General features: G+C 71.5%; 32 protein-coding genes. 18 read left to right on the top strand and 14 right to left on the bottom strand.

Annotation, left to right across the window (positions count from 1 at the left end; all coding sequences use genetic code 11):
• Window positions 1-129 precede the first annotated feature (129 nt).
• Window positions 130-1,146 carry a LacI family DNA-binding transcriptional regulator gene (locus tag BEP24_RS07560; protein WP_065961966.1) on the bottom strand — a complete coding sequence of 339 codons (1,017 nt, stop codon included), beginning with the start codon at window positions 1,144-1,146 and terminating at the stop codon, window positions 130-132.
• A gap of 278 nt (window positions 1,147-1,424) precedes the next feature.
• On the opposite strand from BEP24_RS07560, the gene BEP24_RS07555 reads away from it, so the two are divergent.
• From BEP24_RS07555 to BEP24_RS07535, 5 genes are all read left to right on the top strand, one after another.
• Window positions 1,425-2,657, top strand: coding sequence for a sugar ABC transporter substrate-binding protein (locus BEP24_RS07555; protein WP_065961954.1), 1,233 nt, complete (start codon window positions 1,425-1,427; stop codon window positions 2,655-2,657).
• A 60-nt stretch (window positions 2,658-2,717) separates the two neighbouring features.
• On the top strand, window positions 2,718-3,668 hold the full coding sequence (locus tag BEP24_RS07550) for a sugar ABC transporter permease (RefSeq protein WP_065961951.1): 951 nt from the start codon (window positions 2,718-2,720) through the stop codon (window positions 3,666-3,668).
• Window positions 3,665-4,555 carry a carbohydrate ABC transporter permease gene (locus tag BEP24_RS07545; protein ID WP_083230187.1) on the top strand — a complete coding sequence of 297 codons (891 nt, stop codon included), beginning with the start codon at window positions 3,665-3,667 and terminating at the stop codon, window positions 4,553-4,555. The genes BEP24_RS07550 and BEP24_RS07545 overlap by 4 nt, the downstream gene beginning before the upstream one ends.
• Window positions 4,556-4,757: 202 nt before the next feature.
• Window positions 4,758-5,663, top strand: coding sequence for a ThuA domain-containing protein (locus BEP24_RS07540; RefSeq protein ID WP_253181623.1), 906 nt, complete (start codon window positions 4,758-4,760; stop codon window positions 5,661-5,663).
• Entirely contained in the window at window positions 5,660-6,775 is a 1,116-nt protein-coding gene (locus BEP24_RS07535; RefSeq protein WP_065961949.1) for a Gfo/Idh/MocA family oxidoreductase, read from the top strand. Before BEP24_RS07540 ends, BEP24_RS07535 begins: the two co-directional genes overlap by 4 nt.
• A gap of 202 nt (window positions 6,776-6,977) precedes the next feature.
• Here the strand turns inward: BEP24_RS07535 and opgC are convergent, their stop codons facing one another.
• From opgC to BEP24_RS07515, 4 genes are all read right to left on the bottom strand, one after another.
• Entirely contained in the window at window positions 6,978-9,680 is a 2,703-nt protein-coding gene (opgC, locus tag BEP24_RS07530; protein ID WP_083230186.1) for an OpgC domain-containing protein, read from the bottom strand.
• Complete coding sequence (locus BEP24_RS07525) at window positions 9,677-10,090, bottom strand: ATP-binding protein (RefSeq protein WP_065961947.1); 414 nt, start codon at window positions 10,088-10,090, stop codon at window positions 9,677-9,679. Before BEP24_RS07525 ends, opgC begins: the two co-directional genes overlap by 4 nt.
• Window positions 10,087-12,114, bottom strand: coding sequence for a glycosyltransferase (locus BEP24_RS07520; RefSeq protein WP_083230185.1), 2,028 nt, complete (start codon window positions 12,112-12,114; stop codon window positions 10,087-10,089). The genes BEP24_RS07525 and BEP24_RS07520 overlap by 4 nt, the downstream gene beginning before the upstream one ends.
• A 96-nt stretch (window positions 12,115-12,210) precedes the next feature.
• Window positions 12,211-12,969 carry a TetR/AcrR family transcriptional regulator gene (locus tag BEP24_RS07515; RefSeq protein ID WP_065961946.1) on the bottom strand — a complete coding sequence of 253 codons (759 nt, stop codon included), beginning with the start codon at window positions 12,967-12,969 and terminating at the stop codon, window positions 12,211-12,213.
• A gap of 123 nt (window positions 12,970-13,092) precedes the next feature.
• Between BEP24_RS07515 and BEP24_RS07510 the strand changes: the two genes are divergently transcribed.
• Both BEP24_RS07510 and BEP24_RS07505 read left to right on the top strand, forming a co-directional pair.
• Window positions 13,093-14,022: an NAD-dependent epimerase/dehydratase family protein gene (locus BEP24_RS07510; protein WP_065961943.1), complete on the top strand. Its 930-nt coding sequence runs from the start codon at window positions 13,093-13,095 to the stop codon at window positions 14,020-14,022.
• Between the two features lie 206 nt (window positions 14,023-14,228).
• Window positions 14,229-14,690: a DUF1772 domain-containing protein gene (locus tag BEP24_RS07505; protein WP_065961941.1), complete on the top strand. Its 462-nt coding sequence runs from the start codon at window positions 14,229-14,231 to the stop codon at window positions 14,688-14,690.
• A gap of 31 nt (window positions 14,691-14,721) precedes the next feature.
• On the opposite strand, the gene BEP24_RS07500 is transcribed toward BEP24_RS07505, so the two are convergent.
• From BEP24_RS07500 to BEP24_RS07490, 3 genes are all read right to left on the bottom strand, one after another.
• Window positions 14,722-15,771 carry a BLUF domain-containing protein gene (locus BEP24_RS07500; protein WP_065961938.1) on the bottom strand — a complete coding sequence of 350 codons (1,050 nt, stop codon included), beginning with the start codon at window positions 15,769-15,771 and terminating at the stop codon, window positions 14,722-14,724.
• 173 nt (window positions 15,772-15,944) lie between these two features.
• A complete protein-coding gene (locus BEP24_RS07495) occupies window positions 15,945-17,801 on the bottom strand; it encodes a DEAD/DEAH box helicase (protein ID WP_065961937.1) in 1,857 nt (618 codons plus the stop codon).
• Window positions 17,802-18,003: 202 nt separating this feature from the next.
• Window positions 18,004-18,480, bottom strand: a complete 477-nt coding sequence (locus BEP24_RS07490) for a MarR family winged helix-turn-helix transcriptional regulator (RefSeq protein ID WP_065961935.1) — start codon at window positions 18,478-18,480, stop codon at window positions 18,004-18,006.
• Between the two features lie 98 nt (window positions 18,481-18,578).
• Here BEP24_RS07490 and BEP24_RS07485 point away from each other — a divergent pair, with 98 nt between their 5' ends.
• The 5 genes from BEP24_RS07485 (at window position 18,579) to BEP24_RS16985 (ending at window position 25,368) form a co-directional block, all read left to right on the top strand.
• Entirely contained in the window at window positions 18,579-20,822 is a 2,244-nt protein-coding gene (locus BEP24_RS07485; RefSeq protein WP_065961934.1) for an MDR family MFS transporter, read from the top strand.
• 122 nt (window positions 20,823-20,944) lie between these two features.
• On the top strand, window positions 20,945-21,535 hold the full coding sequence (locus tag BEP24_RS07480) for a TetR/AcrR family transcriptional regulator (RefSeq protein WP_083230190.1): 591 nt from the start codon (window positions 20,945-20,947) through the stop codon (window positions 21,533-21,535).
• Between the two features lie 199 nt (window positions 21,536-21,734).
• Window positions 21,735-22,157 carry a glyoxalase gene (locus BEP24_RS07475; protein ID WP_065961931.1) on the top strand — a complete coding sequence of 141 codons (423 nt, stop codon included), beginning with the start codon at window positions 21,735-21,737 and terminating at the stop codon, window positions 22,155-22,157.
• Window positions 22,158-22,463: 306 nt separating this feature from the next.
• A complete protein-coding gene (locus tag BEP24_RS16535; RefSeq protein ID WP_083230184.1) occupies window positions 22,464-24,548 on the top strand; it encodes a DUF262 domain-containing protein in 2,085 nt (694 codons plus the stop codon).
• Window positions 24,538-25,368 (top strand): hypothetical protein, encoded by an 831-nt coding sequence (locus BEP24_RS16985; protein WP_141693389.1) that lies wholly within the window; start codon window positions 24,538-24,540, stop codon window positions 25,366-25,368. Before BEP24_RS16535 ends, BEP24_RS16985 begins: the two co-directional genes overlap by 11 nt.
• 119 nt (window positions 25,369-25,487) lie before the next feature.
• Here BEP24_RS16985 and BEP24_RS07465 read toward each other — a convergent pair whose 3' ends face one another.
• A complete protein-coding gene (locus BEP24_RS07465; protein WP_065961927.1) occupies window positions 25,488-25,757 on the bottom strand; it encodes a hypothetical protein in 270 nt (89 codons plus the stop codon).
• Between the two features lie 64 nt (window positions 25,758-25,821).
• Between BEP24_RS07465 and BEP24_RS07460 the strand changes: the two genes are divergently transcribed.
• Both BEP24_RS07460 and BEP24_RS07455 read left to right on the top strand, forming a co-directional pair.
• Complete coding sequence (locus BEP24_RS07460; protein ID WP_065961926.1) at window positions 25,822-26,154, top strand: hypothetical protein; 333 nt, start codon at window positions 25,822-25,824, stop codon at window positions 26,152-26,154.
• Window positions 26,155-26,164: 10 nt separating this feature from the next.
• Window positions 26,165-27,049 (top strand): DUF808 domain-containing protein, encoded by an 885-nt coding sequence (locus BEP24_RS07455; protein WP_065961958.1) that lies wholly within the window; start codon window positions 26,165-26,167, stop codon window positions 27,047-27,049.
• An 84-nt stretch (window positions 27,050-27,133) separates the two neighbouring features.
• Here the strand turns inward: BEP24_RS07455 and BEP24_RS07450 are convergent, their stop codons facing one another.
• From BEP24_RS07450 to mtnN, 3 genes are all read right to left on the bottom strand, one after another.
• The gene (locus tag BEP24_RS07450; RefSeq protein WP_065961925.1) at window positions 27,134-27,346 is read right to left on the bottom strand and encodes a hypothetical protein; all 213 of its coding nucleotides are present in this window, start codon (window positions 27,344-27,346) and stop codon (window positions 27,134-27,136) included.
• Between the two features lie 141 nt (window positions 27,347-27,487).
• Window positions 27,488-29,437, bottom strand: coding sequence for a potassium transporter Kup (locus BEP24_RS07445; RefSeq protein WP_065961924.1), 1,950 nt, complete (start codon window positions 29,435-29,437; stop codon window positions 27,488-27,490).
• A 541-nt stretch (window positions 29,438-29,978) separates the two neighbouring features.
• Entirely contained in the window at window positions 29,979-30,689 is a 711-nt protein-coding gene (gene mtnN / locus BEP24_RS07440; RefSeq protein WP_083230182.1) for a 5'-methylthioadenosine/S-adenosylhomocysteine nucleosidase, read from the bottom strand.
• Between the two features lie 128 nt (window positions 30,690-30,817).
• Here mtnN and BEP24_RS07435 point away from each other — a divergent pair, with 128 nt between their 5' ends.
• The 3 genes from BEP24_RS07435 (at window position 30,818) to BEP24_RS07425 (ending at window position 34,816) form a co-directional block, all read left to right on the top strand.
• Window positions 30,818-32,422 carry a HAMP domain-containing sensor histidine kinase gene (locus BEP24_RS07435; protein ID WP_071249449.1) on the top strand — a complete coding sequence of 535 codons (1,605 nt, stop codon included), beginning with the start codon at window positions 30,818-30,820 and terminating at the stop codon, window positions 32,420-32,422.
• Window positions 32,419-33,111, top strand: coding sequence for a hypothetical protein (locus tag BEP24_RS07430; RefSeq protein WP_065961920.1), 693 nt, complete (start codon window positions 32,419-32,421; stop codon window positions 33,109-33,111). Before BEP24_RS07435 ends, BEP24_RS07430 begins: the two co-directional genes overlap by 4 nt.
• Window positions 33,112-33,328: 217 nt before the next feature.
• Window positions 33,329-34,816: a glycosyltransferase family 2 protein gene (locus BEP24_RS07425; protein ID WP_366556882.1), complete on the top strand. Its 1,488-nt coding sequence runs from the start codon at window positions 33,329-33,331 to the stop codon at window positions 34,814-34,816.
• Between the two features lie 18 nt (window positions 34,817-34,834).
• On the opposite strand, the gene BEP24_RS07420 is transcribed toward BEP24_RS07425, so the two are convergent.
• Window positions 34,835-35,830 (bottom strand): response regulator transcription factor, encoded by a 996-nt coding sequence (locus tag BEP24_RS07420; RefSeq protein WP_065961919.1) that lies wholly within the window; start codon window positions 35,828-35,830, stop codon window positions 34,835-34,837.
• Between the two features lie 32 nt (window positions 35,831-35,862).
• Between BEP24_RS07420 and BEP24_RS07415 the strand changes: the two genes are divergently transcribed.
• Complete coding sequence (locus BEP24_RS07415; RefSeq protein WP_065961918.1) at window positions 35,863-36,213, top strand: hypothetical protein; 351 nt, start codon at window positions 35,863-35,865, stop codon at window positions 36,211-36,213.
• Window positions 36,214-36,404: 191 nt separating this feature from the next.
• Here the strand turns inward: BEP24_RS07415 and BEP24_RS07410 are convergent, their stop codons facing one another.
• Window positions 36,405-41,834 carry a discoidin domain-containing protein gene (locus BEP24_RS07410; protein ID WP_065961917.1) on the bottom strand — a complete coding sequence of 1,810 codons (5,430 nt, stop codon included), beginning with the start codon at window positions 41,832-41,834 and terminating at the stop codon, window positions 36,405-36,407.
• Window positions 41,835-42,048: the final 214 nt, after the last annotated feature.

Below are 42,048 nucleotides of genomic sequence, written 5' to 3'. Positions count from 1 at the left end.
ACGTGGTCGTGAAAGCGACAGTTCCCCGCCGACTGTYCGCACCGATCTGTCGCTCTCGCGACAGACCTCACGGGCSCAGCGACACCTCACGCGGACGGCAGGCCGGGCGGTGTCGCTGGGCCCGTGGGGTCAGGCACGCGGGGCCGGAGCGGGTGCGGTCGACTCGGCGGTGCGGAGCACGCACGGCAGCAGGAAGTGCGGGAGCTCGGTCGAGGTGCCGTCGAGCTGGTCGATGAGCGCGTCGGCCGCACGGACGCCGAGCTCGTGACCGGGGGCGATCATCACCGCGAGCCGCGGGTGGTGCTGGTCCCCCGCCGCGGCCGAGGACGCGATGCTCAGCACCGACACGTCGTCCGGGACCCGACGACCGGCGGACCAGAGCCCGACGAGCAGCCCCGCCGACGAGTCGTCCTTCATCACGAGCACCGCGGTGACGTCGGGGTCCGCCGCGAGGAGTTCCCGGGCTGCGGCACGGCCGCCCTCGCTCCCGGACGCCGCGTACACGATCGTCCCGGCGCCACCGCGCTCGGCGACGGACGCGCGGAAGGTGTCCTCGACGCGGAGGTGGGGGGCGTACCCGGCCATCGGCGTGCCCTCGAGGTTCTCGAGCACGAGGCCGAAACGCCGGTGCCCGAGGCCCTGCAGGTGGTCGAGGCTGTCCTCGATCGTGGTCTCGAAGTCGATGTCGACGAACGGCAGCGCGCTGCTGTCCCGGGTGCGACCGATCAGGGTGAACGGGACGCCGAGCTCGGTGAGCTTCGCCACGCGCGGGTCGTCCATCCGCACCTCCATGAGGACGACGCCGTCGACGAGGCCACCGGACACGAGGTCGTCGAGGTCCTCACCGGCGGGGTCCACCGGCCAGAGCACGAGGTGGTGGCCGCGCTCCGACGCCCGCTCGGCAGCGCTCATGAAGAACTCCGACGTCGTCGGGCTGAAGCGGTTGCCCGTGGTCGGGAACAGCAGGGCGATGATCCGGGTGCGCCGGCTCGCGAGGGCGCGCGCGACGACGTTGCCGCGGAACTTCAGCTCGCGCATCGCCGCGGTCACCTTCGCGGTCGTCGCCGGCGTGACGTACTTCGTGCCGTTCACGACGAACGAGACCGTCGCGATGGACACCCCGGCACGGTCGGCGACCTGTTGCATCGTGGCCACGGCACCTCCTGCGGGCGGACGGACACGCCGCCGTGGTCGCGGCGGCTCACACCGCCGTGGTCCCGGCGGCTCGCACCACCGGGTCACCGGTGGCCACCGCCGTGGGTCCGGCGGTCGTCACGAGCATAGTCCTCGGTCGTCACCAGAAAAGCGCTTTACAGGTGAAGCGCTTTTCTGTTAGCTTCTCGCCCCAGGACCACCGCGACGACGACGTCAGTGGAGTCGCCGCACCGCGTCCTTCCCCGCATCCGCGAAGAGAAGAGCAGTCGATGAAGCCTGGTTCCCCCTCCCCGTCCCGCAGGACGCGCGCCCTCGTCGGCGCCGTCGCCGCGATCGCGACGATCCCGCTCGTCCTCACCGGCTGCTCCGGCGCCGGGTCCGCCTCGTCCGGCGGCGGCAAGACCCTCACGATCGAGGACTACTACGCCGCGAACTACGACCCGATCTACCAGCAGTGCGCGAAGGAGGTCGGTGCCGAGCTGAAGATCAACCACGTCGCCGGCGCCGGTCTGATCTCGAAGGTGCTGCAGCAGGCGTCGTCGCGGACCCTGCCGGACGTGCTCATGCTCGACAACCCCGACGTGCAGCAGATCGCCGCCTCCGGTGCGCTGTCGGACCTGGCGGACTACGGGCTCGACGCGGACGACGACGTCCCGGGGGTCAAGGGCGCGAACACGTACAAGGGCAAGCTCTACGGTCTGCAGCCGGTCACGAACTCGATCGCGCTCTACTACAACAAGAAGATGCTCGCCGACGCGGGCATCCAGCCCCCGAAGACGTGGGACGAGCTCAAGGAAGCCGCGAAGAAGCTCACCAGCGGATCGACCTACGGCTTCGCGATGAGCAACATCAACACGTACGAGGGCACCTGGCAGTTCCTGCCCTTCTTCTGGTCGAACGGCGGCGACGAGAAGGACATCGCGACGCCCGAGGCCACCCAGGCGCTCCAGCTCGTCGAGGACCTGCAGAACGACGGCTCGATGTCGAAGAGCTCGATCAACTGGGCCCAGGCCGACGTGAACAACCAGTTCATCGCGGGCAAGGCAGCGATGATGATCAACGGTCCGTGGCAGCTGCCGGCACTCAAGAAGGCGAAGGACCTGGAGTTCGACAGCGTCCCGATCCCGACGCGCACCGGTTCGGAGACCGTCGCCCCGCTCGGTGGCGAGGCCTTCACGGTCCCGCAGACCGGGGACAAGGCCAAGATGCAGCTCGCCGGCAAGTTCGTCGGGTGCCTCAACAGCGACAAGATGCAGAAGGTCTTCGCCGGCACCACCGGCAACGTGCCGACCAACATCGAGGTCGGCACCGCCTGGGCGAAGGACCACCAGGACGTGGCCTCGTTCGTGACGACCGTGCAGACCGCCCGTGCCCGCACCGGTGAGCTCGGTCCCGACTGGCCCAAGGCCGCGACGAAGATCTACACCGCCGTCCAGCTCGCCCTCACCGGCAAGGCCGACCCCGAGCAGGCGCTCGAGCAGGCGCAGTCGCAGAACCAGTAGTGGGAGACGGGGAGCCGACCACGCGGTCGGCTCCCCGCACCCCGGACGGAAGGACCTGACATGAGCGCCTCGACACAGATCCGGCCCCGGACGACGACGTCCCCGGCCCCAGCACGACCCGGACAGCGCCGCGCGCGCATCCGGTCCGCCACCACCCGGTGGTTGTTCGTCATCCCGGCCGCCGTCTTCGTGGCCGTCTTCTTCGGCTACCCGGTCGTCAAGAACATCTTGATGTCGTTCCAGGACTACACGACGAAGACCTTCTTCACCGGCGAGGCACCCTGGGTGGGCCTCGGCAACTACGTCTCGGTCTTCTCGAGCAGCGTCTTCACGACGAGCGTGGTGAACACGGCCCTGTTCACCGCGGGGTCGATCGTCCTGCAGTTCGTCCTGGGCCTCGGCCTCGCGCTGTTCTTCCGGCGGCACTTCCCGCTGTCGGGCTTCCTGCGCGGACTGCTCCTGCTGCCGTGGCTGCTGCCCCTGATCGCGTCGAGCGCGGTCTGGAAGTGGCTGCTCGACCAGGACAGCGGCGCCCTGAACCAGCTGCTCGGCGTCGTCGGCATCGGTCCGGTCCCCTGGCTCGTCAGCCCCAGCCTGGCGCTCATCGCGGTCATCGGGGTGAACGTCTGGCTCGGCATCCCGTTCAACACCACGATCCTCTACAGCGGGCTGCAGTCGGTCCCGCCGGAGCTCTACGAAGCCGGTGCCCTCGACGGTGCCACGGGCTTCAAGGCCTTCTGGTACATCACCTGGCCGAGCATCCGGTCGGTGGTGAGCGTGGTCATCGTGCTCGGGGTCGTCTACACGTTGAAGGTCGTCGACATCATCCTCGGCCTGACCGGCGGCGGACCGGCGAACTCGACGCAGACCCTGGCCACCAACGCGTACCACCAGTCCTTCATCAACTTCCAGTTCGGCATCGGAGCCGCGGTGAGCAACGTCCTCATCGTCGTCTCGTTCGTCTTCGCGATGGTCTACATCGCGATCTCCAGGAAGGCGGTCGACGAATGAGCGTCGGACTCGCGAACCAGACCGTCACCGTCACCCGGGCGATCACGACCGAGCGGACCGCGCGGGACCGGCGTCCCCGCCGCTCGGCCAAGGGGCTCCCCTTCACGATCCTCGGCATCGTGTTCCTGGCGATCATGGTGTTCCCCGTCTACTGGATGGTGAACACGAGCCTGCAGGCCACCTCGGGCGCCGCGACCGCGACCTGGTTCCCGTGGAACCCGACGTTCGCCGGGTACCAGGCGGCGTTCGCCCAGCAGGGCCAGAACTTCGTGTCGAGCATGATCATCGGCCTCGGCACCGTCGTCCTGACGCTCGCGATCGCCACCCCCGCCGCGTACGGCCTGGCCCGGTTCCGGATGCGGGGCACGCGGACGTTCCTGCTCGTGCTGCTCATCACGCAGATGATCCCGGGCATCGTCATCGCGAACGCGCTCTACACGTTGTTCAACAACGTCGGACTGCTCAACAGCTACGTCGGGCTCATCCTCGCCGACAGCGCCGTGCAGGTCCCGTTCGCGATCCTGCTCATGCGCGCGTTCATGGAGTCGATCCCGCCGAGCCTGGTCGAGGCCGCCCTGGTCGACGGCGCGACCGACCTGCGCGCGTTCGTGTCGATCGTGCTGCCGATCAGCCGCAACGCGATCGTCACGGCCGCGCTGTTCACGTTCCTCGGTGCGTGGGGCGACTTCCTCATCGCGCTCACCCTGACCTCGACCGACGCGGTCCGCCCGATCACGCTCGGCATCTACAACTACATCGGCTCGAACGTGACCGACTGGGGACCCGTCATGGCGACGTCCGTCCTCGCGTCGCTCCCGGCAGCCGTGCTCCTCATCGTCGCCCAGCGCTACATCTCCGCCGGCGCGCTCGGCGGTGCGGTCAAGTGACGACCGGCCCCGCCGGCCACCGCCACACCACGACCGGCCCCGCCGGCCACCGCCACACCGCGACCGGCCCGGCCGGCCACCGCCACACCGCGACCGGCCCCGCCCGCCACCGCCAGACSGCGACCGGCCCGCCCGGCACCCGTCGCACCGCGACCGCACACTCCGACGCACCCGCGTCGCCTCAGTCAGGAAGGCCCACACCATGACCACCACCCCGCTGCGCATCACCGTCTGGGGCGAGAACGTCCACGAGCAGGTCGAGCAGCACGTCGCCGAGCGGTACCCGGACGGCATGCACGGCGCGATCGCCGACGGCATCCGCGAGCACCTGCCCGAGGCCGTCGTCCGCACCGCGACCATGCAGGAGCCCGAGCACGGCCTGACCGACGCCGTCCTCGCCGAGACCGACGTCCTGACCTGGTGGGGGCACGCCGCGCACGCCGACGTCGACGACGCCGTGGTCGACCGCGTCCACAAGCACGTCCTGTCCGGCATGGGTCTCGTGGTGCTGCACTCCGGCCACTGGTCGAAGATCTTCGGCAAGCTCATGGGCACGACCTGCACGCTCCGGTGGCGCAGCGAGCACGACCAGGAACTCGTCTGGACCGTGAACCCGCAGCACCCGATCACGCGCGGTGTCCCGAACCCGATCGTCATCCCCGAGCAGGAGATGTACGGCGAGTACTTCGACGTCCCCGCGCCCGACGAGCTCGTGTTCATCTCGGGCTTCACCGGCGGCGAGGTGTTCCGGAGCGGCATGACCTACCGCCGCGGCTTCGGGAAGATCTTCTACTTCTCCCCGGGCGACCAGGACTTCCCTGTGTACCACCACCCGGACGTCCGCCGTGTCATCGCGAACGCCGCCGAGTGGGCCCGGCCCGAGCGCGAGCGGGAGCTGCCGACGCTCCGCCGGTACGACCTCGGCGAGTACTTCGACGGCCAGCACTACCGCGGCCCGTTCGACGACGCCCCCGAGGACGAAGCCCCGGCGGACAGCGCCCCCACAGACTCCCCGGCGGACAGCGCCCCCACAGACTCCCCGGCGGAGATCGCACCCACAGCCGTCCAGGCGGACACCGCCCAGCACGGAGCCGGGGCCCGCGCATGACCGACCACGCCCCGCTGCGGGTCGTCCAGGTCGGCGCCGGCGGCATGGGGCGCGCCTGGCTCGCGACGGTCGCCGCGGACCCCGACGTCGAGCTCGTCGGGGTCGTCGACCTCGACCTCGACGCCGCCCGCGCCGGGGCCGAGCTCGCCGGGGCGCCGGCCATCCCGGTCGGCAGGGACCTGACGGCCCTGCTCGCCGAGACCGGCGCCGAGGCGGTCCTCGACATCACGGTGCCGGTCGCGCACCACCCGGTCACGATGGACGCCCTGCACGCGGGCCTGCCGGTGCTCGGCGAGAAGCCGGCCGCGCAGACCGTCGCCGAGGCGCTCTCCCTGGCGGCCGCCGCCGAGGTCACCGGGCAGCTGTTCATGGTGTCGCAGTCGCGTCGGTACAACGACCAGCTCGTCGCCTTCCGGCAGCACGTCCGCGCGCTCGGCGGCGTCGGGAGCCTGAACACCCGGTTCGCGAAGGCGCCGCACTTCGGCGGCTTCCGCGAGGAGATGGACGACGTCCTGCTCCTCGACATGGCGATCCACGCGTTCGACTCCGCCCGGTACGTGCTCGAGCGGGAGCCGGTGTCGGTGACGTGCGACTCGTGGAACCCGTCGTGGTCCTGGTACCGCGGGCACGCGAACGCCGCGGCCGTCTTCACGTTCGAGGACGACGCCCGCTACGTGTACGACGGCTCGTGGTGCGCGCCGGGCGACGAGACCTCGTGGAACGGCGACTGGCGTGCCACGGGCGCGACCGGCTCGGCGGCCTGGGACGGCGACCACGACCCGTCGAGCGTGGTCGACGGGTCTCCGGGCACGCCCGAGCCCGCACCGGGCGTCGGGACCGAGATCGCCGGCGCGCTCGCGTCCTTCGTCCGCGCGGTGCACACCGGCAGCCGGCCCGACGGCGAGGTGCACGGCAACGTCATGAGCCTGGTCATGGTCGACGCGGCGATCGCGTCGGCGCGCTCCGGGCAGCGGGTCGTGATCGACGAGGTCCTGGAGCGGGCGCACGCAACCGCGATCGCGGACGAGCGGGACGAGGCGGTCCGCGAGCGGCTCGCCGCGTGGGGACCGGTCCGGCAGGCGCTCGCGACCGACAGCGGCGCGCTCGCCTGACGCGGTCCACGCGACCACCCCACGGACGGGAGGCGCGGTGCCAGCCGGCACCGCGCCTCCCGTCCGTCTCCCCGCCCGTCCGGCGACCGCGCCCACCGGACGCACCGCCCACCGGACGCACCGCACACCGCGGCACGGCGCACACCGCGGCACGGCGCACACCGCGGCGCGGCGCTGACCGGGACCCGGCGCCGACCGTCGCTCAGCGCGGGATGATCGAGAACAGGAACTTCTTCCGGATCATGTACCAGACCAGCAGGATCAGCACCGTGTGGGCCGCGAACCCGATCCAGCCGTTGAACCAGTCCACGCCCGGGATCGACGCGATCGCCAGCGCGAAGAACACCTGCCACACGAACACGTAGAGGCTCGCCTGCCCGATCGGGATCCACAGCCAGCCGATCACCGCGGCGATCGGCTTCCAGAACACCGTGAGGATCGCGTACGACACGATCGCGAAGAACGCGATGTCGACGAGTCGGCCCCACTGCAGGTCGACGCGCTGGTAGGCCGTGTTGTAGAGCTGGTCGTACATCGTCGCGGGGAACGGTGCGGGGGTGAAGCCGAACTGGTTCCCGGCCCAGACGTACACCAGGAACAGCGCGTACCCGGTGATCCCGACGCCGATGAGCACCTTGCCGAGCCGGCCGGTCAGCGCGCCGATCACCTGCCGGCGGTAGTAGCCGAGCACCAGGCCGTGCGTGAACACGACCTGCCAGGTGAGGAGCGGGAAGACGGCCTCGAACTGCGAGTTCAGGGGACGGAACTCGGGGTTGAGCGCCTGGAAGACGTAGACACCCCAGCTGACGAGGAGGAGCGCCCACCAGAAGCCGCGCCGGATCACCCACATGAACACCGGGATGAACAGACTCAGCACCACGAACAGACCCATGATGTTGAACGGCCACGGCCCCATCTCGAGCAGCAGGAACTGCTTGATCGCGAACCAGGGCGGCGGGTACGCCAACAGCTGCATGGCGTTCGGGTACAGGTCGTACACGCGCCCCTCGGCCCCGACGCCCCCGGTTCCGGTGCCCCGGTCGGTGAAGGTCGTGATCGCGTCGGTGTTCAGGAACGGCACGAAGCTCATCGCGAAGACGACCAGGATCACACCGAGCGTGACGAGGTACTGCTTGCGGGCACGCTTCCACGCGCCGACCGCTGCGACCCACTCGCCGAACTTCTTGATCGCGAACGGGTAGGTCATGCCGAGGACCATGCCGGACAGGAACACGAACATCTCGGCGCCGGTGATCGCACCCGTGGCGTGCAGCGTGATGTACGAGTACGGTCCGCCGATCTCGATGTGCGTGATCACCACGGCGAGGATGATGAAGCCGCGGAACAGGTCGAGCCGCAGGTCGCGTCCGGGCTTGCCGTCGTCGGGGTAGCGCCAGCTCGGCAGCAGTCGGCCGACGAGCCCGCTGAGCAGGAACACCGCGGCCAGACCGGCCGACAACCAGACGATCCACGCCATCTGGTCGCCGCCGGTCTCGTACTCCTGGCTGATCGCGGCCGCGCCGTCCTGCGGCGTGACCCGGTCGGTGACGGGGCCGCCCTCGAAGCGGTCGGTCGCCTGCAGGTCGGTGCGGAACGACCCCGCGACGCCCGGCACCGCGGTGTCACGCCAGTCGGCGACCCGGTTGCCGGCCTCGGGCTCGCGACGGTTCGTCTCGAGGAACGTGACGCCGCGCACATCCGGGCGGTCCTGCACGGCGGCGAACACCTGCCGCCACCAGGTCTGCTTGACCTCGAGCTGGCTGGCGCCCTTCAGCGAGTGGTCGTACAGCGCCCCGGTGTCGAGCAGCATCGGGCGGTCCTCGCCCGTGGCGAAGCGCTCGGTGAAGGTGCCCTCGGTCTGCGGCTGCTGGTAGCCCCAGGTCTCGTCGAAGCGGGCCTCGACCTCGCCGGCGGTCGGCGCCTCGTTCGTGGTGAGCGGGACGTCGCGTCCGGCGGCCTCGGTGGACTTGCCCTTGCCGAAGAAGAACATCGACAGCCCGACCCAGTCGACGCTCCCCGCGCCGGGCCAGTAGGGGCCGTACGGGTCGTCCGCTGCGTCGAGTTTGCCGTCGCCGTTCGTGTCGGCCTTGGCCACGTCGACGGCCGAGAGGTCCTCGAGCCGACCGGCGGACTCGCCGAACGGGTAGCCCGCCCCGTACGAGGGCGACCACACCATGGCCGCGTCGGAGTCGCCCCGGTGGACGACCCCGGCGAGCGTCCGGAAGGCGCTGACGTACGCGGTCGGCTGCTGGCCCCACCGGACCCACGTGCCGTTCATCTGCGGGGCGAAGCGGACGAGCACCTGGGTGTCGTACTGCTCGTGCGACTGCGCGAACAGCTTCTCGGCCGCACGGGCGTCGTCGCGGGTCAGGGACGCGAGCGACTGCGTCGGCGTCAGGGTCACGACGAGCACGGCGCCCTGCGCCGCGGCGGCACCGCTGGCGCGGTCGTACTGCTCGCGGGCGGTGCGGTCGAACGGGTAGTCGAGCTCGACCCCGTACATCGACGGGGTCGCGCCGAGGCGGCCGGCGTAGCCGTCCGGCGCGTCGGCCCCCCAGTCCAGGTCGGGTCCGTACCAGGCCCGGCCGTCGGCAGGCAGCAGGCCGGCACCCGTCCGGGAGGCGCTGGTCGCCGTCCCGGGTGCGGTCGCGCCCGACGTCGGTGCGGTCGAGGACGTCGGTGCCGGGGACGACGTTGCGTCCGGGGACGAGGTCGCCGCGGTCGCGCCGGCGGCGGTCGTGGTCGGAGGCACGCCGGCGGCGGTCGTGGTCGCGGGCACGCCGGCCGCGGTCGTGGTCGCGGGCACGCCGGCGGCGGTCGCGGCCGTCGCGGGGACGCCGACGCCGAGCAGGAGCGTGCCGCTGACGACGAGGAGCGCGACGGCCTTGGCCAGGACGCCCCTCACCGGTTGCACGCGAGCGTCCAGATGTTGTGCCCACCCGCGTGCTCGTGGTCGAGCCGGTCGAGGGCTGCGATCGCCAGGGCGAGCCCGCGTCCGCTCTCCGCGTCGACCTCGGCCATCGTCACGGCGGACAGGTCGATGTCCACCGGCAGTCCGTTGTCGGACAGTACGGCGATCAGCTCGCGGTCGGTCGCGCGGAGCTCGACGCTGTACCGCCGACCGGCCTCGCGGTCGGCGCGGCGGGTGTGCTCGACGATGTTCGCGGCGACCTCGGCGAGCGCGGTCTCGAGTGAGAAGCGCAGTCGGGCGTCGTCGACGTCGAGCGTCTCCCACCACGCGGCGAATCGGTCCTGCACCTCGTCGAGGGACGCGGCGACGGCCGGCACCTCGAACGCCACGTGCTGCTCGGTCACAGCGGGCCTCCTGCGGTCGAGGACTCGTGTTCGGACTGGGGCGTGCCCGGACCCGGACCGCGGTAGCGCACGGCCCGGATCACGATGCTGAAGATGAACAGGTCGAAGAGGACCCATGCGGTGTTCACGAGCGGGGCGATGCCCTCCGCCTGACCGGTCAGGTACCGGATGCCGATGAGCACGAGCGCGGCGACGAGCGCCCCCATCGCGTACAGCTGCGGCTTGACGAGGTCCCACCGCGGCTTCTGCTCGGACTCGTCGCGGACCTTCGGCGTGACGCGGAACCCGAGCGGGCGACCGCGGAACACGTTGTCGAAGGCGCTCGTGACCGACTCGATCCACACCGGGAACAGCGCGAGCGAGTACTGCTGCCCGCGCCAGGTCGGTCTGCCGGCGGCCACCACCCAGAACAGCAGCTGGTTGAGCACGAGGAAGGGGATGAGCCGGACGAAGAAGTCGACGCTGTACGCCTGGACCGGGACGACCCCGAACGACAGGCAGAGCACCGGCGCCGCGATGTAGACCACAGCGGCGAAGCCGGACAGGTAGCTCCACATCGTCGAGAAGTACATGAGCCGCTGCCCCCACGACAGGCCCTTCTGCACGAGGGGGTTCTCGCGGAAGAACACCTGCATGGTGCCCTGCGCCCAGCGGAGCCGCTGCACGAGCATGGTCGGCAGGTCCTCGGGCGCGAGGCCCTTGGCGAGGATCTCGTCGTGGTACGCGGAGCGCCACCCGAGGCCGTGCAGGCGCATCGCGGTCGCCATGTCCTCGGTCACCGAGATCGTCGCCAGCGGCATGATCGGCTGCGCCTCGTCGTCGCGGTTGACGTCGAGCGCGCGGGCGAGCACGGCGATGGACTCGATCGCGGCGACCGGCGACGCGTCCCGACGGCCGAGCACGTCGAGCGCCGCGTCGTCGAGCCCCGCGAACGTGTCCGCCTCGGTCGACATCGCGGCGAGCTCCTGCAGGTCGCGGCGCACGGACTCGAGGTCGGCGGCCGCGAAGCGGAAGGCGATCGCGTCGATGCCGCGCTGGAAGTCGTACGTGACGTCACCGAGCGGCACGCCCCGGTCGACCTGGTCGCGGGCGCGCTCGACGACCTGCTCGGCACCGTCGAGGGCGTCGAGCACGCGCGGGTCGGTCTCGGTCTCGCGGGCACGGGCCAGGAGCGTCCGCGAGGTGCGGATGGTGCGCTCGACCGACTCCTGGACCTCGCGGACGTACCGCGTCACGCCGAGCTGCATGAGTGCCTCGCGCCGGAGGATCGCGTTCGAGCCGCAGAAGAACGCGGCGTTCCAGCCGTCCTTCGACTGCTGGATCGGACCGTAGAACAGCGGGGCCTGGCTGCCGAGCAGGTCGGCGTCGGGGACGTTCTCGAACCACTGCGGCGTCTGCACGAGCGCCATCCGCTCGTCCTTGAAGTAGCCGAGGGTGCGGTCGAGGATCTCCGGCTCGGGCACCTGGTCGGCGTCGAGGATGAGGAGGAACTCGCCCTGGGTCGCGAGCAGGGCGTTGTTGAGGTTGCCGGCCTTGGCGTGCCGGGGGCGGTCCACCCAGTCCGCACCACGGGTGATCACGCCGATGCCGAGCGACTCCGCCGCCGCGCGCATCTCGGGGCGGTTGCCGTCGTCGAGGATCCACGTCTCGTGCGGGTGCGTGATCGCCTTCGCCGCGCGGGCGGTGCGCACGACGAGCTCGACCGGCTCGTTGTAGGTCGTGATGAAGACGTCGACCGTGACGTCCCCGTCGGGCTTCGTCGGCGGTTGCCCGCGCTCCCGGAGCCGCCAGGCGCCGAAGGCGAACAGGAGCGAGTCGATCACGCTGTACGTCTCGGCGAGGATCAGCGGCACGGCGATCCACCAGGAGTGCCAGTTCACCGACGCCGCCCAGCGCCACACGATGTAGTTCAGCCCGGCGATCGACGCGAGCAGGGCGACCGTGCGGACCGCGGCGAGCCGCCGGGGCGGGGTGCCGGACGTCAGACGTCGACGGTCCTGACGACTGACGTCGATCGCGGTCATCGGCATCCTCCCCTGATGTGCCGGGCGACGCTGGTGAGTGCGTCGGTACAGGCCTGTCTACCGTAGGTGCACCACACCTGTCAGCCGACGCCCCGTTCAGGGGACGGGATGCGGCGAGGCGAGGCCCAGGTCGTGCGCGAGGCGGACGACGACCTCGTCGAAGTACGCGGCGTGCTCGGACACCGACCCGACGGCGTGCCCGAAGAGCTCGAACGACAGCATCCCGTACACGGTGGTCCAGGCCATCAGCGTGCGGAGCACGACCTCGGGTGCGGGGTCGGCGTGGAAGCCGTGGGTCGCGGCGTACCGGACCGCGTCGGCGACGGACGCGGCGGTCCCGGGGCGCGAGTCGACCGACGGGCCCGCACCGAGCCTCCAGTCCGGGGGCAGGGCCGACCCGGGGACCGCGGCCCACGCGTCGGTGACCACCCGCAGGAGCACGTGCGTCGTGCGCGACGCGGGCGCGACGGTGTCCTGCGGCGCGACGTAGCCGGGGACCGGCGAGCCGTAGAGCAGCGCGAAGTCGCCGGGGTGCGCGACCGCCCACCCGCGGATCGCGCGGCACGCGGCGACCCAGCGACCGACGTGGTCCGCGCGGTCGACGGGCGACTCGGCGGCCTCGACGGCGGCACCGAGCTCGTCGTAGTCGAGCACGAGCAGCGCCGTGAGCAGGTCGTCGCGGCTCGGGAAGTACCGGTACACGGCAGACGAGACCATGCCGACGTCGCGGGCGACGGCGCGGAGGCTCAGCTGCGCCGGCCCCTCCTCGGTCAGCCGGGCCCGTGCCGCGTCGAGGATCGCGGTGCGGACGGTCTCGCGGGCGAGCGCACGCGCGGTCGGGGCCTTGTCCACCATGCCGTCCAGCCTGCCACGCGAGAGCAGTGCACGCGAACGAGAGCACTGCTCTTGCAATCTGCGCCGCCGTCCTCCACACTCAGTTCCGAGAGCACTGCTCTCCCAGACCTGCCAGGAGGCACCATGTCCCGTCACCACGTCGTCGTCGGCGCCGGCCCCGTCGGCCGCCACGTCGCCGCCCACCTCGCCGGGCGCGGCGACGAGGTCGTCGTCGTCACCCGCTCCGGACGGGACAGCGGGGTCGCCGGCGCCCGGCACGTCGCCCTCGACGCGTCCGACGCCGCGGCCCTCACCCGGGTCACCGAGGGCGCCGCTGCCCTGTACAACTGCGCGAACCCGGGCGACTACACCCAGTGGGAGCGCGTGTGGCCGCCGCTCGCCACCGCGCTGCTCGAGACCGCCGAGCGGACCGGCGCGGTCTACGGGATCACGGGCAACCTGTACCCGTACGGCCCGGTGACCGGACCGATGCACGCCGACCTGCCCGACGCGGCGACCGACCACAAGGGCATCCTCCGGGCCCGGATGTGGGCGGACGCCCGCGCCGCGCACGAGGCCGGCCGGCTCCGCGCCGTCGAGGTCCGCGGTGCCGACTACGTCGGACCGGGCGTGGGGGCGAACGGGCACGTCACGCGGGTCCTCCCCGGGGCGCTGCGCGGGAGGGCGGCCACGGTGATCGGCCGGACCGACCAGCCGCACTCGTACACCGACGTCGGGGACGTCGCCCGCACGCTCGTCGCCGCGACCGACGACCCGACCGCGCACGGGCGGACGTGGATCGTGCCGACGAACGCGCCGCGCACGCAGGAGCAGGCGCTCACCGACGTGCTGCGGTCGGTCGGCAAGCCCGCCGTGCGGGTCCGGTCGCTGCCGATCGGGGTGTTCCGCGCACTCGGGACCGTCGTGCCGTTCATGCGCGAGGTCGCCCAGCTCGGCTACCAGTGGACCGGGCCGTACGTCGTCGACGACCGCGCGACCCGGGCGCACCTCGGGCTCGAGCCGACGCCGTGGGACGAGGTCTGCCGGCGGACCGCCGAGGGCCTGGTGGCCTGACCGTCCGGCCGGTCACCCCGCCACCCCGCCACCCGGCCGTCGTCGACCCGGCCGCGCCCGGCCGACGGACAGCCACCGCGGCGTCAGGACGACGTCAGCGCCGCGTGAGCGCGTCCGACGAGTGTGGCGACACGTCCCGCGCCACCACCCCGAGGAGGACCCGTGTCCCGAACGCCCGCCCCCGAACCCACCACCGGGAGCACCCGGTGACCGCCCTCCTGGTGGTCCACCTGGTCCTGCTGGGGCTGCTCGCCGGCGAGGAGCTCGTCGTCCGCTGGGGCGTCCACCCCGCGATGGCCGCGCTGCCCGACGAGGCGCACCTCCGCACGCGGATCGCGCTCGTGCGCACGCTGCGGGTCCTCGTCCCCGCGCTGATGGTGCCGTCCGTGCTGTCGACGGTCGCCGTGCTCGTGACCGTCGGCACCGCCGACGGCCTCGGGTGGCGGGTCGCCGCCGCGTCCGCCCTCCTGGTGTTCGTCCTCGCGTCGTTCCTCGGGACCGTCCCGATCAACATCCGGGTGGACGGCTGGGACCCGACGGCTCCCCCGGCGGGCTGGGAGCGGGTGCTGGTGCGCTGGCAGCGGATCGACGTGCTCCGGTCGAGCGCCGCCGTCGTGGCGTTCGTCCTGTCCACCGTCGCGCTCGTGCAGCTGCTGGGCGCACCCTGACGTCCGCGTCGCCGACACCGGCACCCGGTCGTCAGGCGCCGGTGACCGGGACGTCCCAGTAGGACGGCTGCTCGTACTGCTCGGACCAGCCGCGGCGCAGGCGGGTCGCCGCACGGTCGAACGCGTCGACGAGGTCGGTGTCCGCGGTGAGGAGCGCCTGCAGCCGGAGGCCGTCGTGCAGGGCGAGGAGCTGCTGTGCACCGCGGACCGGGTCCATCGTCGCGGGCTCCCGACCCTCGCGGACGTCCGCGGCCAGGCCGTCCCGGATCGTCTGCCGGAAGCGCCGGTACGTCGAGCGGTGGTAGTCGGCACCGTCCACGGTCGGGTCGGCCGCGGACGCCAGGCTCGCAGCCAGGAGCTCGACCAGCGCCGGTTCCTCGGACTGCGCGAGGAGGAGGGCGTGCAGGAACGCGACCGTGCCCTTCTCCGCGATGAGCGGCGTCAGCGGACCCGAGACCGTCCGCGTCCACCGCTCGACCGTGGCCGCGAGCAGCGACCCCTCGGTCGGGAAGACCTGCCGCAGGTCCTCGACGGGCATGCCCGCGTGCGCCGCTGCGACGTCGAGCCCGAACCGCGAGACACCGCCGTCGCGCAGCGCGATGATGGCGCCGATGATCGCCAGGGAGCGGGGCGCCTCGTCCTCCTCCGCGGTGCGGCTCGTCAGCGGCGCGAGCGGGTGCTTCCGGAACCACTCGAGCAGCCCGCGTGCCCGGGCCGACCCGAACGCCGGGTCGGCGGGTTGCCCGGGGGCGAACAGGTCACTGAAGCCCGGGACCTGCTGCATCAGCGGGTCGAGTGGCTGGAACGCCATCGACCAGTCCGGGAACGACCGCTGCTGGATGGGTTCGTCGAGCAGCACCCGCACGTTGGTGTGGCGGGGGTCGAGGCGGACCTGCTCGAAGCGGGCGCCCACGACCTCGTCGTCCCCCTCGAGGATGCCGATGCAGTTGTCCCCCTTGTGCGCGAGGATGCCCGTCACGCCCATGCTCGTGTTCTTCTCACGGCCGACGGCCAGGATCTGGGCGAGCTCCGCGTCCGTGATCGGACGGGTCTGCGTGCTGGTGTAGACGATCGAACGCATGGGTGGATGCCTCCTGACGGCCGGACACGGTGCCCTCGTCCGAGTGAACCGCTCTGTCCACCGTGCCGCAACCCCCCGACCGGCCGGTGGACGACGACGGGCGTGCCCGGACCTCGGGAGGTCCGGGCACGCCCGTCGGGACCGGGGACGCCGCAGCGCGCCCGGTCAGCGCATCAGTACCGCGGTCGGCGCGCACCGCGGTCGTCGCCGCCGCGGTCGTCACGGTCGCCACCACGGGAGTCGCGGTCGTAGCCGCCCCGGCCACCGCCGCGCGAGTCGCGGTCGTACCCGCCGCGCGAGCCGCGGTCGTCGCGACGGGCACCGCCGCCGCGGGAGTCCGGGCGGATCTCGATGAGCTTGCCGCTGATCCGGGTGTCCGACAGGCGGTCGAGCACGCCCGGGTCCATGTCCTGGGGCAGCTCGACGATCGAGAAGTCCGGGCGGATCTGGATCGACCCGAAGTCGTCGCGGCGGAGCCCGCCCTCGTTCGCGAGCGCGCCGACGATCTGGCGCGGCTCGACACGGTGCCGGCGGCCGACCTCGATGCGGTACGCGGCCATCGGCTGCGAGCGACGGGGACCGCGCTCGGCACGGTCACCGCGGTCACCACGGTCGGCGCGGTCGTCGCCACGACGGCCGTCACGGTCGACCTGGTTGCGGAGCGCGTCCGAGTTCGGGTCGAGCAGCAGCGGGTCGTCACCCTGGGCGACGACGGCGAGGGCCGCGGAGACGTCCTCGGCGGGGACGTCGTGGTTGCGGACGTAGTGCGCGATGACCTCGCGGAACTTCTCGATGCGGTCCTGCTGCTCGAGCGCGGCGGTGATCGCGTCGTCGAAGCGGGTCAGGCGCGTCTCGTTGACGTCGTCGATCGTCGGTAGCTGCATCTGCGTGAGCGGCTGCTTGGTGTGGCGCTCGATCGCCGAGAGCAGGCGACGCTCGCGCGGCGTGACGAAGCTGATCGAGTCGCCCTTGCGGCCGGCACGACCGGTGCGGCCGATGCGGTGCACGTAGGACTCGATGTCGACGGGGATGTCGAAGTTCACCACGTGGGTGATGCGGTCGACGTCGAGACCACGGGCCGCGACGTCGGTCGCCACGAGGATGTCGAGCTTGCCCGACTTGAGCTGGTTCACGGTGCGCTCGCGCTGCGCCTGGGCGACGTCACCGCTGATGGCCGCCGCCGCGTAGCCGCGGGCCCGGAGCTTCTCGGCCAGGGTCTCGGTCTCGCTCTTGGTGCGGACGAAGACGATCATGCCCTCGAAGTCCTCGACCTCGAGGATGCGGGTCAGGGCGTCGACCTTCTGCGGGTACGACACGATGAGGTACCGCTGCGTGATGTTCGCGGCCGTCTTCGTCTTGGTCTTGACCGTGATCTCGGACGGGTCGTTGAGGTACTGCTGCGAGATGCGGCGGATCTGCGCGGGCATCGTCGCCGAGAACAGCGCGACCTGCTTGTCGTCCGGGGTCTCGGCGAGGATCGTCTCGACGTCCTCGGCGAAGCCCATCTTGAGCATCTCGTCGGCCTCGTCGAGCACGAGGTACTTCAGCTCGGACAGGTCGAGCGTGCCCTTCGCGATGTGGTCCATGATGCGGCCGGGGGTGCCGACCACGACGTCGACGCCGCGACGCAGGGCCGACAGCTGCACGCCGTACGCCTGGCCGCCGTAGACCGGCAGCACGTGGACGTGCTTCATGTGCGACGCGAACTGCTCGAAGGCCTCGCACACCTGCAGCGCGAGCTCCCGGGTCGGCGACAGCACGAGCGCCTGCGGCACCTTGCTGCCCGACTCCATGCGGGACAGGATCGGCAGCGCGAACGCCGCGGTCTTGCCGGTTCCGGTCTGCGCGAGGCCGACGACGTCGCGGCCCGCGAGCAGCGTCGGGATCGTCGCTTCCTGGATGGCGGAGGGGGTCTCGTAGCCGATGTCCTTGACGGCCTTGAGCACCGGGTCGCTCAGGCCGAGGTCGGCGAAGGTCACCACGGGCCCCTCGTCGGCGGTCTCGGTGGTGGTGGCGGTGTCCGTGCTCATGCGGAAACGGTACCGCGGACGTGGCCCCCACGGCGACCCGGCCCGCCTGCGGGCAGCCCGGACCGGGGCCGGACGGGAGGCTCGTGGCGGCGCCGCACCGCGCCTCCCGTCCGTCAGTGGGTCGCGACCGGAGGGTGCGTGGCGGGCCCGCACCGCGCCTCCCGACCGTCGCCCGACCGCGTCGCGGACGCGGGCCGCACGCTCAGGCCGGGCGGTCGCCGTCCGGCGCGCCGATGCCGAGCACCGTGTCCGCGCGGTCGTTCAGCCGTGCCAGCAGTCCCGCGAGCGTCTGGAGCTCCTCGGTCGCGAACGCCTGCGTGAGCTCGTCGGCGACCTCGGCCCCCGCGCCCGCCAGCGTGTCCAGGAGCTCCCGACCGGCCGGCGCGACCGACACGAGCGCGGCGCGACCGTCGGCGGGGTCGGGGGCGGTGTCGAGGTGCCCGGACTCCACGAGCGAGGCGACCCGGCGGCTGACGACCGGGCGGGACAGCCCCGTGGCGTCGGCGATGGCCATCGAGCGCACCGCGCCGGACCGGTCGACGGCGCGGAGGATCACGCGGGCCGTCGGGTCGAGGCCGCCCTGGGACTCGATCAGCGACGCCCGCAGGGTCTGCCGGACCCAGAGTCGGTCGAGCTGGGCACGGAGCAGTCGTTCGGCGTCGGCTCGGGCGTCGGTCACGGGCTCAGGCTACCGGTGACCCATTTAGTTGCTTCGTGGAAGCAATGGAGGTATCGTTGCGCGGTCTGCAAAGTTACACAGCCCGAAAAAGGAGTTCGATGACCGCCACCGCACCCGTCCCGGTGCAGCACGGCCGCCACGCCGCCGTGCCCGACGCCGCCCCCGGCGCGACCGGCGCACCCGCGTCCGGCGCCCCCGGGCAGCCGCTCATGACGCACCGCCAGATCCTCCTCGTGATCTACGGCCTGATGGCGGGCATGTTCCTGTCGTCCCTCGGCCAGACGGTGTTCGGCACGGCCATCCGCACCATCGGCGACGACCTGCACGGGCTCGACCAGCAGGCCTGGGTCACGACCGCCTACCTGATCACGTCGACGATCGCGACGCCGATCTACGGCAAGCTCTCCGACATCTTCGGCCGCCGGCCCCTCTACATCTTCGGCATCGTCGTGTTCATCCTCGGCGCCGTGCTGTCCTCGATGTCCACCTCGATGCTCATGCTCGCGGCCTTCCGCGCCGTGCAGGGCATCGGCGCCGGCGCGCTCATGTCGCTGCCGCTGGCGATCATGGGCGACATCCTCGCCCCGCGGGAGCGCGCGAAGTACCAGGGCTACTTCCTGGCCGTCTTCGGCATCTCCTCGGTGATCGGCCCGCTCATCGGCGGGCTGCTCGCCGGCTCCTCCGAGATCCTCTGGATCACCGGCTGGCGCTGGGTCCTCCTCATCAACGTGCCGATCGGCATCGCCGCGCTCGTCATGGTGATCGTCTTCCTGCACCTGCCGAAGGTGCACGGCAAGGGCGACAAGCCGAAGGTCGACTGGTGGGGCGCCACCGCGGTCATCGTCACGCTCGTGCCGCTGCTGCTCGTGGCGGAGCAGGGCCGCACCTGGGGCTGGGGCTCCCCCGCCGCGATCGCCAGCTACGTGATCGGTGCCCTCGGCCTCGTCGCGCTCCTGCTCGTCGAGTCGAAGATGGGCGACGCCGCGATCATCCCGCTCAAGCTGTTCCGCTCGGGCACGTTCTCGATGGCGACCGTCATCGGGTTCCTCGTCGGCTTCGCGATGTTCGGCGCGATGCTGACCATCCCGCTGTACCTGCAGATCGTCGTCGGGCTCACCCCGACCGAGTCCGGCTTCGCCACGCTGCCGCTCGTGGGCGGACTGATGATCGCGTCGATCACGAGCGGTCAGATCGTCGCCCGGGTCGGTCGCTACCGGATCTTCCCGGTCATCGGCACGTTCCTGGTCTCCGCCGGCTACGTCGTCCTGACCTTCATGACGATCGACAAGCCGCTCTGGTTCCTCATGATCGGCATGTTCCTCATCGGGCTCGGGCTCGGCTCGGTCATGCAGTCGCTGACCCTCGCCTCGCAGGGGTCGGTCGAGGCCCGGGACATGGGCGTCGCCACGTCGTCGGCCACGTTCTTCCGGCAGATCGGCGGCACGCTCGGCACCGCCGTGCTCCTGTCGATCCTGTTCTCGGTCATGCCGAGCAACATCCTGTCGGCGACCGCGAACCAGGCCGACCTCAAGCCGGCGCTGTCCGCCGCGCTCGACCCGGCCGTCGCGGGCAAGGCCGCGAACCAGGGCGCGATCGACAAGATCTGGGCCCCGATCACCATGCCGCTGCAGCAGACCGTGCAGTCGAAGCTCGACGACGCATCGGTCGAGGCGAAGGCCGCCGCCGACGCCCAGGTCACGGCGAAGGTGACCGCCGCCGTGCAGGCACAGGTGGCCGCGGGCGCCCTGCCCCAGGCCGCCGCGCAGACCGTCACCGACCAGCAGGTCGCCGACGCCACCCCGGCCGCCGAGGCCGCAGCACTGCAGGCCGTCGCGGAGCAGGCCCACGCCAGCGTCCAGGACGGCACCGTCTCGGTCGACTGGTCGGACGCCGCGCAACGCTCCTACTGGGTCGACCAGCTGACGCCGGAGCTCGCGAAGAAGATCGAGGACGGCAGCGGCTCGAGCAGCAACGCCACGAGCACGAACGACACCTCGTTCCTCACCGGCGCCGACAGCCGCCTCACCCGGCCGTTCATGGCGGGCTTCAACGCCTCGTCCGTGACGATCTACTGGGTCGGCCTCGGCGTGATCCTGTTGGCGTTCGTCCTCACCTGGTTCTTCCGCGTGCCGCCGCTCCGGCAGCGCTCGGCGCTCCAGGAGCAGCACGACGACGCGAACGGCGGCTCCGACCAGCTCGACCGGTCCGACCGGTCCGGTCGGTCCGACCGGTCCGGGCGGTCCGCCGAGGACGACCTCGAGGTCCAGGCCGGACTCGCCGCGGCCGAGGCCGGCAGCTTCACCGGCCCGATGACCGGCTCCACGCCGACCCAGCGCCGGTGACCCCCGGGCCGGTCCCGCCACCGCGGCGGGGCCGGCCCGTCGGTCTCGCCACCGCGGCGGGACCGGCCCCGCGGCCGACCGGCCGGACCAGCGACCTCCCCCGAACCAGCCCAGGAGTGCACGTGACCACGACAGCAGCACCGGACCCGGCCACCGCGCCGTGCACGCTGCGCGAACGGAAGAAGCAGCAGACCCGGCAGGCGCTCCACGACGCCGCGCTCACGCTCGTGTCCGAGCACGGTCTCGACGGCGTCACCGTCGAGCAGATCTGCGGTGACGCCGACGTCTCGCCCCGCACGTTCTTCAACTACTTCACGTCGAAGGCGCACGCCGCGCTCGGGCTCGACACCGTCGAGGTCCCGGAGTGGGCGGCGATTCGATTCACCGAGGCGGACGGCCGACTGGTCGACGACCTGTGCACGCTCGTCGCCTCGACGGTGCCGCTGTCGCAGGACCGCCGCCGGATGAAGGAACTGCTCGTGCTCCGGCCCGAGATGGCCCCGATGGTCATGCAGTGGATGGCGGAGTCGCGGCAGTCGCTGCTCGCCACGGTGTCCACCCGCACCGACGAGCAGACGGCCCGCACCGCCGTCGGGCTCGTGCTGTCCGCACTGTCCGAGGTGGCACACCGGGACACCGTCGGGGACAGCGAGGAACTCGCGTCCAGGCTCCGCGCCGTCGTCGCCGAGATGGGCGCGCTGGCCGCGGGCTGACGCCCGCCGGACGGGAGGCGCGGGTCGCCTCGGTCGTGGCGGTCGCGGACGTCGGTGGTCACCATCGTCGCTGGCTGCGGCTGCGGCTGCGGCTGCGGCTGCGGCTGCGGCTGCGGCTGCGGGAGAAAACTGCCACCATCGGTAGTTTTCTCCTTCTCACCACGAAGACTGCCGTCCGCGGTGGGGGTACGGTCCGGGCATGGACACGAGCGGACCGGCGCCGTACTTCCTGCTCCCGGGCACGGCGCGCGCAGCACTGGAACGGTGGCAGCGCGTCTTCGGGGGCGAGCTGCGGATCGCGACCCACGGCGACTTCTCCCGCGAGGACGGCCCTGCGGACGCGGTCGCGCACGGCGAACTCGTCGGCGACGTGCACGTGTTCGCCGCGGACGCCGGCGGCGACGACCGGCCCTTCACCGCGACCGGGCTGCTCTTCTCGCTCCTCGGCGCCGCGGACCCGGAGGTCCTCCGTCGGTGGTTCGCCGCCCTCGCCGACGGCGGCACGGTGGTCGACGACCTGCAGGAGCGGCCGTGGGGCGACTGGGACGGCACCGTCCGCGACGCGTTCGGCGTCACGTGGTTGATCGGGTTCGAGGCGTCCGCGATGGCATGCTCGACATGAAACGCGCATCGATGAGCGATGAATAACGAAGAGCCGATGGAGGGTCAAGGCAACCGCGACCGATGCTAACTACCGTCGCGTGCACGGATCTGATGAATGTAACGATCGCGACGCCGCATTCCTCGAGTGGTCGAACCGACGGAGGGTGACCTCATCGCCTCGCGCCCTGATAACACGAAGGCCGCCAGCGTCAATCGGCAGTTTCGATACCGATTGTGACTCCCGTCCTTCGACGCACGGTGGCTCGCAGCGCCAAGATGAGGTACGGTTCGAGGATTCGTCACCCGTTCGAACTGAGGGCCTGTCTTGAAAGCTGTTGAAACCACGATCCTGCGCCTCCTCCAAGGCTCCAAGGTCTTCCTCGTACCCAACTTCCAGCGGCGCTACTCATGGCGGTCGAAGGAGTGGGAACTACTTTGGGCCGACCTTATTCGTGAACATGGGTTCGCACACGCCGGCACCGACGAGAGCTCAAATGGGCATTTCCTCGGGAGCATCGTGCTTCATCCCGCTACAAGCACCGCGTCGATCCTGGCTCAACACCTGGTCGTTGACGGCCAGCAACGACTGACGACTATTCTCGTGCTACTTGCCGCCATCCGAGACGTGCGCCGCGATGTCGAGGAGAATTGGGATGGATCCGAGTACGACGTCAAGTATCTAACCAACCCCTATGACGACCAGTTCCCTGATCGACTCAAGCCCACTGAACTCGATCGCCGGGCATTCAGCGAGACCGTCCGGAACTCGCAGCCCACCGACGGCGTGGGTCAAGCTTATGTATTTTTCCGACGCCGAATTGAGAATGCTGTTCGAGACGAGGGTATGAACCCGAAGGCGCTGGGAGAGACCCTGCTGCTCCGCATGCTTCTCGTCGAGATAAATACAAGCATCGGCGACTCCGTCAACAACATCTTCAACACGCTCAACTCAAAAGGCTTGCCCCTCTCGGCCTCCGACCTCGTCAGGAACGAGCTCCTGCTGCATATCGGCGAAAATCTTGGCGACGCCGCCTACAAGGAGCACTGGATACCGATCGAGGAAACCTTCTTCAATGCCTCTACCGGCAAAGTTGATGACCGACAGTTCATCACGTTCCTCTGGTCCCGTGAAGTTGTCCACGACCCTGCAACCACTCGACAGGACCTCTTTGCATTCTTCGAACGCCGGCTTCGGAAATCCCTCGCGGGCCTTGCGGAAGCCGAACGTCGACAATTTGCACTTGACGAGTTTGCGCAAATCCACTCCGACTCACAAGTGTTCGAGATTGTCCGCCACCCGGCAGACGCAAATCTCGACATTTTGAGCATGACTTCACCCTTACGGGGGGCCTTAATCAAGTTGGTCGCGTGGGGGTCGGAACCGTCAACCCCTCTCGCTCTCTGGCTCACCAAATCAGCCATAACGGGCAGAATCAGCGAGCAGGAGGCTGGCGAGGCCGTAGAGACGCTCCTTGGTTACCTGATCAGACGAGCCCTTGCAGGCGTACCGACGAACCTCCTTAATAGGCTGCTCACACCATTGCCCGCTCGCCTCGATGCAGATGAGGGAAGATCACCGAGTTCCGCATTGAGGGAAATTCTTAGTCAGAAGGGATATTACTGGCCTCGTAACTCCGAAGTAGAGGCCGCTATACCGAGCCAGCCAATACTGGCATCCGCTCGACGACAAGTGCGATTCCTACTTGAAGAGGCCGAGGAGATCGCACAGGGCTCTTCACCCGAAATGGACGCTGCAGCTCGGGTTACCCGCATCATGCCCGAGGAGCTCTCGAGTTCCTGGCGGGAAGACATCAAGGCCAGCGGGGAAGAAGTAGACGAAGCACTCGCTCTCGTCAACACTCTCGGCAACCTTGCTCTTCGCGTGCCAGCCGCCGTTGACTACTCCTCTTTTGAGGGATCTAGGGGCTCGTTCGAGATCGGGTCCACGCTAGACGAATCCCTGATTGAATCAGGCCGATTCAACCCGAGTCTGATTCGCGAACGCAGCCTCAACCTGGCTCGACTGTTGATGAAACGCTACCCGGGACCCACGGAGGATCGCAACCCCGATAATTCTGCTTCGGCCCGCCAAGACCGAGACAGGGACGCCATAGAATTTGCCCTTCAGTCCTTGCCCTCCGAATCTTGGACGACCGATGCAGTCCTCAGCATGCATTCCGGGTCAGCCCTTCAAGATGTCCGGTCTGTAGTCCTGCGGCTCGACCCGTCAATCGCACGTCTCGTTCGCGATCCTTCCGGTGCTATTCCTTCTTGGTTCGATGCCGCGGCCAGGTCACGTATCGAGACTCAGACTCAGTCAGTCAACCCGGCAGCATTTGTCGACACCCAGCAGCTCGAGGACGTCGTCCGCGATGCTGTCGATTCGGACGAGGGTGCCGATGATGAGTGAAAATCGCGCTTTCTTTCGAGTGAGTGTCATAAACACACAACTCATCGTAGCGACGATGGCGTTCTCGGTCCTCGGCGTCTTCTCGAGCGACGTTCCCACTTGGGCTCGCCTTCTCATCGTGGTCGTCGCGATAGGCCTGACGGCTTCGGGCCACGTCGGCTCCCTCCTGGCTGCTAGCAGGGCGAAGAAGAAAGCAGACGAGGTGACCCCTCTACTACAGGAGCTGAAGACTGCTCGTGATGCCGTGGATCCCTCGTCAATGTTGCGCGCAATTGATTCGCTCGCGATGGTGCTGTTTAGGGGGGATGAAGCGTGGCGGCTGTCCGCTTACGTGATCGAAGCTGACGAGGAACTGGGTCGCCGCCTTCGCCTTGCCTTCCGAAGGTCAGGCTCCGAAGAATACGAATCAAGCGGACGAGAGATCATTCCACTCAAAAGTTCCTTCCTCCGCAGCGTGGATGATTACGACCTGAGGTCAGCTACGCGTGTCCATGTCAATCATTCGAACAGTCTTCCTGATCGAAGGATCGAGCCTGACGCTTGGGCAAAAATGCACGCACAGTTCATGCCACTGAAAGAAGCGCGACTGCTCAGAATGCCGACGCGCGTTTATGCGTGGTGCGCTACCCGCGATCCAGAGTCAGGTCAGACCCTCGCCCTGATGGCCGAGTCACTGAACCCAGACGGCATTGCCTTTGACGTTCTCGAGTCCCCCATCGTCCCTCAGTGGCTCGCTTTAACCATTCGGGCCACAAGCGCGGAAGCTATTGTGAAGGCACCTATAGCGAAGGCTGAGCGCCTCCTCGCGCAAGGGTCGTGAAATCACGCTTGCGATGTTCGGCGCATCTTGAGACACGACGCTCGCCCACGAAGGATTGAGGTCCGTGCGCAAGCGCGCTAGAGATAATGTTAGGAGTGCCGGTAACAAAACAGCGGCCATCAGGCCGCGTCGAGCGGCAGCAGCGGGGCCCAGAACGCGTCCGGGCCGTCGGCGACCACGGCGTCGCGCTCGAACCGGAAGCCGTACTCCCGCACGAAGTCGAGGGCGGCGGCCTGCTCGTCCTCGGCGTCGTCGTGGTCGGCCTGGAACAGGTAGACGCCGTGCCCCATCGCGACGCCGGAGTCGCTGATGACGGACAGGTCCCACCGGCCCTCCTCCGCGCGCTCGATCCGGACGACGGCGGCCTGTGCGGCGGTGAAGTCAGCCATGCCGCGAGCATACGGACCACCCGCTGCGTCCGTTCAGGGCCGGGCCGCCCCGTAGCCTGACCGGATGGACGCTCCGCAGCCGTCCGGCACGACGAAGCGCCGGGTCACGCTCACCATCGCCCGACCCCGCTGGACGTGGGGCGCCCGCCCGACGGTCGTGGTCGACGGCGTCGGGCACCCCGCGCAGTGGGGCACCGGGACGTGGGCGGTCGCCGACGACGGGTCGACCGACCTCGGCGTGTACCTGTACAACCGGGCCTGGCGGTGGGGAGCGGCACACGCGACGGTGTCGTCCGGTGCGCCCGCCACGCTGACGTACCGCGCGCCCGTCCTGCCCCTCGGTGCCGGTTCGGTCACGGTGCCCGCCGCGGGAGGGCCGTCAGCAGCCCACCGGTAGGGTGAGCGGCATGTCTGTCGGGTTGCTCGCCGTCGTGGACGACATCCTGTCCGCCGCCCTCAAGGCCAGCGCGAAGACCGCCGGCGTGGTCATCGACGACGCGGCCGTCACGCCGCAGTACGTCCAGGGGCTGCAGCCGGCGCGCGAACTGCCCGTGGTCGGCCGGATCGCCCTCGGGAGCCTGTTCAACAAGTTCGTCATCATCATCCCGCTGGCGCTGCTGCTCTCGGCGTTCGCGCCGTGGGTGCTGCCGTGGCTGCTCGTGCTCGGCGGCACGTACCTGTGCTTCGAGGGCGCCGAGAAGGTCACCGAGTGGTTCGGCGTGCACCACGACGCCGGGCACGCCGAGGAGCAGCCGACCTCGGAGCCGAAGCTCGTGTTCGGGGCGATCCGCACGGACCTGATCCTCAGCACCGAGATCATGCTCATCGCGCTCGCCAGCCTCGACACCGACATGGCGTTCTGGCCGAAGGTCGGGGCGCTCGCGCTCATCGGCGCCGGCATGACCGCGCTCGTCTACGGTGCGGTGGCGCTGCTCGTGAAGGTCGACGACGTCGGGCTGTCGATGATGAAGCACCCGGTCCGGCGTACCCGTCGAGCCGGCGCCCGCATCGTCCGCGCCATGCCGGGCGTCTTCCGGTTCATCAGCATCGTCGGCACCGTCGCGATGCTCTGGGTCGGTGGGCACCTGGTGATCGCGAACCTCGCCGAGACGCTCTGGTCCGGCCCGTACGACCTGCTCCACGTGGTCGAGCACGCCGTCGAGGCGGCCGGTCCGGTCGTGACGTGGATCGTCGACACCGCGGTGTCCGCCGTGTTCGGGCTCGTGCTCGGCATGGTCGTCGTCGGGATCGTGCTCGGCATCGGCCGTCTCCGCGGACGCGGGCAGCACTGAGCCGAGCGGTCGGGACCGCCCGGATGGTCGGGGCCGGTCCGAGCGGTCAGGACGACGCCGAGGGGTCGGCACCGGCTCGAGCGGTCAGGCGTCGGCCTGGTCCGACCGCCACTGGCACCACGCGCCGAACTGCGCCTGCGCACTGCCGAGCGTCGTGTGGGACCCGCGGACGCCACCGTCGGCGGAGACCAGCTCGTACTGCCGCCCGTAGGTGATCGTGGCGACCACCGTGCCGTCGACGGAGGCGGTCCACCTCGTCGCGGACTCCTGTTGCCAGGCGGTTGGTGCGTACGACATGGGTGGCTTCCGCTCGGTGCCGCAGGCGCCCGGGTGGCGGAACGACCACTCGGACGCTACGCCGTCCGCCTGGACGGTCCGGCAGCCAGGTCGACGCACCGACGGCCGCGGGCACGCGGGCCCCGACCGGTCGTCCGGGCGTCAGAGCTCGACGTCGCTCCCCATCGTCACCGTGCGCTGCGCCGGCAGGCCGAAGCGGGCGGCCGGGTCGGCGGCGTTGTGCGCGAGCCCGACGAACAGCTTCTTCCGCCAGCGCGCCATCCCCCGGTTGCCGGGCTGCGGCCGGAGCGCACCGCGCGAGATGAAGTACGACGCGTGCTGCATCGCGTCCGGCTCGATGTCGAGCACCTCGGCCAGGCACGCGGCGTGCAGGGCGCGGGGCAGGTCCTGGTCGTCCGAGAAGCCGAACTTCACGGTGATGTGGTCGATGCCGTCGTCCTCGTAGCCGAGGTCGTCGCGCGTGAAGGCCTTGGCGTGCGGGACGTGCGGCACGTTGGCGGTCAGCACGGACACGATGAGCACGGTGCGGTGCATGACGTGGTTGTGCTCGACGTTGGCCCGGAGCGCGAGCGGGGTCGTCTCCTTGTTCGGGTGCGGGAAGATCGCGATCCCCTCGACCCGCGGGATGTGCTTCGTGTTCACCCGCTCGATGAACTCGGCGAGGGACCCCTCACGCTCCTTGCGCTCGTCCTGCACGAGCTGCCGACCGCGGCGCCACGTCGTCATCAGCGTGATGACGGCCAGCGCGATGAGGAGCGGCACCCATCCGCCGTGCACGATCTTCGACAGGTTGCCGGCGAGGAAGGTCAGCTCGAGTCCACCGAACACGACGGCGGCCGTCACGAGCTTCCAGGTCTTCCACTGCCAGAGCGGCTTCACCACGAGCAGCAGCAGGAGCGTGTCGACGACGAGCGCGCCGGTGACGGACACCCCGTACGCGGTGGCCAGGCTCGCCGAGGACCGGAACGCGAGCATGATCGCCATGACGCCGATGAACAGCAGCAGGTTGACCGCCGGCAGGTAGATCTGACCGCCCTCCTGCCGCGAGGTCTGCCGGATCGTCAGCGGCGGCAGCAGCCCGAGCTGCACGGCCTGGCGGGTGAGCGAGAACGCCCCGGAGATGACGGCCTGGCTGGCGATCACGGTGGCGGCGGTCGCGAGCACCACGACCGGCAGCCGCAGTCCGTCCGGGAACAGCAGGAAGAACGGGTCCTTCGCGGTGGACGGGTCCTCGAGCACGAGCGACGCCTGGCCGAGGTAGTTCAGCACGAGCGCCGGGAACACGACGAAGAACCAGGCCCGCAGGATCGGGGTGCGGCCGAAGTGCCCCATGTCGGCGTACAGCGCCTCGGCACCCGTGATGACGAGCACCACGGCCCCCATCGCGACGAACGTGATGTACGGGTGCGCGATGAGGAACGCGATCGCCCAGGTCGGCGAGAGCCCCTGCAGGACGCCCGGGTGGGCGATGATGTGCGGCACCCCGGCGATCGCGATCACGGCGAACCACAGGAGCATCACGGGGCCGAACAGGTTGCCGACCTTGCCCGTGCCGAACCGCTGCACCACGAACAACAGGACGAGGATCACCGCGGCGATCGGGACGATGAGGTGCTCCACCGACGGGGCTGCGGTGGACAGGCCCTCGACCGCGGACAGCACCGAGACGGCCGGCGTGATGACGGAGTCGCCGTAGAACAGCGAGACGCCGATGATCCCGATGACCAGGAAGATCGTCGCGCCCCCTCGGCGCTTCGCGTAGAGGCGGCGGGCCAGGGCGGCGAGCGCCATCACGCCACCCTCGCCGTTGTTGTCGGCGCGCATGAGGACGAGCACGTACTTGATCGACACGACGACCGTGACGCTCCAGAACATGATCGAGATGACGCCGTAGACGTCCTCCTGCGTGGCCTTGACGATGCCGCCGTCGATGGTGAACACGGTGCGCAGCGCGTACAGCGGGCTCGTGCCGATGTCGCCGAAGACGACACCGAGGGCGGCGAGCGCGAGCGCCGCGACGCTCTTCGAGGGTCCGTGCGTGCCGTCGTCCACGGTGGCCGTGGCGTGCGACTGTGAGCGTGTCTCGGTCACGCGGATCTCTTCCGTCGGGGTCGTCCGGGCGACGGCCGCGGATCATCATCGCACCGGAGGGGGTGTTCCGCTCGCAGCGTCCACCGAGGTGCGTCCGCCGGTGCGGAGACCGGACCGGCGGTGCCGTACCCCGGTCCCTCGACGCGTACAGGAACCGGGTCCTACCGTCGGCGACGTCGACAGCGCGGGCACCCCGCGCGGAAGGAGCACCTGATGAACCTGGACGGCTTCGAGCCCGTGCAACTGATCGTCTTCGTCGTGGCCGTCGTGCTGGTGTTCGGCGGGCTGATCTCGAGCCGCCGGCGCCGCTGAGCGGCGGCCACGCGGCGGGCGGCGGGACGCACGTGCGGCGTCGCGCCCCGCGCGTCGCGTGACCACGGACCGGACGGGAGGCGCGGTACCGACGGGTGCCGCGCCTCCCGTCCGTCACGTGGCCGGGTCGGGCCGGGGCGGCCCCGCCAGGTGGCGTCCGGCTGACGACCGACCGGCGGACGGCGGAACCCGGTCGCCCGGTCGCCCGGTCGGGTCCGACGAGGTCCGGTCAGGCCGCCAGGCCGGTGAGCACGTCGTGCGCGACGCGCGCCGAGCGCGCCGCCGCGTCGTCCAGGTGCTCCTTGAACTCGTCGCCGTCGGGGGCGCAGAGGTCGCTGATCCCGCGGATCGAGACGAACGGCATGTCGTGCACGTGCGCGAACTGCGCGATCGCGGCGGACTCCATGTCGACGGCGGCGACGTCGGGGAAGGCGTCCCGGAGCAGGCGCGCGCGGCCCTCGGTCACGAAGACCTCGCTCGACCCGATGGTCGCCGGTCGGATCCGGTAGTCGGCGTCCGAGCCGGTCGCGAGCGCGACCATGCGTGCGTCGGGCGCGTACCGCGGCGGCATGCCGGGCACCTGGCCGAGCGCGTAGCCGAACGCCGTGGCGTCCGCGTTCACGTTGACGTAGTGGTCGCCGACCACGACGTCCCCGATCGCGATGCCGCGCATGAGGCCGCCCGCGGTGCCCACGCTGAGCACGGGCACGGCGCCGAAGTCGTGGTAGCAGTGCGCGACGGCGGCGGTCGCGTTCGTGAAGCCGATGCCGCTGCGGCGCAGGGCGACCACGCGGCCGCCCACGTCGAGCAGGTGGTGCCGGTCGTGGCCGCCGACGGGCCCGTCGTCGATCACGACACCGCCGAGCAGGGTGGCGACGGCCGCGAGCTCCTCGCTCATGGCGGCGATCACGACGGCGACGGGTCCCTGCTCCTGGTGCACCGGACGATCCTCGCACGGGCCGCGGACACCGCCGGACCGATCGTCCGTGCTGCCGGACCGGTCGCCGCGGGACGCCGTCCCGGTCCCGCACTGCGGCGCGCGGGGCCGCCGGGTGACAGCATGGCCGCATGCGGAATCGTGTCGGCCGTGACGAGCGTGCAGGACTCCGGGCCTTCCGGAACCAGTTCGCCGTGGTCGCCGGGATCATGCCCGTCATCGCGTTCGTCCTCGTGGTCGACCGCGACGAGGTCGGCGTGCTGGCGACCGTCGGGACCGCGCTCCCCCTCGTCGCCCTCGCCGTGACGGCCGCCGCGCCGCCGAGGGTCGACCCGCGGTGGTTCGCCGCCGTGCTCGCCGCCGACGTCGCCGGGATCGCGCTCATCCGCGGTGACGTCCCGACGATCGGCGTGAGTGCGCTGTTCGTCCTGCCGGCGATCTGGTCGGGCTACGCCTTCGGGTTCCGCGGCGCCTCGCTCACGGCGGTCGTCGCGATCGGCCTGCTCTGGGTCGGTGCCCCCGGCGAGTGGGCCGTCGTCGACGCCGAGGACACCGCCCGGCTGGTCTCCCTGCCGCTCGTGATCGCGGCGGTCAGCGGGACGTCCTCCGTCCTCGCCCGACGGGGCAAGGCGCGGCAGCAGCTCCTGCTCGGGCAGGCCGCGCTGCTGCACACCCGGCTCGCCGAGGTGACCGCCCGCGAGGAGGCCGTCCGTGCCGTGCTCGACTCGGTCGACTTCGACGTGCTCGCGTTCGACCCCGAGGGGCGCACCACCGTCGACAACGCCGGCCGCGGCGGAGCGGCCCTGCTCGACCTGGCCGCGCGCGGCGGGAGCACCGACCTCGACACCCTCGTGCAGCGCACGGTCGACGGCACCGAGCTCGACGGCGAGCTCGTGTCGGTCCGCCGCGAGGACGGCTCCGTACGGACCTACACCGTGAGCACGCGCCTGCTCCCCGACGCGGCCGGGGCCGAGGGCGGCGCGGGCGGGGTGCTCGTCGCGCGGGACGTCACCGCCGAACGTGCGGCGTTGCAGGCGCGCGAGGACCTGGTCGCGTCGGTCTCCCACGAACTCCGGACCCCGACGACCGCGGTCCTCGGCTCGGTCGAGCTCGCCCGCGAGGTCGAGGGCCTGCCACCCGCCGCCGAACGCATGCTCGACGTGGCGTCGCGGAACGCCGAACGCCTGGTCGAGCTCGTCGGGGGCATCCTGCAGGCCGCGCGCGAGGACCGGGTGGACCTGGTGCCCGCGCCGTTCGACCTGCTCGACGTCGTCGGCGCCGCCGTCGAGGCCGCCGAGCCCGCGGCGCGCGTGGCCGGGGTCGAACTCCGGACCACGCCGACCGAGGCGCCCGTCCGGGTCGTCGCCGACGCGTTCCGGATCCGGCAGGTCGTCGACAACCTCGTGAGCAACGCGGTGAAGTACAACCGGGACGGCGGGTGGGTCGAGATCGGCGCGCACGCCGTCGGCGACAAGGTGTGGCTGATCGTGCGGGACGACGGGATCGGCATCGCGGACGGCGACCAGGACCACCTGTTCGAACGGTTCTTCCGCGCCGAGAGCGTCCGCCGCACCGGGGTCCACGGCACCGGGCTCGGGCTCGCGATCAGCCGGCAGATCGCCCGACGGCACGGCGGCGACCTCGTGGTGACGAGCGCACTCGGCGAGGGCACGACCGTGACCATGACGATCCCGGCGGCACCGCCGGCGACCACGACGAGGGGAGCCCGCGCGTGAACCCCCTGCTGCTCTGGGCGACGATCGGGAGCGGGCTGCTGCTGCTCGTGACGGTCCTCGCCGGCCGACGCTGGCGCCGACGCCGGACCGACGTGCCGCGGTCGGCCCTCGACGCCGCGGTCGCCTCGGTCGGTGCGTTCCTCGTGCTCGTCGCCGCGTCGTTGTTCGCGAGCGACCAGACCCGCGTGCTGATCGTCTGGCTCGTCGTGCTGCTCGCGGTCGCCCTGTTCTGCATCGTGTTCCGCAGCCGTCCCGAGGTGCTCGCCGAGGACGACGCGTCGGTACCGCAGCGCGCCGAGGTGCTCCCCGCCGTCGTCCGGACCCTGGAGCGGGCGGACTACCACCAGGTGTCGCTCGTGCGGGTCGCCGTCACCCTCGAGGACGCCGCCCTGCTCACGACCGCGTTCGGCGTGGGCGTGACCGGGGGTGCCCGGGCGATGCTCGCGCGCGCGGTGGTCGCGGTCGTGCCGCCGGACGCGACCGTGTGGACCGAGGACGCCGACCGGGTGGTGGCCCTCGTGCGCCAGGAGGAGTGCGACCTCGGCGCGTGGCGGAGCCAGGTCGAGGCCGCCGTGGCGTCGTCGGCACCCGGGCAGGTGCCGACCGTGCCGTCGTCGTCGTGGCGGACCACCTCGACCGACGACCACGGCTACGCGCTGGCCGACCTCGAGGCCGAGGAGCAGGGCTGAGCGCTGCCGGGCCGCGCGCCGCCCGGCCACGCGTCGCCGGGCCGCGCACCGCCGGGCCGCGGATCGCTGGGCCGCGCACCGGGCCACAGGCCGGGCCGCGCGGGACGGTCCAGAGCGGATCTTGAGCATCCGCTGCGCCGGACCCGCGCCGCACCAGAGGCCGTCGTCGGAGACTCGTTGCAACCGCATCGAGACCCGAACGATCAGGAGCCCCACGTTGTCCACGACGCAGACCGCCGGCACCGCAGCCTCCACCCCCGTCCGCACCTCGCCCTCCGCCGAGGAGCGACTCCGGTACACCCGCCGCCACGACCCCGAGCTGGCCGCGTCGGTCATGGACGACCTCGACGCCCTCCCCGAGTACCGCCCGTCGATCGGCTGCGTCATCCCCGCGTACAACGAGGAGGAGACCATCGGCGCGGTCCTCCGCTCCCTGCTCGAGCAGACCCGCCTGCCCGACGTCGTGCACGTCGTCATCAACAACACGACCGACCGCTCCTTCGACGTCGCCGCCGAGTTCGCCGGCCCGCACCGCGTCGAGCGCGACGGGGTCGAACAGCGCACCGAGGTCTACGTGCACGACATCGGCGAGAACGCGGACAAGAAGGTCGGTGCGCTCAACTACGGCTTCAGCCTCATCGAGGGCTGCGACTACATGCTCGGCGTCGACGGCGACACCACGGCCGACCCCGAGGCCGTCGAGTGGCTCGCGCAGGAGATCGTCTCGGACGCGCGCATCGGGGGCATCTCCGCGATCTACTCGATCGACGACCGTCCCTTCCGCGGCGTCGTCCCCCGCTTCCTCATCGCCGGACAGCGCGCCCAGTTCGCCGCGTTCAACATGCAGAACATGCTCAAGGGCCGGAACATGGCGGTGCTCGGCGGGCAGTTCTCGATCTTCTCGATGCGCGCCCTGCACGAGGTCATGGAGGCGAACCACCAGGGCTCCCCGTGGGTGAAGGACAGCGAGGTCGAGGACTCGCTCCTGTCGCTCCAGGTGAAGAGCGCCGGCTACCTGACGAAGATCAGCGCCCGTGCCCGCGCCGACGTCGGCGGCATGCACACCCTCCGCGGCCTCGACGCCCAGCAGGTCAAGTGGAACTTCGGCGCCATCGAGCTCATGTGGCCTGGCCAGCGCGGCGACACGAAGGGGCAGCCGTTCCACCCGAACCTGCGGCTGCGGTGGCTCGAGCACGCGTCGATGGCGATGAACTTCCTCACCCGGGTGCTGTTCGTCCTGCTGCTCGTGGCGTCCCTGTCGATCCACGCCTTCGTCTTCAGCCCGCTCTGGCTCGTCCCGCCGGTCGTCGCGGTCGCGCTGAACCTGCGCGTCGTCGCGTCCATGAAGCACCGCACCTGGCGGGACGTCCTGTTCGCCCTGCTGCTCGTGCCCGCCGAGGTCTACATGTGGATCCGGCTCGGCCACTTCCTGCGCGCGTGGACCCGCTTCGGCAGCAAGAAGCAGACCGACAACTGGGCCGAGCAGGCCAAGGCCGAGCGCGGTTCGGGCAACGCCCACCTCGCCCCGGTCGTGATCGTCCTGCTCGTGATGGCCGCCGCCGTGTTCGGCTGGCTGCAGCTCGACGTCGTGACGCAGGCGCGCATCCTGGGCTCCGGCTGGCCCGTCCTCGCCGTCATCACGGCACTGCAGACCCTCGGGATGGTCGGCAAGCTGCTCCGCCGCCAGTTCGGGTACAAGGTCTGACGGGTGCCGCCCTGCGCCCTACTCCGCGACGTACCCCGGGTCCCCGGGGCCCGTCAGGCGGTACCCGACGCCCCGGACCGTCACGACGAAGCGTGGCGCGTTCGGGTCGTCGGCGAGCTTGCGGCGCAGGTTGGCCATGTGCACCTCGACCGCACGGCGGTCGGCGTCGCCGATGTAGTGCGTGGTGACGTACGCGTCGTTCCGGATCGCGAGCGCCAGGTCCGCCTTCGACCGCACGCGACGCCGGGAGTCGACGAGCGTGGCGATCAGGTCGAACTCGGTCTTGGTCAGCTCGACGGGCGTGCCGTCCACCTGGACGAGCCGCGCCTCCGGGTCGATCGCGAGGCCGTTGTGCCGGACCCACGTGCCCTCGTCCTGCGCCGGGGTGACCGCCGCCGGGACGGTCGGCACGACGGCCCCCGCGGCCTCGGCACCCCGGTCCGGTACCCGCTCGGCAGGAGCGGCCTCGACGGCGGGCGCGGCGGCGGGGACCCACTCGGGTGCGACCGGGGCGGACCCGACCGGCGACACCGGGGTCGCCGCACCGACGCCCGCGGCGAGCGCCCCGGCGGTCGGTGTCGCGGCACCGACCGCGCGGACCGCAGGCGCGGAGCCGTCGATCTCGACGACCGTGCGCGGTCGGCGGAGCATCGCCCCGAGCCGCGCGCGGAGCTCGCGCGGCCGGAACGGCTTGACGATGTAGTCGTCGGCGCCGGCCTCCAGGCCCTGCAGCACGTCGATCTCGTCGCCCATCGCCGAGATCATCACGATGTAGGTGCTGCTCGACGCCCGGATGCGTCGGGCCACCTCGAAGCCGTCGATCCCCGGCAGCGACACGTCCAGGGTCGTCACGACCGGCTCGTGCGCGAGGACCGCGCGGACGCCGTCCTCGCCGTTCCCGGTGCTGACGGTGGAGTAGCCGGCCTGCGTGAGCACCTGCTCGAGCAGGTAGCGGATGTCGAGGTCGTCCTCGATCACCACCGCGACCCGTCGGTCCTGGTCGGTGTCGGTCATGCTGGTCCCCTCCCCCGACACGGGGGAGCCCCGTGAGCGGCACGCTGGTGGTCGTGGACGCGCACCCGGTCGGCGACCGCTACGAGTGGCTCGTCCCATCGGAGTATGGCAGCCGGCTCCTGCACGCGGTGAGCTGGGGTGCCGCGCTGCGGGAGTTCTCACCGCCGCCGCACGTGCTCCTGCTGGCGGATCCGGGGGTGGTCGACGCGGCCGCGGTCGGTTCGGTGGTGCGGATCTGCCGGGCACTCGGGGTCCGGGTGGTCTGCGACGCCTCGCGGCTCGGCCCCGACGCGGTCGGTGCCGCGCGGTCCTGCGGTGCGGTCGTCTGGGACGGCTCGCCGGTCACCGCGGGCGACGCGTTCGGCGCGGACGCGGCGGGCTGACGCCGTCACGACGGCGTACGGGAGGCACGGTGCGGGGCCGCCACGAGCCTCCCGTCCAACCCGTGCGCACGACGGGAGGCACGGTGCGGGGCCGCCACGAGCCTCCCGTCCGGCACGTGGGGACGACGGGAGGCGCGCACCGGGGCCGCCACGCGCCTCCCGTCCGCCTCGACGCGGTGCCGACCGCGGGGTCAGCGCACCTCGAGCGCGTACAGCGAGTACCCGTACGGCGTGCCCCGTTCGACGCCCTGCAGCCGCAGCGTCCGCCACGAGCCGTGCAGCGCGACCCGGTCGGCGCCGCCGTCGCCGTCGGTCACCGTCGCGACCGTCGTCCACGCGCCCGTCGTGCCGTCACGGCCCTCGATCCGGTACGAGCGGCCGTACGCGGCCTCCCACCGGATCGTCGCCTCGTGCACCGTGTGCACCGCACCGAGGTCGACGTCGAGGTGGGCGTCGTCGACGTGCTCGCTCGCCCACCGCGTCCCCGGGTCGCCGTCGACGGCGAGGCGGGCCGGGGTGCCGGCCGACTCGTCGCCCGATGACCGCACGGTCGCGCGGCGGGCGAGGTCGGGTGTCGGCGCGCCCTCGGTGGAGAACACCCGGAACGACCACACCGAGACGCCGTACCGCGTGTTCCTGGTGTCGGCGACGAGCCGCACGTACCGACCGCGCACCCCGTCGAGGGCGTGCCGCTCGGTCCCGCCGCTCCCCGCGGTCGTGGTCGCGACCGTGCGCCACGGGTCGGTGTCGCGGTCGCGGACCTGGACGCGGTCGGACGCCGCCGAGGCCGCCTCCCACGCGACCTCGACCCGGTCGAGCGGCAGCACCGTGCCGAGGTCGACCGTGAGCCCCTCGCCGTCGTGGGCGGCGCTCGACCAGCGGGTCGTGTCGTCGTCGTCCACGGCCGCGTCGCCGGCCAGGTCGCCCCGCTCGTCCGACGAGGTCGTCACCGGCTTGCCGACCGCGACGTCCCGGGCGACCGCGGGGGTGGCCGGGGCGTCGAGCGTGCGGACCACGGCGGTGCCGGCGGCCTCTCCCCGGGTCGCCCGGACGGTGATCGTCGCGCCGGGGGTACGGGGTGCGGTGACGACCCCGGCATCGGTGACCGTCGCCCCGTCGTCCGGGTCCGCGGCGGTCCCGCTGCCGTCCGCCGTGTCGACGGTCCACGTCGGGCGCGCCGCTCCCTCGAGCAGCCCGCCGGCGCCGTCCGCGTCGAAGCCGTACGCGGCGAGCCGGACGGTGTCGCCGGACCGGACGGTGGCGCTGCGCGGGGCCACGAGCAGGTCCCGCACGGTGACGGCCGACGCGGCGGGGGTCCCGGTGACCCTGACCTCCCACACCGAGTAGCCGTACTGCGTCAGCCGGTCGGTCAGGTGCAGCCGGACGTACCGGGCGGTCGCCCCGACGGGCACGGTGTCGGCGGCGGCGTCGGTCTTCTCGACCGTGCGGACGTCGCGCCAGGGACCGTCCGCCGCGTCGGCCACCTGGACGACGTAGCGTGCGGCCGCCGCGGCCTCCCAGTCCACCTGCACGGTGTCGACGTCGCGGGCACCGCCGAGGTCGAGCACCAGGTCGACGTCGTCGACACCGTGGCGGCTCTCCCACCGGGTGGAGCGGTCACCGTCGACGGCCCTCGCGGCCGTGCTCCCGCCGTCGGTCGAGGTCGCGGTGGCCCGGACGCCGGGGACGACGGGGACCGTGACGACCGAGGACACGACCGCGGTCCCCTCGACCGTGGCCGGTCCGGCACCGACGGTGGCGACCAGGTAGCCGGCACCCGGTCCCGTGGTGGTCAGGGTGCCGTCGGCGGTGACCGAACCCGGCGCGGTCGTGCTCCACACCGGCGGGGCGGGCAGCGCGGCGGGGTCGCCGTACTGGTCGTGCCCCTCGGCGCGGAAGGTCACCGGGGTGCCGACGACGAGCCGCTCGACGCCGGGGGTCACCGTGAGGCCGGTGAGCACGGGCGTCGGGGCCACCCGGAACCGGTGTTCGCCGTGCACGGAGCCGACCGTGGCCGTCACCGTCGCGACGTCCACCGGGTCGGCGCCGGCGTGCAGGGTGCCGTCGGCGTCGATCGTCCCCGAGGACGTGGTCCAGCGCACGCCCTCGAGCGGCACGGTCGCGCCGTACTGGTCGGTGCCGGTCGCGGTGAGGTGCACCGTGCTCCCGGGGGCGACCGTCCTGGCGCCGCCGTCGAGGGCGACCGCGACCTCGGTCAGCCGGGCGTCGAGGTGCGAGGTGATCTGCGTCCGGGCCGGGACCGCGATCTGCCCGATCACGCGCTGCCCCTCGTAGACGTCGTAGGTGTGCTGGACGTCGTCGATGTTGTCGAGCACGTACGAGTACGTGCCGTCGGCGGCCCGGAACACCTGGCTGAGCGGGTTCGAGGTGTGCCGGTCGGTGACCTCGGTGCCGACGGTGCGGTTCGACATCGCCTGGTGGTAGACCAGGCCGGCCATCGACTGCCCGGTGACGGCCGGGTCCTGCTCCGCCCAGAGCGCCGCGTGCACGTCGGCGTAGGTGTCGGGGTCGTACTGGGCGAGGAAGCCGAGCACGACGTTGCCGAGGGCGTCGCCCATGTCGCTGAACACCGCCGCGGCGTGGGCCGTGTCGACACCAGGGCGGTGGTCGGTCAGGTCGACGCCGTACAGCCGGTCGATCGTCGCGGTGTCCGCCCGGTAGTCGGTGACCAGGAAGGACAGCAGCGGCGAGCGCACCGGCCAGTCGGCGGGCTGCCGGTCGGCGGTCGGACCGTCGAGCTCGGCGGGCACGAGGGCCGCTGGCAGGGTCTCCGGCGTCCAGTACGCGTCCGGGAACACCACGGTGCCGTCCTCGGCGACCGAGACGTACAGCGTGTCGGTCGCGCGGTCGTACAGCGGGTTCGCGGCCGTCCGGGCGGTGACGTACCCGGGGTGGTTCCGCTCGGCGGCGCGGACGGCGTCCTGCAGCTCGCGGATCGCCGCCGGTCGGTCCCGGGTGATGACGGCGTCGCCGTAGGTGCCGACGCCCCACCACTTCTTCGTGAGCATCTGCACGTGGCCCGCGTTGCCGCCGACCACGCCGTCCTGTCCGACGACCTGTGGTCGTGCGCGCATCATCTGCCGCATGAGCGACGCCGAGAAGTCCGGGTCCCACCCGAAGTACGCGAACCACGGGGCGGTCGGCATCCACTGGATGCCGTAGATCCAGGCCGGGTCGCCCGAGAAGTACGTCGCCTCGGCCTGCCCGGAGTCGAACAGGATGCCCGCCTGCCCGGCCCGGTACGCCGCGGGGAACGCGCCGTTCCCGTCGTACGCCTTCGACGCGGGGTTGCCGTGCGCGTTCTGGTAGTAGTCCCGCACGGCCGCCCGCTCGGTGACGTACTGCATCGCGCCGGTGGCCTGCATCTCCTCGTCGCCGAGGACGGTGCCGAGCAGGAACAGCCCGGCCTCGGACTGGACCGCCTCGGACGACGACTCCTGGTTGTTGCCGCCCGGCGAGGAGACCCCGCCGGCGTTCGAGTGCCCGGTCCAGACGCCGAACGTCCGCAGGTACGGGAAGCGGGCGTCGTCGCGGTCCCAGTTCGCGTACTGCTTCGCGACCAGGGTGGCCATGTCGCCGTAGCGCTCGGCCCACGCCGGGTCGGCCCGACCGAGCATCGCGGTCGCGAGCGCGAAGTAGCCGTAGTGGAAGTGGTTGTCGTTGAACTGCGCCGAGCCGTACGAGTCGCCGAAGCCGATCAGGGCCTTCCACGTCGGGTACATCGCGAAGAAGTGCTCGCGCTCCCCCGCGGAGTACGTGTACCAGTCGGTGAGCGCCCGTTCGAGCGTCGACCGGAGCCGCTCGGCGTCCGCGTCGTCGCCGATCTGGTCGGCGATCGTCATGTACGCGCCGAGCTGCTGCAGGTCCTTGCCGCCCCAGTAGGTGTCCCCGCCGTAGGTGGTCTTCGCGGCGTAGTCGGCGAGGTACCGCCGCATGACGTCCTCGCGGTACGGGTCGTCGCCCGTGGCCGTGGGTTCCGCGCCGACCGGGGTGAGCCCGCTGAACGCGTAGCGGAGCGTCCAGCCGTCGTGCCCGACGGTGGTGCGCATGGTGCCCCGGGGCGTCGCGTACGTGGCCCCGGTGAAGCGGAGGTCGTTCGTCGACTCGGCGTACTGGTGCTGGAGCCAGCCCTGCACGGTGTCGTGGTCGGTGCCCTGCAGCAGGTCGGTGCGGAGCGACCAGCGCTGCTCCACCTGCCCGGCTGCGGGGTCGTACGAGTAGGCCATCGTGGTGTCCCGCGGCACCGCGAACGCCGTGCGGTGCAGGTCGTCGAGCGTCAGCCCGTGCTCGGGCACTGCGCTGACCACCAGGTAGGGCGTGCCCGTGGACGCGTCCAGGACGTCGCCCGTGCGGGTGAACGTCGTGCCGGTCGGGGCGTGCACGCCGAACACGTGCCCGTCCTGGCGGATCTCGAAGCGGTCGGCCGTGATCGTGCCGGTCAGGCGCTCGCCGTCGCCGTCCGTGAGCGTCGCACCGGGCTGCAGCGTCAGCCGAGGGGTCGCGCCGTGGAACTCGAACCACTCGTAGGGCGAGCCCTGCACGCTCGTGACGTCGACGGACTGGCCGCCGGGGCCGTCCTGGGGCATCCGCCAGCTGACGTTCCAGTCGCCCCACCGCAGGGCGTCGGCCTCCTTCGCCGAGAACGTCGTGGAGGACCGCTCGGCGAGGCCGTCGGGCGCGTCGGTCAGCAGCACCTGGTCGAGCAGGACGTGCGCCCAGCCGGCGCGCAGGTCGTCGACCACGCGGAGCTGCGCGGTCCTGCCGCGGAGCGCCGAGACGTCCCACGACGCCCACCGGAGCACCTCGCTGTCGGTGCCGGTCGCCTGCTCGACGACCTGCCCGCCCACCAGGAGCTGCACCGCCTCGTGGTCGGGGTGCCGACCGCCGCCGACGAGGAACGCGAGCGTCGAACGGTCGATCGTGAACGCGGGCGAGGTGAGCGTGCCCGTCGCGCCGTCGCCGTCGTCGTCCGTGAAGGAGTCGAGGAAGCCCTTCCCGAGCCACCCCGAGACCGCGCTCTGCCCGCGTGCCGTGTCGGTCGCGGTCGTCGTGAACGCGTCGCCGGTCGCGGTCCAGTCGGCGGGGACGCCGTCCTCGAAGTCGGCGAGGAGCCGGTCGGAGGCGTCCGGGGTCGGCTCGACGGTCGCGCCGACGGTGATCGGGGCGTCGAGCCGCATGGCCGTGCCGTCGGCGTTCCAGGTGGTCGGGTAGCTGAGCTTCGTCCCCGCGGCGCTGTTCGACGACACGAACGGGTAGGCCCACATGTCGCCGGACCAGCGGCTGACGAGCAGGTCGGTCCACCACTGGTTGGTCGGCACCGGCTTGCCCGCCTGCGACGGGTCGACGTACAGGTGCTGGTCGACGGTGGCCTGCACGTCCGCGATGTCGGGCAGGCTCCCGGGCGGGGTCGGGGCGTAGGAGCCGGCGCCGACGCGGACGCCGTCCGCGGGCGGCCCGGCGGGCGCAGCAGCGGCGGCGGGTGCGGCGGGTGCGGGCGCGGCAGCGCCGGGTACCGCGGTCGCCGGGTTCGCGGTGCCGAGGGCGGAGAGGGTCAGCGCGCCGACCACGAGCGCGACGACGGAGGAGCGGACGACGTCCACGGTGGGTCCCTTCCGGGGAGGTGGGTGTCGGCGGGGGCCGCGGCCGACGGTCGCGCTCGGGTGTCGCGGGTCCCTGTCGGCAGTGCGGCGGCGCCCGTCAGCGTCCCGGGTCACGAGATCGAGGAAGTGTCGCGTCTGGTCCGGAGAGCGCGGCCGGGCCGGACGGGAGGCGCGGGTCGGGGCCACCACGCGCCTCCCGCCCGGTGGGCGGGCA

It is taken from the genome of Curtobacterium sp. UCD-KPL2560 (assembly GCF_001705035.1).
Taxonomy (GTDB): Bacteria; Actinomycetota; Actinomycetes; order Actinomycetales; family Microbacteriaceae; genus Curtobacterium.
This window is presented reverse-complemented; position numbering and strand designations above follow the sequence as displayed.

Coding starts and splice junctions, on each gene's coding strand:
- BEP24_RS07520 (WP_083230185.1), bottom strand. CDS start 12,114: ATGACCGCGATCGACGTCAGTCGTCAGGACCGTCGACGTCTGACGTCC.
- BEP24_RS07465 (WP_065961927.1), bottom strand. CDS start 25,757: ATGGCTGACTTCACCGCCGCACAGGCCGCCGTCGTCCGGATCGAGCGC.
- BEP24_RS07495 (WP_065961937.1), bottom strand. CDS start 17,801: ATGAGCACGGACACCGCCACCACCACCGAGACCGCCGACGAGGGGCCC.
- BEP24_RS07545 (WP_083230187.1), top strand. CDS start 3,665: ATGAGCGTCGGACTCGCGAACCAGACCGTCACCGTCACCCGGGCGATC.
- BEP24_RS07500 (WP_065961938.1), bottom strand. CDS start 15,771: ATGCGTTCGATCGTCTACACCAGCACGCAGACCCGTCCGATCACGGAC.
- BEP24_RS07550 (WP_065961951.1), top strand. CDS start 2,718: ATGAGCGCCTCGACACAGATCCGGCCCCGGACGACGACGTCCCCGGCC.
- BEP24_RS07485 (WP_065961934.1), top strand. CDS start 18,579: ATGACCGCCACCGCACCCGTCCCGGTGCAGCACGGCCGCCACGCCGCC.
- BEP24_RS07455 (WP_065961958.1), top strand. CDS start 26,165: ATGTCTGTCGGGTTGCTCGCCGTCGTGGACGACATCCTGTCCGCCGCC.
- BEP24_RS07450 (WP_065961925.1), bottom strand. CDS start 27,346: ATGTCGTACGCACCAACCGCCTGGCAACAGGAGTCCGCGACGAGGTGG.
- BEP24_RS07515 (WP_065961946.1), bottom strand. CDS start 12,969: ATGGTGGACAAGGCCCCGACCGCGCGTGCGCTCGCCCGCGAGACCGTC.
- BEP24_RS07435 (WP_071249449.1), top strand. CDS start 30,818: ATGCGGAATCGTGTCGGCCGTGACGAGCGTGCAGGACTCCGGGCCTTC.
- BEP24_RS07560 (WP_065961966.1), bottom strand. CDS start 1,146: ATGCAACAGGTCGCCGACCGTGCCGGGGTGTCCATCGCGACGGTCTCG.
- BEP24_RS07420 (WP_065961919.1), bottom strand. CDS start 35,830: ATGACCGACACCGACCAGGACCGACGGGTCGCGGTGGTGATCGAGGAC.
- BEP24_RS07460 (WP_065961926.1), top strand. CDS start 25,822: ATGGACGCTCCGCAGCCGTCCGGCACGACGAAGCGCCGGGTCACGCTC.
- BEP24_RS07475 (WP_065961931.1), top strand. CDS start 21,735: ATGGACACGAGCGGACCGGCGCCGTACTTCCTGCTCCCGGGCACGGCG.
- BEP24_RS07540 (WP_253181623.1), top strand. CDS start 4,758: ATGACCACCACCCCGCTGCGCATCACCGTCTGGGGCGAGAACGTCCAC.
- BEP24_RS07555 (WP_065961954.1), top strand. CDS start 1,425: ATGAAGCCTGGTTCCCCCTCCCCGTCCCGCAGGACGCGCGCCCTCGTC.
- BEP24_RS07535 (WP_065961949.1), top strand. CDS start 5,660: ATGACCGACCACGCCCCGCTGCGGGTCGTCCAGGTCGGCGCCGGCGGC.
- BEP24_RS16985 (WP_141693389.1), top strand. CDS start 24,538: ATGATGAGTGAAAATCGCGCTTTCTTTCGAGTGAGTGTCATAAACACA.
- BEP24_RS07510 (WP_065961943.1), top strand. CDS start 13,093: ATGTCCCGTCACCACGTCGTCGTCGGCGCCGGCCCCGTCGGCCGCCAC.